The sequence below is a fragment of the Anaerosporobacter mobilis DSM 15930 genome (assembly GCF_900142955.1).
In the GTDB taxonomy this organism is placed as follows: domain Bacteria; phylum Bacillota; class Clostridia; order Lachnospirales; family Lachnospiraceae; genus Anaerosporobacter; species Anaerosporobacter mobilis.
Genome location: NZ_FRCP01000023.1, coordinates 1 through 57,671, shown reverse-complemented (window position 1 = coordinate 57,671; position 57,671 = coordinate 1). Strand labels below are relative to the sequence as shown.

Annotated in this window: 52 protein-coding genes and 1 other annotated feature (1 of these 53 running past the window's edge); of the genes, 35 read left to right on the top strand and 17 right to left on the bottom strand. The window is 35.1% G+C overall.

Translation table 11 applies throughout. The annotated features are described in order from the left end of the window. The 13 genes from BUB90_RS19985 to BUB90_RS19930 form a co-directional block, all read left to right on the top strand. A protein-coding gene (locus BUB90_RS19985) for a tape measure protein (protein ID WP_073290751.1) crosses the window boundary here: on the top strand, positions 1 to 103 show its final stretch. It extends 1,790 nt beyond the left edge of the window; the window shows 103 of its 1,893 coding nt (coding positions 1,791-1,893); the start codon falls outside the window, past its left edge; it ends in the stop codon at positions 101 to 103. Between the two features lie 11 nt (positions 104 to 114). Continuing rightward, a complete protein-coding gene (locus tag BUB90_RS19980) occupies positions 115 to 1,092 on the top strand; it encodes a LysM peptidoglycan-binding domain-containing protein (RefSeq protein WP_073290750.1) in 978 nt (325 codons plus the stop codon). Between the two features lie 12 nt (positions 1,093 to 1,104). After that, complete coding sequence (locus BUB90_RS19975) at positions 1,105 to 2,058, top strand: XkdQ/YqbQ family protein (RefSeq protein WP_073290749.1); 954 nt, start codon at positions 1,105 to 1,107, stop codon at positions 2,056 to 2,058. 1 nt (position 2,059) lies between these two features. Then, positions 2,060 to 2,305 carry a DUF2577 domain-containing protein gene (locus BUB90_RS19970; protein ID WP_084139394.1) on the top strand — a complete coding sequence of 82 codons (246 nt, stop codon included), beginning with the start codon at positions 2,060 to 2,062 and terminating at the stop codon, positions 2,303 to 2,305. Positions 2,306 to 2,308: 3 nt separating this feature from the next. Continuing rightward, positions 2,309 to 2,710: a DUF2634 domain-containing protein gene (locus tag BUB90_RS19965; RefSeq protein WP_073290747.1), complete on the top strand. Its 402-nt coding sequence runs from the start codon at positions 2,309 to 2,311 to the stop codon at positions 2,708 to 2,710. Then, positions 2,710 to 3,774 carry a baseplate J/gp47 family protein gene (locus BUB90_RS19960; protein WP_073290746.1) on the top strand — a complete coding sequence of 355 codons (1,065 nt, stop codon included), beginning with the start codon at positions 2,710 to 2,712 and terminating at the stop codon, positions 3,772 to 3,774. The genes BUB90_RS19965 and BUB90_RS19960 overlap by 1 nt, the downstream gene beginning before the upstream one ends. Beyond that, entirely contained in the window at positions 3,767 to 4,324 is a 558-nt protein-coding gene (locus tag BUB90_RS19955; protein WP_073290745.1) for a putative phage tail protein, read from the top strand. The genes BUB90_RS19960 and BUB90_RS19955 overlap by 8 nt, the downstream gene beginning before the upstream one ends. Beyond that, complete coding sequence (locus tag BUB90_RS19950) at positions 4,314 to 4,721, top strand: hypothetical protein (RefSeq protein WP_073290744.1); 408 nt, start codon at positions 4,314 to 4,316, stop codon at positions 4,719 to 4,721. The genes BUB90_RS19955 and BUB90_RS19950 overlap by 11 nt, the downstream gene beginning before the upstream one ends. 1 nt (position 4,722) lies before the next feature. Next, positions 4,723 to 6,648: a hypothetical protein gene (locus BUB90_RS19945; protein ID WP_073290743.1), complete on the top strand. Its 1,926-nt coding sequence runs from the start codon at positions 4,723 to 4,725 to the stop codon at positions 6,646 to 6,648. A 1-nt stretch (position 6,649) separates the two neighbouring features. Next, complete coding sequence (locus tag BUB90_RS19940) at positions 6,650 to 6,940, top strand: hypothetical protein (protein WP_073290742.1); 291 nt, start codon at positions 6,650 to 6,652, stop codon at positions 6,938 to 6,940. A gap of 35 nt (positions 6,941 to 6,975) precedes the next feature. Next, positions 6,976 to 7,110, top strand: a complete 135-nt coding sequence (locus tag BUB90_RS24155; RefSeq protein WP_278277312.1) for a hypothetical protein — start codon at positions 6,976 to 6,978, stop codon at positions 7,108 to 7,110. 65 nt (positions 7,111 to 7,175) lie between these two features. Continuing rightward, complete coding sequence (locus BUB90_RS19935) at positions 7,176 to 7,619, top strand: phage holin family protein (protein ID WP_073290741.1); 444 nt, start codon at positions 7,176 to 7,178, stop codon at positions 7,617 to 7,619. Further along, positions 7,612 to 8,220: a M15 family metallopeptidase gene (locus BUB90_RS19930; protein WP_073290740.1), complete on the top strand. Its 609-nt coding sequence runs from the start codon at positions 7,612 to 7,614 to the stop codon at positions 8,218 to 8,220. The genes BUB90_RS19935 and BUB90_RS19930 overlap by 8 nt, the downstream gene beginning before the upstream one ends. Before the next feature lie 709 nt (positions 8,221 to 8,929). Here BUB90_RS19930 and BUB90_RS19925 read toward each other — a convergent pair. Next, positions 8,930 to 9,142, bottom strand: coding sequence for a DUF6774 domain-containing protein (locus tag BUB90_RS19925; protein WP_073290739.1), 213 nt, complete (start codon positions 9,140 to 9,142; stop codon positions 8,930 to 8,932). Positions 9,143 to 9,318: 176 nt separating this feature from the next. Between BUB90_RS19925 and BUB90_RS23660 the strand changes: the two genes are divergently transcribed. After that, a complete protein-coding gene (locus tag BUB90_RS23660) occupies positions 9,319 to 9,465 on the top strand; it encodes a hypothetical protein (protein WP_170865541.1) in 147 nt (48 codons plus the stop codon). A 220-nt stretch (positions 9,466 to 9,685) separates the two neighbouring features. Continuing rightward, positions 9,686 to 9,913 carry an HPr family phosphocarrier protein gene (locus tag BUB90_RS19920; RefSeq protein ID WP_073290738.1) on the top strand — a complete coding sequence of 76 codons (228 nt, stop codon included), beginning with the start codon at positions 9,686 to 9,688 and terminating at the stop codon, positions 9,911 to 9,913. Between the two features lie 139 nt (positions 9,914 to 10,052). Here the strand turns inward: BUB90_RS19920 and BUB90_RS19915 are convergent, their stop codons facing one another. Continuing rightward, positions 10,053 to 12,500, bottom strand: coding sequence for a bifunctional diguanylate cyclase/phosphodiesterase (locus BUB90_RS19915; RefSeq protein ID WP_073290737.1), 2,448 nt, complete (start codon positions 12,498 to 12,500; stop codon positions 10,053 to 10,055). Between the two features lie 190 nt (positions 12,501 to 12,690). Further along, positions 12,691 to 13,575: an aldose 1-epimerase family protein gene (locus BUB90_RS19910; protein ID WP_073290736.1), complete on the bottom strand. Its 885-nt coding sequence runs from the start codon at positions 13,573 to 13,575 to the stop codon at positions 12,691 to 12,693. Positions 13,576 to 13,810: 235 nt separating this feature from the next. On the opposite strand from BUB90_RS19910, the gene BUB90_RS19905 reads away from it, so the two are divergent. From BUB90_RS19905 to BUB90_RS19890, 4 genes are all read left to right on the top strand, one after another. After that, entirely contained in the window at positions 13,811 to 16,018 is a 2,208-nt protein-coding gene (locus tag BUB90_RS19905; RefSeq protein ID WP_073290735.1) for a HelD family protein, read from the top strand. A 124-nt stretch (positions 16,019 to 16,142) separates the two neighbouring features. Beyond that, entirely contained in the window at positions 16,143 to 17,543 is a 1,401-nt protein-coding gene (locus tag BUB90_RS19900) for an alanine/glycine:cation symporter family protein (protein ID WP_073290734.1), read from the top strand. 74 nt (positions 17,544 to 17,617) lie between these two features. After that, positions 17,618 to 17,858, top strand: a binding site (T-box leader). Positions 17,859 to 17,974: 116 nt separating this feature from the next. Then, on the top strand, positions 17,975 to 20,389 hold the full coding sequence (gene leuS, locus BUB90_RS19895) for a leucine--tRNA ligase (protein WP_073290733.1): 2,415 nt from the start codon (positions 17,975 to 17,977) through the stop codon (positions 20,387 to 20,389). Between the two features lie 483 nt (positions 20,390 to 20,872). Then, positions 20,873 to 21,733: a GNAT family N-acetyltransferase gene (locus BUB90_RS19890; RefSeq protein WP_073290732.1), complete on the top strand. Its 861-nt coding sequence runs from the start codon at positions 20,873 to 20,875 to the stop codon at positions 21,731 to 21,733. A gap of 340 nt (positions 21,734 to 22,073) precedes the next feature. Here the strand turns inward: BUB90_RS19890 and BUB90_RS19885 are convergent, their stop codons facing one another. From BUB90_RS19885 to BUB90_RS19870, 4 genes are all read right to left on the bottom strand, one after another. Continuing rightward, positions 22,074 to 22,343, bottom strand: a complete 270-nt coding sequence (locus BUB90_RS19885) for a hypothetical protein (protein WP_073290731.1) — start codon at positions 22,341 to 22,343, stop codon at positions 22,074 to 22,076. A gap of 64 nt (positions 22,344 to 22,407) precedes the next feature. Continuing rightward, entirely contained in the window at positions 22,408 to 23,574 is a 1,167-nt protein-coding gene (locus BUB90_RS23145; RefSeq protein ID WP_084139392.1) for a hypothetical protein, read from the bottom strand. Between the two features lie 227 nt (positions 23,575 to 23,801). Then, entirely contained in the window at positions 23,802 to 24,281 is a 480-nt protein-coding gene (locus tag BUB90_RS19875; RefSeq protein WP_073290730.1) for an S-ribosylhomocysteine lyase, read from the bottom strand. Positions 24,282 to 24,409: 128 nt separating this feature from the next. Then, positions 24,410 to 24,787, bottom strand: a complete 378-nt coding sequence (locus tag BUB90_RS19870; protein WP_073290728.1) for a VOC family protein — start codon at positions 24,785 to 24,787, stop codon at positions 24,410 to 24,412. 257 nt (positions 24,788 to 25,044) lie between these two features. Here BUB90_RS19870 and BUB90_RS19865 point away from each other — a divergent pair, with 257 nt between their 5' ends. Beyond that, complete coding sequence (locus BUB90_RS19865; RefSeq protein ID WP_073290725.1) at positions 25,045 to 25,389, top strand: hypothetical protein; 345 nt, start codon at positions 25,045 to 25,047, stop codon at positions 25,387 to 25,389. 137 nt (positions 25,390 to 25,526) lie between these two features. Here the strand turns inward: BUB90_RS19865 and BUB90_RS19860 are convergent, their stop codons facing one another. The 5 genes from BUB90_RS19860 to aroC form a co-directional block, all read right to left on the bottom strand. Next, positions 25,527 to 27,407: an extracellular solute-binding protein gene (locus BUB90_RS19860; RefSeq protein WP_073290723.1), complete on the bottom strand. Its 1,881-nt coding sequence runs from the start codon at positions 27,405 to 27,407 to the stop codon at positions 25,527 to 25,529. Continuing rightward, a complete protein-coding gene (locus BUB90_RS19855) occupies positions 27,401 to 28,216 on the bottom strand; it encodes an ABC transporter permease (RefSeq protein WP_073290721.1) in 816 nt (271 codons plus the stop codon). The genes BUB90_RS19860 and BUB90_RS19855 overlap by 7 nt, the downstream gene beginning before the upstream one ends. Further along, the gene (potA, locus tag BUB90_RS19850) at positions 28,209 to 29,279 is read right to left on the bottom strand and encodes a spermidine/putrescine ABC transporter ATP-binding protein (protein ID WP_073290900.1); all 1,071 of its coding nucleotides are present in this window, start codon (positions 29,277 to 29,279) and stop codon (positions 28,209 to 28,211) included. Before potA ends, BUB90_RS19855 begins: the two co-directional genes overlap by 8 nt. A 46-nt stretch (positions 29,280 to 29,325) precedes the next feature. Beyond that, entirely contained in the window at positions 29,326 to 29,865 is a 540-nt protein-coding gene (locus tag BUB90_RS19845) for a helix-turn-helix domain-containing protein (protein ID WP_073290719.1), read from the bottom strand. Positions 29,866 to 30,295: 430 nt separating this feature from the next. Beyond that, positions 30,296 to 31,396, bottom strand: a complete 1,101-nt coding sequence (aroC, locus tag BUB90_RS19840; RefSeq protein WP_073290717.1) for a chorismate synthase — start codon at positions 31,394 to 31,396, stop codon at positions 30,296 to 30,298. A 268-nt stretch (positions 31,397 to 31,664) separates the two neighbouring features. Between aroC and BUB90_RS19835 the strand changes: the two genes are divergently transcribed. Continuing rightward, positions 31,665 to 31,910, top strand: a complete 246-nt coding sequence (locus tag BUB90_RS19835) for a hypothetical protein (protein WP_073290716.1) — start codon at positions 31,665 to 31,667, stop codon at positions 31,908 to 31,910. A 106-nt stretch (positions 31,911 to 32,016) separates the two neighbouring features. Here BUB90_RS19835 and BUB90_RS19830 read toward each other — a convergent pair whose 3' ends face one another. Then, the gene (locus BUB90_RS19830; protein ID WP_073290714.1) at positions 32,017 to 32,253 is read right to left on the bottom strand and encodes a hypothetical protein; all 237 of its coding nucleotides are present in this window, start codon (positions 32,251 to 32,253) and stop codon (positions 32,017 to 32,019) included. 363 nt (positions 32,254 to 32,616) lie between these two features. Here BUB90_RS19830 and BUB90_RS19825 point away from each other — a divergent pair, with 363 nt between their 5' ends. From BUB90_RS19825 to BUB90_RS19795, 7 genes are all read left to right on the top strand, one after another. Continuing rightward, positions 32,617 to 33,153 carry a shikimate kinase gene (locus tag BUB90_RS19825; protein ID WP_073290712.1) on the top strand — a complete coding sequence of 179 codons (537 nt, stop codon included), beginning with the start codon at positions 32,617 to 32,619 and terminating at the stop codon, positions 33,151 to 33,153. 87 nt (positions 33,154 to 33,240) lie between these two features. Next, positions 33,241 to 34,200: a S8 family peptidase gene (locus BUB90_RS19820; RefSeq protein WP_073290711.1), complete on the top strand. Its 960-nt coding sequence runs from the start codon at positions 33,241 to 33,243 to the stop codon at positions 34,198 to 34,200. Between the two features lie 166 nt (positions 34,201 to 34,366). Further along, entirely contained in the window at positions 34,367 to 35,269 is a 903-nt protein-coding gene (locus tag BUB90_RS19815; protein WP_073290709.1) for a PfkB family carbohydrate kinase, read from the top strand. 447 nt (positions 35,270 to 35,716) lie between these two features. Beyond that, on the top strand, positions 35,717 to 36,169 hold the full coding sequence (locus tag BUB90_RS19810; RefSeq protein WP_073290707.1) for a MarR family winged helix-turn-helix transcriptional regulator: 453 nt from the start codon (positions 35,717 to 35,719) through the stop codon (positions 36,167 to 36,169). A 106-nt stretch (positions 36,170 to 36,275) separates the two neighbouring features. Further along, positions 36,276 to 38,579 (top strand): ABC transporter ATP-binding protein, encoded by a 2,304-nt coding sequence (locus tag BUB90_RS19805; RefSeq protein ID WP_073290705.1) that lies wholly within the window; start codon positions 36,276 to 36,278, stop codon positions 38,577 to 38,579. Next, complete coding sequence (locus tag BUB90_RS19800) at positions 38,572 to 40,431, top strand: ABC transporter ATP-binding protein (protein WP_073290703.1); 1,860 nt, start codon at positions 38,572 to 38,574, stop codon at positions 40,429 to 40,431. The genes BUB90_RS19805 and BUB90_RS19800 overlap by 8 nt, the downstream gene beginning before the upstream one ends. 144 nt (positions 40,432 to 40,575) lie before the next feature. Beyond that, positions 40,576 to 41,154 (top strand): DUF1653 domain-containing protein, encoded by a 579-nt coding sequence (locus BUB90_RS19795; protein ID WP_073290701.1) that lies wholly within the window; start codon positions 40,576 to 40,578, stop codon positions 41,152 to 41,154. Between the two features lie 129 nt (positions 41,155 to 41,283). On the opposite strand, the gene arcC is transcribed toward BUB90_RS19795, so the two are convergent. After that, positions 41,284 to 42,216 (bottom strand): carbamate kinase, encoded by a 933-nt coding sequence (gene arcC / locus BUB90_RS19790; protein WP_073290699.1) that lies wholly within the window; start codon positions 42,214 to 42,216, stop codon positions 41,284 to 41,286. 210 nt (positions 42,217 to 42,426) lie between these two features. Next, positions 42,427 to 42,915: a peptidoglycan-binding protein gene (locus BUB90_RS24490; RefSeq protein ID WP_073290698.1), complete on the bottom strand. Its 489-nt coding sequence runs from the start codon at positions 42,913 to 42,915 to the stop codon at positions 42,427 to 42,429. 240 nt (positions 42,916 to 43,155) lie between these two features. Here BUB90_RS24490 and BUB90_RS19780 point away from each other — a divergent pair, with 240 nt between their 5' ends. The 6 genes from BUB90_RS19780 (at position 43,156) to BUB90_RS19755 (ending at position 54,321) form a co-directional block, all read left to right on the top strand. After that, positions 43,156 to 44,061: an AraC family transcriptional regulator gene (locus BUB90_RS19780; RefSeq protein ID WP_073290696.1), complete on the top strand. Its 906-nt coding sequence runs from the start codon at positions 43,156 to 43,158 to the stop codon at positions 44,059 to 44,061. Between the two features lie 417 nt (positions 44,062 to 44,478). Further along, positions 44,479 to 45,867 carry a beta/alpha barrel domain-containing protein gene (locus tag BUB90_RS19775; RefSeq protein WP_073290694.1) on the top strand — a complete coding sequence of 463 codons (1,389 nt, stop codon included), beginning with the start codon at positions 44,479 to 44,481 and terminating at the stop codon, positions 45,865 to 45,867. 113 nt (positions 45,868 to 45,980) lie between these two features. Next, positions 45,981 to 47,144, top strand: coding sequence for an isocitrate/isopropylmalate family dehydrogenase (locus tag BUB90_RS19770; RefSeq protein ID WP_073290692.1), 1,164 nt, complete (start codon positions 45,981 to 45,983; stop codon positions 47,142 to 47,144). 13 nt (positions 47,145 to 47,157) lie between these two features. Then, the gene (locus BUB90_RS19765; RefSeq protein WP_073290690.1) at positions 47,158 to 47,838 is read left to right on the top strand and encodes a GntR family transcriptional regulator; all 681 of its coding nucleotides are present in this window, start codon (positions 47,158 to 47,160) and stop codon (positions 47,836 to 47,838) included. A 346-nt stretch (positions 47,839 to 48,184) separates the two neighbouring features. Next, positions 48,185 to 52,543, top strand: a complete 4,359-nt coding sequence (locus BUB90_RS19760; RefSeq protein ID WP_073290688.1) for an Ig-like domain-containing protein — start codon at positions 48,185 to 48,187, stop codon at positions 52,541 to 52,543. Positions 52,544 to 52,944: 401 nt separating this feature from the next. Beyond that, the gene (locus BUB90_RS19755) at positions 52,945 to 54,321 is read left to right on the top strand and encodes a sodium-dependent transporter (RefSeq protein ID WP_073290686.1); all 1,377 of its coding nucleotides are present in this window, start codon (positions 52,945 to 52,947) and stop codon (positions 54,319 to 54,321) included. 231 nt (positions 54,322 to 54,552) lie between these two features. On the opposite strand, the gene tsaA is transcribed toward BUB90_RS19755, so the two are convergent. Both tsaA and BUB90_RS19745 read right to left on the bottom strand, forming a co-directional pair. Then, positions 54,553 to 55,029, bottom strand: coding sequence for a tRNA (N6-threonylcarbamoyladenosine(37)-N6)-methyltransferase TrmO (gene tsaA, locus BUB90_RS19750; RefSeq protein WP_073290684.1), 477 nt, complete (start codon positions 55,027 to 55,029; stop codon positions 54,553 to 54,555). 102 nt (positions 55,030 to 55,131) lie between these two features. Beyond that, complete coding sequence (locus BUB90_RS19745; RefSeq protein ID WP_073290682.1) at positions 55,132 to 55,950, bottom strand: MerR family transcriptional regulator; 819 nt, start codon at positions 55,948 to 55,950, stop codon at positions 55,132 to 55,134. 410 nt (positions 55,951 to 56,360) lie between these two features. On the opposite strand from BUB90_RS19745, the gene BUB90_RS19740 reads away from it, so the two are divergent. Beyond that, a complete protein-coding gene (locus tag BUB90_RS19740) occupies positions 56,361 to 57,533 on the top strand; it encodes an ISL3 family transposase (RefSeq protein ID WP_073289584.1) in 1,173 nt (390 codons plus the stop codon). Positions 57,534 to 57,671 lie beyond the last annotated feature (138 nt).

Sequence of the window (57,671 nt, the reverse complement as noted above, 5' to 3'; positions counted from 1 at the left end):
CAACAAAGTAAATAAAAATACTGATCTAGATGGAGTGGTTAATCATTTGGAAAATCAACTATATGAGTCTTTGAATTCTACCGCAGAACAATACAACAGTTAGGGGGTGATACTATGTCATACGAATTTTATTTGGATAAGATGCTGTTACCTGTCACACCTTCTAAGGTTGACACAAAGATTAAGAATCAAAACAAAACAATAAATCTTATTAATGAAGGTGAGGTTAATTTAATTACAGCACCTGGTTTAACAGAGATAAGTTTTGATGCATTGCTGCCAATGCATGCGTACCCTTTTGCAAGGTATCTATTGGTTAATACAATCAGGGGAAATTCTAAAAAGGTACCAAGAATTTTAAAATATTTATATCCAAATTATTATCTGGATTATCTAGAAGAATTAAAGTTAAACTTACAACCCTTTTATTTTAAAATTATAAGAGATAAAGATAATAAGATATTTCCAACGGAAATGTTAGTTACCCTTGAGGAGTATGCGTTAACAGAGGATTCGAAAGATAATAATGATTTTACGGTTGCTATTAAACTTAAACAATATGTAGAGTATGGCACTAAGAAAATAGATCTAAAGACTACAAGGATGAAGACAGGAGGATTAAAAAAAGGATCGAATATAAAGTATTATACTGTTAAGAAAGGCGATACGCTTTGGGCAATTGCTAAAAAATATCTTGGAGATGGCTCTAAATGTTGGAATCTTGCCAAGCTTAATGGAATTAAAAATCCAAATCTAATTTATCAAGGACAGAAAATTAAGATTCAGGATGTAAAATCGTCAACAGCAAGTGCCGCTGGATATAGTACTAGTAGTAAAACAAGAAGATCTACAAGTAATAGATCCAATAATGGAAGTAACAAACCTAATAGTACAAGTAATAATAAAGTAAATTCAAAAAGTAAGGCAAATACTAATTTCGTTACTGAGGTAGATATTGTAAGCATATTTAATTATGATTTAGCAAAATCTAAAAACTCAATAACAGGAACAAAAGGATACAGTAGTACTAAGAACAACCAAATTACTGGCGGTGCCAATGGTAGTCAGAAAAACACAATAACTAGCAAATAGGAGGATAGTAGCATGTATGAATTAACTATTTATAACAACGACATATTGTATTATCCTTCCGTTATTGGCAATGTTACTTGGGAAACTGAAAGAAGTGGTTCACCAGGAACGTTGAAATTTGAGGTATATCAGGATGGTAACCTTGATTTTGAAGAAGGGAATGAAGTTCGATTCATAGATAATAGCGACAAGATTTTCTTTGGTTATGTATTTACTAAGAAACGTTCCTCAGATAATACAATATCGGTCACAGCATATGACCAGTTGCGTTATTTTAAGAATAAGGATACCTATTCGTATAGCAAAAAGAGTACGAGTGAGTTACTAAAGATGCTAGCAAAAGACTTTTACCTAAGAACAGGTGATATCGATGACACAGTTTATAAAATGTCAAGAGTAGAGGACAATACTACTTTATTCGATATGGTAATCAATTCTATGGATGAGACACTTAAGGCTAAGAAAAAGATTTATGTACTGTATGATGACTTTGGTAAGCTTAATTTAAAAAATATATCCAATATGGTTGTTCCAATTGAAATTGATCCATCAAGTGGAGAATCATTTGAATATAGCACTAGTATTGATTCGAATACATATAACAAAATAAAGCTTGTACATGAAGATGATACAACAAAGAAGAGAACCGTTTATGTTGATGAAGATATCGACTCTATTAATCAATATGGTGTACTGCTATATTACGAAACAATCCAAGATGAGACTCTAGTAAAGCAAAAAGCGAGCGCGTTATTAGAGTTATATAATAGTACTTCAAAAGATTTTAGTGTAAGTAATTGTTTTGGTGATAATAGAGTTCGTGCAGGGAGTAGAATCTGTGTAAGGCTTGTCATAGACAATGTGAAATTCAAAGGTTGGATGTTGGTTGACAAGGTTACTCATACGTATTCGAAGGATTCTCACTTTATGGATTTGAAATTGAGAGGAGTTGATTTTAATAGCTAATATGGCACAATTAATAAAAAAAGCAGCAATAGAAGCTGTAGAGGCAAGTAAACCTAGTGATTTAATATTTGGTAAAGTCATCAAGACTAATCCCCTTAGTGTAAATGTGGATCAGAAGCTCACTCTTAACGAGGAGTTTGTTTATGCAACTTATGCGTACAGCAAAATCATGCAAGATAATGACAATGTGGTTATGATACGGGCTAAGGGTGGGCAAAAGTATCTAATTATAGATAAGGTGGTGTAATCTATGTTACCTACAAATAATAACTTTATAGATACAGACGAAACAGTGTCGGAAGTACCAACTAAGACTTTCTTTATAGATTTTATTAACAATAAGATCGTTGGTACAGTTGATGGAATTGAAGCAGTAAAACAAGCTGTTTTTCTCATCTTAAATACGGAACGATATGAGAATATGGTTTACAATTGGGATTATGGATTTGAATCACAAGATCTTATCGGTATGCCTATTGGGTATGTATATCCGGAATTGAAGAGAAGAATCGAAGAAGCATTAACTCAAGATGACAGAATCGAAAGTGTTGAAGATTTTAATTTTGAGAAGAATGGCACTATTGTTACAGTTACCTTTACAGTTACAACTAATCAAGGAGCTTTTGAAACAGAAACGGAGGTGAATATCTAATGTATGAAGAAAAGACATATGAAGCAATTTACAATGAAATGATGACATCCGTAAAAACAAACTACCCAGGGTTAGATAGCCGTTCAGAAGGTGTGCTTGGTATTGCTATTTCGCCTTGTGCCATGGAACTTGCACAAGCATATGCAGAGATTGATACGATCCTTGATGAATCTTTTGCGGATACAGCAAGTAGAGAATTCTTAATAAGACGTGCAGCTGAAAGAGGTATTGAACCAACTCCTGCAACTTATGCTGTTGTTAAAGGTGTATTTAACATTGATGTCGAGATTGGAGAAAGATTTACTCTAGATGATTTCAATTACATTGTAACTGAGAAAATTAGTGCTGGGACGTACAAGCTTGAATGTGAAACCATTGGCAGCGAACCAAACTCCCATACAGGAAAGCTTATCCCTCTAGACTATATCGAAGGATTAGAAACTGCCAATATTACAGAAGTACTTATTCCAGGAGAAGATGAAGAAGAGACGGAATCACTGAGAGATAAATACTTCATTAGCTTAAGTAGTCAATCATTTGGAGGTAACATTGCTGATTACAAAGAAAAGGTTAATGAGTTATCTGGTGTAGGTGGTTGCAAGATTTATCCAACTTGGAATGGTGGCGGAACTATAAAGGTAGTAATTATTGATTCTGATTACAAGAAACCTACGGATGAATTAATTGAAGTAGTACAAAATCAGATTGATCCAGTTAAACAAAGTGGTGAAGGATATGGTATTGCTCCAATTGGACATGTTGTTACAGTAGCAGGAGTTGAAGACACTACAGTGAATATATCATCTACCATCACTTATCAAACGGGCTATGCCTTTGATGATGTTAGATCTTATATTGAAAAAGCTATTGACGATTACCTTTTAGAATTAGCAAAGGAATGGGATAAAGAGAATGCGTTGGTAGTACGTATTAGTCAGATTGAGTATCGACTTCTCAATGTAACTGGAATTGTTGATATATCAGGAACGACTATTAACGGTGAAGTTGTTAACCTTGTGCTCAAAGATAATAACATACCAACGAGGGGGACTGTAAGTGACTAAAGAAGTTGATTTGCTCTCATATCAAAGTAATATTATTCAACAGATAAGAGAGTTCAAGGTTTTATCAGAAGTGGAGAATCCTAAGCTAGAATGTGTATGGCAGGCGGTAGAAGACGCTATTAATGATCAATTTGCCACGACTCTAACAGATAACGGCTGTAAGCGTTGGGAAAGCATTATGGAGATTAATGCAAAGGATACAGACGATTTGGATTTCAGACGTTTTCGTATTCTTAGCAAATTGAATGAACAATTACCGTATACGTATCGAATGCTTGAATTGCAATTGCGAACTTTATGTGGTGAAAACGGATATTCAATGGTCCTTAGAAACAATGAGTACACTTTGATTGTGAAAATTGCTTTAACATCAAAGAATAAATATTCTGATGTTGAAACTACATTGAGAAAATACGTGCCGGCTAACATTGTACTTGATGTTTCATTAATGTATAACACACATGAAATATTATCACAGTTTACTCATGAGCAACTTGGTAAGTATACCTATTATGAATTAAGAGAGGAAGTGATTGCGAATGGCAACTGAAACAAAGAATTTAAAGTTAAGCAAACCAGATAAAACGGACTTTTATAATATTGATCTAGTGAATACTAATATGGATAAGATTGATAAAGCGATTGGCGAAAAGGCAGATAAAACCGAAATAACTATTACTAAAACTATACAAGCAGTATTATCTGGAACATCATGGGTAGGAAGCGCTGCTCCATACACTCAAACTATAACTGTAGATGGTATCTTAAGTACAGACAATCCAATAGTAGATGTTATTTTATCAGACTTATTAGGAACTGCTATACTAGAAGAGAAAGCATGGGGAAACATAAGCAAAATAGTAACTCATGATGGAAGTATTACTGCAATATGCAATAAAAAGAAACCTGTAACTGGAGTAAAAATTCAATTGAAGGTGGTGAAATAAATTGGGAGAAGCGTTTTTAGTAAGAAAAGGTGGCGGTGTAGATGCGTCTGATTCTACAGCCACAGCTGCAGATATAATATCTGGCAAGAAAGCATATATTAGTGATTCAGATGAGCCAACGGTTGGAACAATGCCATTAAATCAAAATGCAATCTCTGGCACCAATCATATACAATGTGATGACAACCCAGTTGTAGGTGCTTGGTCTAATGATGGAAAAGAGCGTCTATATATTAGACCAAACCCTGTAACAACTTCTAGACAGGCATATGGTCCAGATATCTTCTTTACCAAGGAGACATCAGCTCTAGCACAACCGTTAGGTGTTACAGCAGACAAGATAGCAAAAGGTAGTGTTATATGTGGAGTTACTGGTACTGCAAACACAGATGGTGGTATCTCAAACTTTCCAGTTACAATATCACTATCACAACCATCTCCTCAAGCTGTAGGTCATGTTTGGGTACAGACTAATAGAATATCTACACCTACTAGAATATATGTAAGAGAGGCTATTGGTGCAGACATGGTAAATGGCTCACTTATTTTTACTGCTGATGATATGACAAAATCAATGTACAATGTTATAGGAAAATCTAGTGGTATTCCTGCTGATTTATACTACGAATCAGGTACTGTACACGATTGGTTAGTTGGTGGTCTGCCAGGATACTACTACTATTACTTACAGTATCCAAGAGTTTACACTAAAGTTAATGAAACAATCTATATTGAGAATGCTTATATTTGGAACGGTTCAATTTGGGTCTTAGTAAGTAATGCTGACAGATATTTCTTAGGTGTTGGATCAGGAAATACCTCACCATATCAAAGACTAGTTGGTGCTAACTGGATAGGGGGCTCTCTTACACCAAAAGAAATTGGTCTTGGAGGAACTGCATCTGGTTCAGGTAATGGTATCACATGCAATAGAACTGGAAAGTATATTTCACAGTACTTTTATAATACAAATACACTTGAAATCTACAAAAGAGAGGGAGACACGTTCACGATATTTCAAACTCTTAGTGCATCTGCATTTGCATCATACTTTAGTGGAAATACACCTAGACTAAGTTCTGCAGTATTTAGCTCAGATGGTATTTATATGGCAGTACTTATGGGTGATTATAGTATTTCAAATATAGTAGCGAATAGAGCCAAACTTTTTAAATTCAAACTAAACTCAGCAGGTACAGCTTTTGATTTGTTTTCGTATGCTGAGATAGACAGAAATGGGTCTCCAAACTATAACTGCGTGTCAGGTAGTGATGATTTATCTTCAATTTTATTAGTACTACAAAACTCTTCCTCGTATTTCATAGGCTACTCACTTATGGGTAACTTCACTGACACGCAGACTCTTACCTATCATACCAATGCATCCTATTTCTATAAGCCAGCTGTTTCTGGAAATGGGTTGTACGGAACACTTATAACTTCAACTGAGGGTGGCTACGCATTCTATTTTGACGTTCCTAATAGGAAAACATATACTGCAAGTACAGGACTATACGCTAATGTTAACTCGATATCTAACTTTATGAGCCTTACCAATAATGGTGAGTTTATAAGCACGAGAGCTCACAATTATGGTGAAAATGTACTTAGAATAGTTCATTATATAATTACCTTAAGTGGTACTACTTTAAGTGTTAATTATCTTCAAGATAAGACATTTTACACGGCTGAATCTGGTATTACTGATATATATGCTAAGGCATCAGCCATAAGTTACTATGGTGACCAGAACAACTGCTATATTACTGTAACCTGTGGTAGTGGCAACTCCTCATATGGCTCACGAATAAGGCTATATAAAGGTGTATTTTCAGGAGGAGCTTTAACTGGTTTATCTCTGTTGAGTGAGACAAACTTAGCTTACCAAACAAACTACTATGTTGGATTATTGATAGGAGGTCAATAAAATGTGGTATTTATATAATGAAAACTATGTAATCACTTCAAAATCAGAAACAGAGCCTGAAGAAAGTAATAAGGTATACTATGATGAAGAGTTAGACTTAGATATGTACAAAGTAACTGTAGGCAGCATACAAGATGTTGATGGTAGACCAACTATTACTTACATTGCTAAAAAGCTTAAGAGTAACTATGAATTAGCTCAACAGATTAAAGAACAAAATTCTTTGTTAGTTTCACAACAAGAGCAATTAGCTAGTATACAAGATGCAATTGATTTTATACTGATGGCTTAGTGATTGTAGATAGTATTTTGAAAGGAGGGGAGAAATTGGCAGGTTACTTAGCTATGAGAATTAAAGGTGGATTTTTAAACTATAATGCAGTTATAGCAAAATATCCACAGTTCGAAGAGGATATCAATCTAATTCTTGGAAGTGACAGATATATTGTTAGCCAAGATTAATAATACCAAAAGAGCCGAATGGCTCTTTTTTGTTGCAATATCGCAACAAGGAAAGAGAGGATAGTATGGAAAAATTAAAGGAATTAATTTGTGGATTAATAGGTATAACAGGTGGAACTATTGCAAGAATGTTAGGAGGTTGGAGCGCAGATCTTCAAACCCTTATTACATTCATGGTAATTGATTTTACTATGGGACTAGTTGTAGCTTTTGTATTTAAGAAATCAACTAAGACAGAAACAGGTGCTGGAGAAAGTAATGCTTGTTTTAAGGGACTCTGCAAGAAAGCTGTTATGTTGCTAATAGTACTTATTGCGTATAGACTTGATATAACGCTACAAGTCAACTACATACGAACAACAGTTATTATTGCACTCATTGTGAATGAGCTAATAAGTATTATTGAAAATGCTGGACTAATGGGAGTTAAGTTTCCGAAAGTTATTACAAATGCAATTGATATATTGCAAAAGAAATCAGAAGAAAGTGAGAGTGGGAAGAATGAATAATACAGATCAATGTAGAGCTATAGAGGAGCTTAATCCACTGTGCCAGATATTGCTTAATAAGGCACTTAGAGATATAAAAGCAAGCGGCATTAATCCTCTTATAGTAGAAACGTATCGAAGTCAAGTAAGGCAAAATTACTTGTACAGTCTTGGACGTACTGTAAAAGGCACTAAGGTTACATGGACACAAGTTAGTATTCATACAAAGCGAAATGCAATCGATTTAGTACCGCAGCGAAAAATTGATGGTAAGATGACAGCTATCTGGAACGCGCAGGACAAAGAAACAAAGAAGATCATTGCAATCATGATAGGTTATGGATTTGAAGCAGGGGCAAACTGGTCAACAAGTCCTGACAGTCCACACTTTCAAATTAAAGGAGTAAGCGCAACTTCTAAATCATTTGGTTCAACAAATACAAACGTTTACATCACTAAGATGATTCAGAATGCCTTAAATGATAAAATTAAAGTAGGATTGATAGATGATGGTAAGTGGGGAAGTAATACAACTAAGGCTGTTAATATATTCCGTAGTCAATTTAAGTGGAAAGAAGACGGAAAGGTTGGAGTAGAAACATTGAAGAAGTTATTAGGTTAGTTAGAACACAAAAAGGCGCAAGCTGTTAAGCAAGCGCCTTCGTTCAACTCTAATTGCTATAATCTTAAAATTTTTAACACCATCTCAGCAGCGATTTGTAATTCAATCAAAATCGTTTGATTAATTTATGAGACACCAGGGGATAGGCAGTTGAGCTTGTTTATGTAGAGTAAGGTTTTAATACAAAAGGCCCACCTAACAAGATGGGCCGTGAAAAATATTATTGTGAGCAGTATTTAGAAATTAAATCTAATAAATCGCTTAAGTTACATGAATTGAAAAAATTAAACATAATTTTATCCTCCTTTGAATGACTACTGTTTCTTAGGAACAAATTAATTGTAACACTTATGTAACAAAATTGTAATATTTAATTAATGGAATACAAAGTAATAAGTGGAAAGCAAATAGTGTATGGCTTGTGATTGAAATATATTAGCATTACAACAGCACAAGATGAAACAAGTAGAGATCATTACAATCTTACGGCAAAAAAACAAGAGCCATGATGGCTCTTATAAAAAGGGGAGGTTTATGAAAAATTTATCTATATAAAAAGGTTATTAGCTTCCTTTGATAAATTAATAATAACATTCATTTGTGTAGTAAGTATGGAACATTAATGAAGAATATGTGAACATTCTGGAAACATTCTGAGCCGTAAGGCTCTTTTTTATTATCAGTGTAGAAAGGTATACCCACCTCATTGTTAGCAATCACAATTCGAAGAGCCAGGATCATCAGACTTTTCCGAGTGGATACAACATTCCTTTTGAAAACTTTCATTTGCAAGGATAGTAGCAATTGTATCACCTAATTGAGTTAAGGCAGCAGCTAGTAATTCAAGTTCTTCCTCTGATAAACAATTTGATAATGTACAAGCGATACCGGTTATGGTAGCAACTAAACTACAAGAATTCATAGTATATCCTCCAAGTATCATAAATCATTACTAGATATATATGCTTTTATAGCAAGTATTAATTCAAAAAAGATAGCATTTTATATTGAAGTGAATAGTTAATATATATTTAACAATACTAATATCGAAACTAGTTTGATTCATTTAGAATATGAAAGATGATTGTGAGGTAGCATATGGACAAGAAACAAACATTAAAAGCGGAAGCTAAGAAAGACAACGAGAAGTTTAATAGTATTACCAACAAAGTTAAAGTAGAGAATCAAAATCAGACACATAATGTACGTGAAGAAGGCATAGGTAGGATAGGAAAGACGAGATAATTGTGTACTTTTTGAAAAAGTGTAACATATAATAACTTTAATCTTGTTAATTTCGTATATGTTGTCTAAGAAAGGATAGAAAATATTGTCATATTACAGTTTGACTATTAAAAAGAAATATGATATAACTATACCATTCACTAAATGAAACTTATAAGAAATGTATTTGCAATAGATCTAGCCGCCACTTTCTATTGTAATAGTTAAAGGAGTCGTGTGTATGGAATCTGTAGAAATCAAATTACAGGCACCAGAAGATGTAAAGGAACTAGTAGCAGCAGCTGAGAAATGTGATTTTGATATTGATGTAATTTACCAAAGAATTATTGTTGATGCAAAATCCTTTCTAGGGGTATTAAGTATGGGATTACAGAAATCTTTAATAGTATCTTGCCACGGATATGATAAAGAATTTTCCAATACATTAAGAAAATACTCTGTTATGTAATTACAAGGTTAATGGTGTATGTTTACAGAGAATAAGAGTCATCGCTTGCGATGGCTCTTATTTAGTTTAGATAATGTTAAGCTTTTCTTCGCTTACAGAAAACATGTGCTTACAGAAAACATGTTTTTAAATCAGGAATTTATAATATATGAATTAAATCGTCTGGTTCAAGTGGTTTGCTATATAGATACCCCTGAATAAGATCACAGTTCTTTTCTTTTAATAAGTTTAATTGATTACTATCTTCAACGCCTTCGGCAACAACTTTTACCTCAAGATTATGAGCAAGAGAGATAATAGCTTCAGCCACGTAGTTATCTTTCTTATTCAAGTTAATCTTATCAATGAATGCCTTATCAATCTTAAGCGTATTAATGGGCATCTGAGTAAGATAATTAAGAGATGAGTAGCCAGTACCAAAATCATCGAGAGAGATGCGGATACCTATACTCTGTAGTTCTTCTAGTATGGAGACTGCATCACGGATTGAGGAGGCTATTGCACTCTCTGTAATCTCAAGTTCTAAGTATTGTGGAGATAAGCCCGTTTCTTTTAGAATATCAACAACAAGAGTTACGAATCCCTTCTGATTCAGTTGTATCGTTGATATATTAACTGCGACTGTGCAGAATGGAAATCCATTATTTTGCAGGTGCTTATTAAACCTACAAGCTTCTTTTAAAGCCCAGGAACCTAGATCATTAATCATACCACTTTCTTCTGCAATTGGAATAAACTCGGTAGGAGATAAGTTTCCAAGAGTCGGATTCTTTATTCTCATCAGAGCTTCAAAACCAATAATTCTCTCCAGAGCGAGATCGTATTGGGGTTGGTACACCAGATAGATTTCATTGTTTTCAATGGCATGTCTTAAAATCTCTATTATTTCTGAATGTCTACTGATTTCTTGCTGCATACTTTCATCGAATAAGGTAAGTCGATTCTTACCCGTGTCCTTTGAGCGATACATGGCTATGTCAGCATTCTTGATTAACGTATTGTATTGAACGCCGTTTAACGGATACAAAGAAACACCAATACTCATAGATATATAGATGAAAGTACCATTAATATTAATTGGTTCTTTGAACTTCTCTAAGATATCTTTAGCAAGTTCAAGCGCCTCATCTTGTGACGAGATATTTGCTTTAAAGAATAAGAATTCATCACCACCTGCCCTTGCTAACAAATCGTTATGTTTTAAAAAATAGTTTAGGCGTTTTGCTGTTTGTATTAGTAGTTCATCACCATAATCATGACCTAAGGTATCATTAACTGTTTTAAAATTATCTAGATCAACAAAATATATGGAATGTGCTTGTGTACAACCCGGCTCACGATTTAATGTAATATTCAAGTAATCGTAAAATGCAGCCTTATTAGGTAACTTGGTGAGGGCATCATGGTAAGCAAGGAATTCAATATGTTCATAGTTAGAGCGTAGTTGTTCTTCTTTTACCAAAAGCTTTTTATGAACGAAGGATAACTCATCATAATTGGATTTAATAATATGCAGCATTTTGTTAAAACTACGGGAGAGTTCACCGAATTCATCTTTTGTCTTTACATTACATAGTACAGTCAAGTTACCATCAGCCGCCTGTCGCATACAATCACGAAGATTAAGAAGCGGATTGGTAAAGCTTTTGGCAATCTTCCTACTTGATATTAAGATAATAAGAAGTAGAAGAATAACGCTAACAAAAACAATTGTGATAGCATAGGAATAGAACGTATATATTAAAGTACTATCTTGTGAGATAACAAAGTACCAATCTAAATTATCAATTAGGTGGTAAGCATAGATACTACCAGAATACATAGCTCCTACAGTAACATATCCAGACACAGGGTCCTCTTGTATCGAAGTTTTGAAGTTCGATGTAAACATTGAATTTTCTTTTTGTGAATGTTCTAGTTTATCATGTGAAAATAGATAATTACCACTAGCATTTGCTAGAGATGCAAAATTGGACTGTCCTAATTCGAGGCTATTAATATATTCGTCAAAGAATTTAACATCTATGGTCAGTATGATATATCCAATAATTTGATTGCTTTGATTTTGAAAAATAGGTGAACCAATGTCGATATAAGAATTATCTACATCTAAGCTAGGATAATAATCGGCTGGAACGGAGGTACTAGTGACCTCTTTCGTTTTACCAATCTGTTGAATAATCGGATGATTGTAATTATTGTTTAATATTTCTTCGTTAGTAGAATTAACAATATCACCGTAGTTATCATATATAGCTAGCATTTTGTAGCAGGGATTTAGGCTCAGTTTTTGTTTCAAAGCCTTTTGTGAATTGCGATACAGAATGGAATAATCGGTTTTGTTAGGATTCCTTGTGATAGAACAGAAGTTAACAATATCATTTTGTTTTGCTAAAAAAGAGAGCTCCGTTTCTTGCGTATGAAGAAGACTGGTAATAATATCTGATCCGGATCTAGCATTGGCTTGTAAGTTGGCAAGACGATCGGATTGATCCTTTTTACCATAAAAAAACAAGGTAATCGTTGTAATGATTACAAAGGGGATAATTGAAAAAATAATTAATATAGTGTTTAGCTTTGATTTCATCACAATGCCACTCCTTAAGTAAACCAAATTAGTATTTAGAAATAGAATAGATATAATTCATAACCAAAATATATATAGGGATATTCTAACAAGAAAAAAATGGAAAATCAAGAAAATATAAGTCAAATAAAGAAAAAGATTATAGGTATTTGTACCTATAATCTTTGCGTGTACTATATAAGATTTGAAATTAATTTTTATTAATTGAAATAGTATAAGAAGCATGGAAGGTTTCACCTGGTGCACAATGATTACCCCAAGCACGGTTCTCTAAGGTATCTGCATAATGCTCACTATCACAGCGTCCATACCAAGGCTCGATACAGATAAAAGGAGCATCCTTTTTAGCAGGAGACCATATACCGAATAAAGGAGCATTGAAGTCTACTGTTACATAAGGTTTCTTATCTGGTGTTAGGAATGCAACAGAATGGGACTGATTATCCTCAATAACTAAAGCGTCTTCATCGAATAGATGTGAATGAACGGCTAAAAGTGAGTCATCTAGTGGAAGCGTATACGTTTCATCTATAGCGAGACCATCTTCGCTAATTTTACGAATGGTTAATGGGTTGCTTGTATCAAATTGTATGTAATAATCACTTTGTTTTTCGCCTGATGTGAGAGGGCAATTGAAGGCTGGATGACCACCGATTGAGAAATGCATCTCTTTGGTGTCTGTATTAGTGACATCCCAAATAACCTCGATCGTATTGTCCTTTAGTTGATAGGTGATATCAAGAATGAAGGTAAACGGATACTGCTTCATTGTCTCAGGTGTCGATGTTAGTCGATGTTTTATTGAAATTTCACTTACCTCGATACATTCGAATTCCATATCTCTTGCAAATCCGTGTTGTGACATAGAATATTCGTGTCCATTGTATTGATAGCACTTCCCCTTAAGGCCTCCTACAATTGGAAATAAAATCGGTGAATGACGTCCCCAGTAGGTTTGATCAGCATTCCATAGATAGGATTGCCCAGTTTGTGCGGAAACGATGGATGATAGTTCAGCGCCAAGGTCATTAACGGTGATTGATAAGAACTCATTTTTTAGTGTGTGTTGTCCCATATGTATCCTCCTTCTTATATGAACGATAAGATAATATTCGATTACCTTATTAATATGAAAAAGAGTCAGAATATTCTGACTCTTTCGACCTGTTTTTTAAGTAAACTTCAGTATCTAGCTTATCATATCTCTTAATAAAAGTCTAGTATTATTTATAAAATACGTGTATGATAGGATTCACCCAGTAAATTAGCCACCCTTATCTCCATTTTGAATCGAAAGGAGTGGGATTAGAATGAACAAAGAGATGCAAGAAACAAAAAGTAAGAGTTTAGAAGAGATGGAGGTGGGAAACGAGGAAGAATGGAAGAAGGAAGAAGCACATCTATCAAGTTGTGAAGAAGTTATCCAATCGAATATTGATGCGTTAACCGTTCAGGTTCAGCAGATGCAAGTGCAGACGAAGGAGATGTATGATAATTATCGATCAGATAATCCGGAGCTTCACAATGAACTGGTTGTGGGAATGGATTTGCAATCGCAAGCCGAAAAGAGTTTACGAAAGAACTTATTAGCGAAAGATAAGCCGTATTTTGGAAGAATTGATTACATGGAGCATGGAGAAGAGAAAGAGTTTTCCTTATATATAGGTAAGAATGGAGTAATGAAAAGTCCATCTGAGCTTCTAATTGTTGACTGGAGAGCTCCCATTGCCAGTGTATATTATGATAGTGATATAGGAGAAAGTTCCTATCCATCACCATTAGGAGAGACAATCTTTGTAGACTTAGGGTTGAAGAGAACCTTTGAGATTAGAAAGGGAGTCTTAAAGGATTTCTATGACGCCAATGTCATAGCCAATGATGAATTCCTCACCAAATATCTAGGTAAGAATAAAGAAGCTGTCTTAGGAGAAATTATCGCGACAATACAAAAGGAACAAAATGATATTATACGCGATACGCCGTGGCATAATATAGTTGTTCAAGGGGTTGCTGGTAGTGGAAAGACTACCGTAGCAATGCATAGAATCTCATATATATTATATAACTTCAAGGAAAAATTCCATTCAGATGAATTCTATATAATAGGAAGTAATAAGATGTTACTGAATTATATTACAGGAGTGTTACCAAACCTTGATGTCCATAATATTAATCAGTTAACGATGCAAGAGTTTTTCTCTGGACTTATAGAAAAAGAAATGTCTATGAAGAAGGGCTACAAGATGACAGATGCCTTCCAGAAATCACGTAGTAACAGTAACAATGAAGTAGAAGCAGGTTACAAACGAGTTAAAGGATCCTTGCAGTTGCTAAAGGCACTGGAAATGTATCTAGAACAGTATATACGCGAACATATACCAATGAAAGAAATTGTGTATAAAGGAAAAACCTTGTATACCGCTGAGGAGATTAAACAATCCTTACAGACTTTTAAGCAATACTCTTATCAAGAAAAGATTGATATGATGAACAAGCGATTACTGACGAAAATTCGTAATATGAATGAGATGCTTGGAGAAGAGAAGGAAGTAATAAAACGCGAATGTAAACTATATAAGGATTACTTTGGCAAGAAGAATGAGAAGATTGATCTCTATAGAGTATATAAGGATTTCTTAGAAGATTTATATGTTAATTACGATAAGTATGAGGCAGCAGGTATCAAACTTCCTAACAATACTGAGATTTTACAACGTTTGAAGGATACCTTTGATGAGAAAGAGATTGATTTATATGACCTAGGCCTAATAGCCATAATCAAGAAGGCATTGAGAGACACCGTAGATTTTCAATATGTGAAACATATCGTAGTGGATGAGGCGCAGGACTTTGGTGTAATCGCTTATGGAATTCTAAAACGTCTCTTTCCAGATTGTACATTTACTATTATGGGGGATGTTTCACAGAATATTCATTATGATACGGGTATGAATGATTGGAAAGAGTTACGAGAGCAAGTGTTTAATCCTGATAAGGATCCATTCTATACATTAGCTAAGAGTTATCGAAATACGGTTGAAATCTCCAACTATGCCAGTCAAGTATTAGCAAAATGTTCGTTTGAGACTTATGCAATTGATCCTGTCATTCGTCATGGACAACCAGTTATAGTTGAGAAATATCAGGATTTTGAGGAAAATATAGAAGCAACTGTTTCTTATATTAACAAGATTAAAGCAGGTGATTATGATACCATAGCCGTAATCTGTAGAACAGTTGAAGAAACAAAAACAGTATATGAGGCATTGAAGGATAAAACAGAAGTGGAACCTTGGAAAGAGGATATGGAAGAGCTTAAATTCACCAATGGCGTCATGGTGTTACCAATTCATATGACTAAGGGATTGGAGTTCGACACGGTAATTCTATGGAATCCAGATACAAAGAATTACGACTATACAGACGCTGAAGCCAAGCTATTATATGTTGCGATAACTCGTGCATTACATGAGTTGTATGTATTGTGTTACGGGGAGCTATCAAAACTACTAGTTTAAAATGATGTTTTTGTCACAATAATAATGTTTCATAGTAAATTCTTCTATATGCATAAAATTGTAGAAATTTATACACGTATATAGTATTCTATATAAGAAAAATTTTAGTAAGGAGAAGATAATTATGAAGTTATTTAATTCAATATTATCATCTATGAATGATTTTTTGTATGAGAATATATTAATCGTGTTATTAGTAGGGGTTGGTATATTCTTTACAATTACTACAAAACTTGTACAAATTAATATGATTCCTGAAGGATTTCGTACACTTTTAGAAAAGAAGGAAGACAATAAAGAAGGTGTGTCCTCTTTTCAAGCGCTAATGATATCTACAGCTTCAAGAGTTGGAACTGGTAATATAGCTGGTGTAGCTACTGCACTAGCGGCAGGTGGTGCAGGCTCTATCTTTTGGATGTGGTTATTAGCGATAATCGGAAGTGCTTCTGCATTTATAGAAAGTACATTAGCACAGATTTATAAAGTAAAAGATGAGAAGGGGTATCGTGGTGGCCCGGCTTACTATATGCAAAAGGCTTTGGGTCAGAGATGGCTAGGTATCTTATTCGCTATCTTACTTATAATTTGTTTTGCTTATGGGTTTAATGCATTGCAAGCATATAATATTAGTTCAGCATTTGAATATTATGTACAAACTGACAATGCAAAAGAAGTTGCTGCTATCATTATAGGAATTGTATTGGCTGTGATTACTGCATTAACTATATTTGGTGGAATGCATCGTATCGGTATCATTACATCTTACTTAGTACCAATTATGGCAGGAATTTATATTCTTCTAGGTATTTATATTACCATTGCAAACCTAGATAAAATGCCTGAGATTTTTCGCACCATCTTTTCTGAAGCCTTTGATTTTAAAGCGCTTTCAGGAGGGTTAGCAGGTACTTGTGTTATGCATGGTATCAAACGTGGTTTATTCTCCAATGAAGCAGGTATGGGCTCTGCACCGAATGCTGGTGCAGCAGCAGAGGTATCACACCCAGTAAAGCAAGGTTTAGTACAAATGATTTCTGTTTATATCGATACCTTAGTCATTTGTACTACAACAGCTATGATGATTTTAGTTTTTGATGGATATGCAGATGGATTAACAGGAATTCCACTAGTACAAGAAGCATTAAGATCTCAAGTAGGTAGTTTAGGAATTCATTTTATAAATTTATCGATTTTCTTATTTGCATTTAGTTCTGTAATTGGTAACTACTCCTATGCAGAATCAAATATTAAATTTATTAAAAATAATAAGATAGTATTATTTATTTTCCGTTGTTCCTGTCTAGTTGCAATTTTATTTGGAGCAGTAGCAAGTTTTGATATGGTATGGAACTTAACCGATGTGTCCATGGGACTAATGGCAATTGTAAATATTATCGCAATCGTGTTGCTTTATAGATTTGCTATAAAAGCACTTAACGATTATAAAGAACAAAAAAGACAAGGAAAGGATCCCGTATTCCATGCAAAAAAACTCGGTATTAAAAATACGGATTGTTGGGATTAGAACTTTAAAGAAAAAAGATTCGACCTTGACAAAATTCTATGTAATGTTATAGAATGAGACTTAACATGAATATTGAACGAACAAAGATTAGGAGTATTAAGAGTTTTGGTGTTCTCAGAGAACTGTCGGTAGGTGCAAGACAGTAACATTCGGCTCCCAACTCGCCTAGGAGTTCCTTGATTGAACCATATGGTTATCGCATATAGTAGGTCAAGGCGGGAAATCCCGTTATAGATATATGAGTGCAGAACGTTATATAGATGTTCTGAACTAGAGTGGTACCACGAATGGACTATAAGCCTTTTCGTCTCTAGATATGGAGATGAAGGGGCTTTTTTTATTTATTAACACTCCGCTATGGGATTCAATATTCAATTAATAAAGTACTAGGTAGAACAAAATATGTTCTATTTCAATAAGGAGGAAATATCATGTCAGTTACGTACAATCCAAAAACGATTGAGAAGAAATGGCAAGGCATCTGGGAAACAGAAAAAGCCTTTAGGGCGGGAGATGATTATTCAAAGCCAAAATTCTATGCATTAGTTGAATTCCCTTATCCATCAGGACAAGGTCTTCATGTAGGTCATCCAAGACCATATACAGCACTTGATATCATTGCAAGAAAAAGAAGAATGCAAGGGTATAACGTATTATACCCAATGGGTTGGGATGCTTTTGGTCTTCCAACAGAAAACTATGCAATTAAAAATCACATTCATCCAAAAGAAGTTACGAAGAGAAATGTAGCTAATTTTAAAAGCCAGTTACAAAACCTAGGTTATTCTTTTGACTGGGATCGTGAAATCAATACAACAGATCCAAACTACTACAAATGGACACAATGGATATTCCTTAAATTGTTTGAAAAAGGGTTAGCTTACAAATCAGAGATGCCAATCAACTGGTGTACTTCTTGTAAGGTAGGTCTTGCAAATGAAGAAGTAGTAAATGGTAAATGTGAACGTTGTAATAGCGAAGTTGTTCATAAGGTTAAGAGCCAGTGGATGCTTAAAATCACAGAATATGCAGACAAATTAATCAACGACCTAGATGAAGTTGATTATATTGATAGAGTTAAGGTATCACAAAAGAATTGGATCGGCCGTAGCGAAGGTGCAGAAGTTGACTTCAAATTAGCAGGAAGAGAAGACAGCTTACGTGTCTACACAACTAGACCAGATACATTATTCGGTGCAACTTACATGGTAATCTCACCAGAGCACCCTATGATTGATAAATACAAAGAAGAAATCAATAACTTTGATGCAATCGTTGAATACCGAGATTTAGCTGCTAAGAAATCCGATTTCGAAAGAACAGAGTTAGTTAAAGAAAAGACAGGTGTGTGTGTCAAAGGAATTACAGCAATTAATCCTGCAAATGGAAAAGAGATTCCAATCTGGATTTCTGATTATGTATTAATGACATACGGAACAGGTGCAATTATGGCAGTTCCAGCACATGATGAACGTGACTGGGAATTCGCTAAGAAATTCGACCTTCCAATTATCGAAGTAGTAGCTGGTGGAGATGTTCAAGAAGCAGCATTTACGGATACAGCAACAGGGAAATTAGTGAATTCTGATTTCTTAAATGGTATGGAAGTAAAAGATGCAAAAGTTAAGATGATTGAATGGCTTGGTGAAAAAGGCATTGGTAAAAAGAAAGTAAACTTCAAATTAAGAGACTGGGTATTCTCACGTCAAAGATATTGGGGTGAACCAATTCCACTTGTACACTGTGATTGTTGCGGATATGTTCCAATTCCAGAAAGTGAACTACCATTACAACTTCCTGAAGTAGAGACATATGAGCCAACAGATAATGGTGAGTCACCACTTGCCCATATGACGGACTGGTTAAATACACCTTGTCCAAAGTGTGGAAAACCAGCGAAGAGAGAAACCGATACTATGCCACAATGGGCTGGATCATCATGGTATTTCTTACGTTATATTGATCCTACGAATACAGAAGCTTTCGCAAGCAAAGAAGCACTTGACTATTGGATGCCAGTAGACTGGTACAATGGTGGTATGGAGCATACAACACTTCACTTATTATACTCTAGATTCTGGCATAAGTTCTTATACGATCAAGGACTAGTAAGCACCAAAGAGCCTTATCAAAAGAGAACTTCTCATGGTATGATTCTTGGTGAGAACGGTGAGAAGATGTCTAAATCTCGTGGAAATGTTGTAAACCCAGATGACATTGTAGATGAATTCGGTGCGGATACACTTCGTACGTATGAGATGTTTATTGGTGCTTTTGAATTAAGTGCAGCATGGTCTCAGGAAGGTGTTAAAGGTTGTAGAAGATTCCTAGATCGTATCTGGAAACTTCAAGATATGATTGTAGATGGAGAAGAATATTCGAAAGAATTAGAAACTAAGATGCATCAAACAATTAAGAAAGTAAGTGGGGATTTTGAAAATCTTAAATTCAATACTGCAATTGCTGCAATGATGTCTCTTGTTAATGATTTCTACAAAGCAGGTAAGGTTACAAGAGGAGAATTTAAGACCTTATTAATCTTAATGAATCCTGTAGCTTCTCATATGACAGAAGAACTTTGGGAAATGATGAATTACGGTGGAAGATTGTATGAAACAACTTGGCCAAAATGGGATGAAGAGAAAACAGTTGAATCTACAATTGAAATTGCAGTTCAAGTTAATGGTAAAGTAAAAGATACAATAACTGTAGAAAAAGAAGAAGAACAAGATAGCGTTAAAGAAAAAGTATTCGCTTCTGATTCTGTTAAAGCAGCAGTAGAAGGAAAGAATATTGTGAAAGAAATCTACGTTAAAGGTAGAATCTATAATATCGTTGTGAAATAAGAAATAAATTATAAAGAACCAAAAAGTTAGATTTTTTAAGCAAGGCAGTTTTGACTGCCTTGCTATTTTGTTTGCGCGACATAGGCGCTCTTACAGGTGAAAGTCCTGAACATGCCCAGGTAGTGGGAAATGTATAGCTGAATAGCAAGGGTGTCTATCGTGAGGTAGAATTTGAAAGAAGCTGTAGGCAAATCTCTGATCCGATGGACAGAAATCGCATATAAGGCTAGGCTCTGAGAGATAAGTTGGCAAAAAACAACGATGTCTGATTACTACCACATTTGTTGGAGCAGTGTAGATGCGGTGGATATATGGAGGAAAGAGCGTGCACCTTAAGCGTGGAGGTCTCACAGCGGTTTCATTAGCCGAGTAACAACGAACTGTGAGAAGTCAGCCGAGCCCATAGTAGTGAAGTTTTTTGATTCATGTGCAAAAGTTGATAGAAGTCTAGCTCAATTAATAGAAAGGAAATAGGAAATGTAAATGGAAAAGAATCTTAAATTTGTCCATAAGTTATCGGAGAAAGAGATCGTAGAAGTAAAGCAACTTGAAAAAATAAATAAAGATGATAGGAATGTTTATTATAAACTATGTCCTCAATCATTGGATGGAACAGATGAAAGTGTATATCATATCTTATTTGAAGAACAGGGAAGACTCACCGCATATATGTCATTAAGTACTTATGATATTGATGAAATGGAAATCACACCAATACTTAATGGAGATAAAGATAAATTTTTGAAAATGTATCAGTTGGCGATTGATAAAGCGAAGCAATTTAAGGCAAAAAAAATATTGGTGATAGTGGATGAAAATGACAGTTCCATGATTGGAATTTTAAATGATTTAGGACTGAATTATACATTTTGCGAATATAGAATGGTTTTTGATGGAAGAGAGTATCATCCAGCAGTTGAATCCATTGACAATGAACTTTCAATAAAAGATGCAGGTTCTGAAAATATAAAACAAGTTACATATCTTGATCAGAACGGATTTCGTTGCAGCGGAGAGTCTTCGGACGAAGATATGGGTGACGTTAATTTGACCGATATTAAATTAGTCTTTTGGAAAAATAATATTATTGGAAAGATCAAAGTGGAAGAAAAGGATGGGGTTTTTGCCATATATGGCTTTGTTATTGACCCGAACTATCGCAGAAGAGGCTTTGGGAAAAAATTTCTTAAAATTATAATTAACAGTATTTTGAAAACTGATTATAAGGAGTTATATTTAGAAGTGGTTTCGGAAAATATAGCGGCCTATACCCTCTATATCTCACTTGGTTTTAATAAACAGTCAACATTTAACTATTATGAATATGAGCTAAAGAATGAATAGAATATAATCTTGTTTATAAAGTGTTGAAATGATGGAGTACAAAAATGGCTTTGCACCTGATGTGATTGGCATTTCTTTTATGTTACAATGTGCCCATCATTTACCATGGATTATAAAGTTCTTAAAAAATAAATTTTTCTCCTTATTACGCAAAAGTCTGGTTTCGTAATTAAAAATGATTATGAAGCCAGACTTTTTACTTTGAGATCTCAATAGGGCTAGAAAATCGAAAGTTTTCACTGCCCTTGCTAAATGCCAAGTTCTTTTTGGTTTAAGACTATAATTAAATTTCCTGCGATAGAAAGGAGAGGAGCGAGGATTTATGTAACTCATTCTTATTTTATTTCATCATCATACGTTTCATCATATCTAACTTCATCTTATCCTGTGGAGACATATCCTTACTAAGAACCTCAACAAGAAGTTCATTCTCTTCCTTTGTGAAACTTAGGTTTTGAGCTCTAAGCTTTGTATTAGCATTCATAATAAATGGTAAACTTTGATCAAGGGGTTTACCTTCCGCTTCATTGGCAAGATCAACAAGAATAGCAAGCTTTCTTGGATCAATATGTTCCATAGCGGGATGATTAATCCAGGATAAATCTTTCATTTAATGGATTCCTTTCTTTTGGGGGATTTTGTTAGTCGATTGTGAAACTAATGTACATGTAAAATCAAGCTAAATCAGGAGTAATATCTTCTGGTAAGGAATCTAAATATAAATCATTTGGATCTTCCTGTGCATTCATCATTTCCATAACATGTAGATTATTCATAGTGGGAGGAGTCATGGAGTTACGAGAATTCATTCCACCACGATGCATGCTGTTTCTGGCATTATTAGCGGGAGCTGAAGGTCTGGATGAATTAGTTGGATTCATATTTCCCATAGGGGTTGCACCGTTCCCATTATTAGAAGAACTCTTGTCGTTATTCACGTTCATATTATTCATACCATTCATCGCATTCATCGCATTCATAATATTCATAGCATTATTCATACCATTGTTCATACTATTATTCGTAGTATTATTAGAATTATTGTTCATGGCATTCATAATATTCAAAGCATTATTCATACTACTATTCATATTATTATTCGGGCTATTGTTCATAGTGTTATTCATGTTGCTATTCATATTGTTCGCGTTATTGTTCATAGTATTATTATTCATACCATTAGTAGGATTCATATTATTCATTGCATTCATGGTATTCATAGTGCTCATCATGTTCGTGATATTATTAAAGCTACTACGTTGAACAGGTGTCATAAAACTATCCAACATTTCCTTCATTAAAGGATTGTTAAGAATCGAGTTCATATTGTTCATACCACTATTTGCATTAGAATTATTTTGGTGACGTCCATTACCTCTACCTAAGCTAGCTGCACTTAATGTAGATTCATTTGCCTCTTTTGTTTCGTTTGCCATGGTTGCAGCTACTGTTTGATATGTCTGATAGAAACGTCTAGCATGAATAGTGTTGAGGAGCATATTGATAATATCGGCTTCTCGTGGATAGCATACATTTTTAATGCTTGATAATAACCCTTCCATATCAAAGCCCTCTTTAGAGTTCTCCATACTACAAGCAGAGAGTTCGGGTTCTGGATTTTGTATAGTCTGCATTAGTTCAGACACCTTAAGAATAACATTCATAGATTGTTGATTTGTACCACTTGCATATGGCATAGCGGCACGAATTAAATCAGCTTGATGGCTGAAACCTCTTGGTTGATTCTCCTCGCGATGGTTTTCATTTTGTTTTGTTTGGCTGCTATTGTAATTTATAAAGGGGATTTCGTTCGTAATATTTTCAGTTGTAAGATCTGGCATAGGAATTGTGTTTTCACTCATATTAGAAAAGACAAATATTTATTATAAGAATATCTGCCCTGCCTCCTTATATTAGTTTATTAGTAATATATATGAAAGTCTGGGAGATTTATTCTTGCCTTTTTAGGGACAATTTATCAAGATGAGCTGATATAGAAAAAGACAATTATAGAACTCAATAAGGAATGAGTTTATAATTGTCTATCGTATAGTAGTAGAAGCATATTTTAGTTTGGATATATTAGATTTTCTTCTTTAATTTGATATAAAATATTAGTTAAATAACGGTTTGCTAGATATTTTGCCATATCTAGATTTTGGTCTAGGTAGTTTCCGCAATTAATAGCAGCAGCACCTGGAATTTCACCTTCAAAATCACGAATGAATTCGAACATCTCTGTAATTAATGGAACAATATCTTTGGATTCGTAATCACCAGCTAATAGAAGGTAACAACCTGTTCTACAACCCATTGGTCCAAAGTAAATAACCTTGTTCGCATAATCAGCGTGATTACGTAAGAAGGTAGCAGCCAGATGTTCGATTGTGTGAAGTTCTGCATTGTTCATAACAGGTTCATAGTTTGGTCTAGTCATACGCAAATCAAATGTAGTAATAACTGATTCACCAAAAGTATCTTTTCTTGATACATAGATACCTGGTAGAAGTCTTAAGTGGTCTATTGTAAAGCTTGCTATTGGTTTCATTAGAATCCCCTTTTCATGTATAGTTTTGTTCGTTAAATATATATAGCGCTATTATAATCCCTAGAAGCAACTTTGATACTTCTCATAAGCTATATTATAACATATATACAAGAGGATAGGCAAGATGTCTAATCTTCTCTTAGTAGAAAGGGATTATTGTCTTGATCATAAAAGGTGAACATCTTACCATATGGATATACCATCAATTCGGTTACTGTAACACCTTTGTTTTTTAGCGTGGTATGAATCGTTTCGATAGCTTTTGTTGTAAGGAAAACAGAAGGATGTGTAAGTGGTGTGTTTGGATTTTGCTTTTTCATCAATTCTTTTTCATATAATACGAAAGATGTTTTAGAATCTCTTGATGGAGCTACTTCTAGCCAAGTCATTCCAGGTCCCATCGTTTGTTCAAAAGAAACAACAAAATCCATCTTATCTAGCCAGAAAGATTTGGCTTCAGCTTGATTATTAACATATAATGTAATCTTTGAAATTGCTTCTATCATAAAATTTCCTTTCTTAATAAATTAATTTTCTAACTGAGTTCATTATGTGTAAAATAAAGTTTTGATATTCTGTAAGAGTAACAAAAAAATTGCTTTTTACACACAATACTATAGATTTATGGTAAACTAATTCTAGTATAGCAATCAGTTACTTGGAGAAAATAAAAGTATGGATTATTATATTCAAATCATTCCTATTCTTGGATTTTTAATTCATAGTAAGAAAATTAGACCTTGTAAAGGAAAGAGGTGTTTTTATGTCTAAAGTGGGTAAAACAATGAATTCTGTTGCTGAAAATGTAGTTAAAGCAGGTGGTGTTGTAACCAAATCCGGTGGTGAAGTTATCAGTGAGATTGGCAAGAAGGTCGGAGTTTCAAAGGATATTTGCAATAAGGTAGAAGATAAAGCGGATATGCTAGGAAAGGATATGTACTATGCCAGTCGCAAAATTGGTAACAAAGTAGAAGATAAAACAGATATGCTAGGAAAAGACATGTACTATGCTAGTCATAAAATTGGTAATAAAGTAGAAGATGTAACAAAAGATATTGTAGATAGTACTAAGAAAGTATATGAGAATATAGCAGACAAAATGAAATAATTAATATGCTTAGATTAACTGAATGACAATAGAAATGCCAGATTACGAATCGAACATACTCGTCTCTGGCATTTCTGTTTTATATTGTGTTTGATAGTTAATAATAACCTACATAGCGCAATCGATACTTAGGAGAATTACTGTGACAACACTTCACGCCATTTATCATCATAATAAGCCGTCATGGCATCTCCAAGATACTTAAAGGTTTCACAGTTACTAATTGTTGCACTGTCAGGGAAAGCAATTGTACTATTACGAATATCTTCGTCTTCAATTAAATCCCTAGCAGCAGTATTAGGTGTTGAATACGTAATGTAGTCGAAGTTTAATAAAGCAATATCTGGTCTACATAAGAAGTTGATGAATTTTTCAGCATTTTCTTTGTTTTCGCTGTTCTTAGGAATTACCCATCCGTCTATCCAAATGTTTGACCCTTCTTTAGGTACCACATATTCAAGATCTGGATTTTCACGTCTCGTGTAAATTGCTTCACCGGAATAGATAATACCGATAGCGGCATTGTTACCAATCATCTTATCTCTAACTTGATCAACTACATAAGATTGAACAAGTGGTTTTTGTTCTTTAAGAAGATTTGTAGCCTCCTCAAGTTCATCTCTATCCGTTGAATTTAGTGAGTAACCTAGATATTTTAAAGCGATTCCCATGGCATCTCGAACACTGTTAATCATAAGAATGTTATTTTTATATTTTTCATCAAAGATGGCACTCCATGAATCGATTGGTTCATCTACCATAGTTTTATTATATAAGATACCTACAGTACCCCAACAATAAGGTATAGCATACTTGTTTCCTGGATCAAATGCTTCTGCACTCTGTAAGTAGTCTTTACCAATATATTTGATGTTTGGAATATTATCATAATTGAGTTCTGCAAGTAAGTCAGCTTCAATCATACGTTGAATGGTATAATCAGACGGACAAACAACATCGTATTTGACAGCACCAGTTTCAACTTTAGAATACATTTCTTCATTCATTTCGAATTCATCATAGACTACATCAATTCCTGTTTCTTTTTCAAACATAGTAATAACTTCAGGATCGATGTATTCACCCCAGTTATATACATTTAAAGTGTTTTTACCGCTAGTAGTTTTCATACCAGCAAAAGAACCAACTATTAATGCAGCGATAACTATAAGAATGATAGCAGGTTTAAAGATTCTAAACTTAGAATTTGATTCTTTTTGAACCGCTTTCTTTTTCAATCTTTTATTTATCTTCTCTTCTGAAGGAGTACGATTAATTAAGATTAACAAAGTAAGAACAGAGACGAATAGAAGTGTAGATAATGCATACATCTCTGGTTTAATACCCTTACGTACTTCTGTATAAATCTTAGTTGATAATGTGTTAACTCCAGGACCTTTTGTAAAGTGTGTAATTATGAAGTCATCTAATGACATTGTAAATGCTAATAAGAATCCGGACATGATTCCAGGAAATATGTCTGGAAGAATAACTGTACGGAAAGCATACATGTGTGAAGCACCAAGATCAAGTGCTGCTTCATAAGTACTCTTATTAGTCTGCTTTAATTTTGGCATAACACTAAGAATTACATACGGTATATTGAATGTGATATGTGCAATTAAGACGCTTGTAAAGCCAAGTGTATAGTTAATTGCTACGAAGATAAGCATTAATGAGATACCAGTTACAATATCTGCATTAAGCATTGGTATATTGGTAATTCCCATCATTATGGTACGAGGAGAACGCCTCATACTGTTCATAGCAATAGAAGCAGCAGTACCAATTATCGTAGCGACCAAAGCAGAAACAAGTGCAAGTACTAAGGTTGTATAGAGTGCATTCATAATCTGTTGATTGGCAAATAGTTCTTTATACCATTGTAATGTAAATCCACCCCATTTTGCACGGGACTTTGATTTGTTAAAGGATAATACAATCAAAACTGCAATTGGCGCATAGAGGAATATGAACATTAAAGCAATATATAATTTTTGCGTTATCTTTTTTACCATATATTCGTACCCTCCGAATCTTTATCATATTTCGCAAGGATAGCCATACTTAATAGGATGAATACCATTAATACGAGTGATAGGCCTGAGCCTACATTCCAACGACTAGAACGGAAATCTTGTTCAATTATATTACCAATTAAGAGAATCTTACCACCACCTAAGATATCTGAGATTACGAAGGTTGTAAGTGCTGGCACGAATACCATTGTAATACCACTAACAACACCTGGTAAGCTAAGTGGAAAGATAATTTTAGTGAATGTTTGTGTACTGTTCGCACCAAGGTCTCTTGCTGCGTTGATAACATTCAGATCCAATTTTATCAAAGTATTATAGATTGGTAATACCATGAATGGAAGGAAGTTATATACCATACCAAGGATGATAGCACTTGGAGTATTAATAATATCGATTCCAGGGATTCCAAGGTATCCAAGTAGTGTGTTAATTACACCGTTCTTCTCAAGTAATGTTTGCCAAGCTAATGTACGTAATAGAAAGTTCATCCACATTGGAAGAATGAATATGAGTACGATGAAACTGTGACTATTCATCTGCATCTTTGATAGAATCATTGCAAGTGGATAAGCAAGAACTAAACAGATCACCGTACTAATTAAGGATAGTTTTAGAGAAAGGAGAAGAGCTTTCATGTTATCGTGATTCGCTATGTTTTTCACATTCTCTAGAGTGAAACTTCCAGAATCAGTAGTTACTCCATAGTATACAACTAGAATAAGTGGAATAATGATAAATGCAGCCATCCAGATAATATATGGAGTGGCAAGCCACTTCTTCTTATTCATCTAGAATCACCGCCTCTTCATCATCCGATTCTGGTTTATTCATAATCTGAATATCGAATGGATCAACGTGAATACCAACTTCACTGCCTACCGGTGATAAATCTGTGCTATGAACAAGCCACTCATGGCCGTTTGCCATAACTTCCATCTCATAATGAACACCTTTGAATATCAATGATGTCACGCGGCCTGTAATGGTTCCTTGTTCAGGAGCTACTAAGTCAATGTCCTCTGGACGAATTACAACGTCAACAGGTTTATTCTTTCCAAAACCAACGTCAACACATTCAAAGTTTGTGCCGAGAATATTAACTAATTTATCTTGAATCATAGTTCCAGCGATGATATTACTTTCTCCAATGAAGTCAGCAACGAAAGCGTTCGTTGGCTCGTTATAGATATCTTCAGGTGTACCAATCTGTTGAATGTAACCTTGATTCATAACGACAATCGTATCTGACATTGTCAATGCTTCCTCTTGATCATGGGTTACATAGATGAAAGTAATCCCTAGTTCGTTCTTAAGACGTATTAATTCATACTGCATATCTTGACGAAGTTTTAAGTCTAGAGCACCAAGCGGCTCATCTAGTAGAAGTACTTTTGGCTCATTAACGATAGCACGAGCAATTGCGATACGTTGCTGTTGACCACCGGATAGAGAATCTGGTTTACGATTTTCGTAACCATCAAGATTTACAAGCTTTAATGCATATTTAATTTTATCGTCAATATAACTTTTACTTTTCTTTTTGATTTTAAGCCCGAATGCAATATTCTCTGCAATAGTCATATGAGTAAATAGGGCATATTTTTGGAACACGGTGTTTAATTGTCTTTGGTTTGGTGGAAGTTTTGTAATATTCTTACCATCAAAGATAACATTACCTTGATCAGGATTTTCAAATCCTCCAATAATACGTAATGTAGTTGTTTTACCACAACCACTTGGACCAAGTAGAGTAAGGAATTCGTTTTCCTTAATATAGAGATTTAAATCGTCAAGGACGATGTTGTCGCCATATGCTTTTGTTATGTTCTGTAAATCGATTAATTTATTCATCGCTATACCCATGCATAGACATTGCATGGCTCCTTTCATAAGTTAATTAAAAGCTAGGAGGTGTCGAAACCCATATAAGACTTGCACCTGTCTTAGAAGAAGCAGTAAGATAGTGTTTCTTATTCGGAGTAAAATAGAAGGCTTCGCCTTTCTTTGCTTTGTAGGTTTTGCTTCCAATATGAATGGTAATACTTCCGTTTAATACGTAACCGAATTCTTCCCCCTCATGTGGGTTATCTGGATATGTAGAACCTTCAGGTTCTAGAGTAAGTAGAATCGGTTCCATCATATTTTTTTGCGCATTGGGTATTATCCACTGTATTTCATTCTTTAATTCGCTATCGTATTTTTCAAAGTAATCTGATTTATGAAAAACGACTTGTTCTGAGGTTGTATTCGAGAAGAATTCTTCAAGGTTTGTCCCAAGACATTGTAAGATATCAACTAAAGTTGCAATGGAGGGAGACGTTAAATCTCTTTCAAGTTGTGATATGAATCCTTTTGACAGTTCTGCTCGGTCTGCCAGTTCTTCCTGCGTAAGATTCTTTTGAATACGAAGCTCTTTGATCTTATGACCGATTTGCATGGTGATTCACTTCCTTTTCATAGTTCAATTGTATATAAAGCAATTGGTATTGGTTAGCATAACTACACTTTGAGTTTAGCGTTGCTAAACTTACAGCATATTTTATTATACACAGATTATATGGAGTGTCAACAAAAAAATACATAAATCATGGAATTTAGAATTAATTTATTAAAAACTGTGCAAAGCTTTGATTTTAAAGGGATAAATACGATGTGGATTAGATAAAAATTCCATGTGAGTTAACTAACACTAAACTTTAACCAAGCATTATGGTAAACAAAAAAGGACAAAAAAAAGATAAAAAAAATGAAAAAACAGTAGTCATGATGACTTATATGGTCATTCTGGCTACTGTTTGTATATAGATTATTTTTGATTGTTCAGAGCCAAATCGTAGGTTTTTCGAGATTGGCTCTGAACAGTATCATTAGTTCTTATAAAATTCTTGAATCTTATCCAGACGAGAAGCCATGTTTTGTAAAAGTAAATCTACTAAGGTTAGCGCTACCATAGATTCAATAACGACAACGGCTCTTGGAACAATGATTGGATCGTGACGACCTTTTATATTAATTTCGATATTTTTGTTAGCTTTATTCACGGTATGTTGTGTCCTAGCAATAGATGCGGTTGGTTTAATAGCAGCACGTAGAATGATGTTACTACCATCACTCATGCCGCCAAGTATGCCACCTGCATGATTGGTTTCTTTGGATAATGTACCATCTTCATAATGAAAGGCATCATTATTGGCATCACCAAGCATAGAAGCAGACTTAAATCCGTCTCCAATTTCGAATCCCTTAACAGCTCCAACCGACATAACTGCTTTTGCTAGGTTAGCATCTAGTTTTTCGAATACGGGTTCACCGATACCAGCGGGCATTCCTGTAACGACGCATTCAATTACGCCACCAACAGAATTACTTTCATTCATCTTCTCAAGGAGAAAATCTTCTGCTTTCGCTGATGCGTTAAGATCTGGCATATAAAGCGAACTTTGCATAATATTTTGTAAATTAAGATTGGTATAGTCAATTGTAATTGGTCCAATCGATCGTGTGTACGCACTAACATGGATATTCAGACTATCAAGGATAGCAAGAGCAATTGCACCAGCCGCTACACGAGCAGTTGTTTCACGACCAGAAGAACGACCACCACCACGGTAATCACGAAAACCATACTTAGAATCGTAGGTATAGTCAGCATGTCCTGGACGATAATAGTTAGCAATTTCAGAATAATCCGAAGAACGTTGTGTTTGATTCATAACTACCATAGAGATTGGTGTACCTGTAGTACGACCTTCGAATACGCCAGATAAGATTTCTACATAATCATCTTCTTTACGAGGAGTAGAGTATTTGGTTTGACCTGGCTTTCTTCTATTAAGATAAGTTTGAATATATTCTTCAGATATTGTAAGACCTGCGGGGCAACCATCTACAACGACACCAATTCCTTTGCCGTGTGATTCTCCCCAAGTAGATACTTTGAACATAGTGCCTAATGTTGAACCTGCCATAATAACACCTCTTCTTTCTATTAATTAATTTATAGTAATGTTTTTGATGTGTTTAGTATATAATATGTAAACAAATGCCGAATTAGCACCGTTTGAATTATTATAAGGGAAAATTAGAGGAATAGTCAATGAATATGTGGACATTTCTACTTATTATTTCATATATTATAGAGTGAACTGAAGTGAGTCAAGTGCACGAGCATCATGCTTGCATGAATCGTGGTCAATTGCCTATAGCATGAATATTCGCGTAAGGAGGAACAGCATTATGGATAACTATTATAGTAAGATGACTCAAGATGAGATAAATCAGTGTTACCAACGGTATGCTAGTATTGAAACGGAAGATAATGTTAATACGATTGAAAAAAAAGATAATGTTAATACGATTGAAAAAAAAGGTAGAAGAGAAGATTCGGAAGTAATCATTGATGAAACAACAATTTATGAAATCGATATGGATTGTTATGAATGTATTCAAAAGAGAATGAAGAATAAGAAGAATAATCTTTAAAGCTTATAATCATATTGTTATTACAATTGAAAGTATACTTTGCAAATTGCTTATTGGCATGAATAAAAGAGACCATCGAAAAATCGATGGTCTCTTTGGATGTTAATTAGCAGAAGCTATTTCCGCCACAAAGACAAAGAATAAGAATAATCCAGATAATACTTCCACAGCCACTGTCATTACCGCAACCATTGTTACAGCTATTGCCACCGAAGCCGTTACCGCCACAACAGAATAAGAGGATAATAATTAAGAAACAGCTGTTACCACCAAAGATTCCTCCATCGTTACTACATCCACATCCACATCCAGCACCACAGTTTGTTGCTGCTAAATCACTCATTTTAGTTCCTCCTAAAATTAATTAACTTACAATTGTATCTTATGTGCGACTGCTTGACTGCTTTACTATATTTTATAAAGTTTCAAAAAGTTTTGATTGATTTTATTCGAGCATTTTTTGTGTTTCGGAAGATAATAAGACACATGTAATTAAAATGTGAGCAAATAGAAATGTTTCATTTTAAATTCGAATATAAATATACTTAAATAAACTAAGGAAATTATTTTGCAAAAGCTTATTCATATGTTAAAATAATTAACATGTCAAGTAAGATTTTTTTGCTTGTTGCTATGACATGATTAAATGGGTACATTGTACCGTTACATAATAAATGAGCGATAAAGGATAATAAGGAGAATAGGTATGTCAAAAGACGAAGTGAAAAAATTATTTCATAAGAACATTATGTTAATTGGGTTTATGGGGACAGGAAAGAGTACGGTATCATCCTATCTAAGCAAATGGCTTGATATGGAAGAAGTAGATTTAGATGCTATGATTGCCACGAATGCTAAGATGAGTATTCCAGAACTATTCGAACAATATGGTGAAGCATATTTTCGCGATTTAGAAACAAAGGCATTACTTGAAGTGCAGGAAAGAGAACAACTAATTGTATCTTGCGGTGGTGGAATCGTCTTACGTGATGAAAATGTGAATGCAATGAAGGAACATGGAAAGATTGTTCTATTAACAGCGACACCAGAGACAATCTATGAACGTGTTAAAGATAATAAAAGCAGGCCAATATTGAACGGAAACATGAATGTAGAATACATTGCAAGGTTGATGGAGAAGCGTAGAGAACGTTATCTTCACTGTGCTGATATTATTATTGATACAGATAACAAATCGGTTAAGCAGATAAGTGAAGAGATGATTCAGAAACTATTCGTATAGAAATCATTAGCTAAATTAGAAATCCCTCATATTATGATAGTAAGAAAGAGTGGTATACAGTGCTCGAAATTACTGGAGGGCATATGGATGAATCGAGCTCGAGATATTGTGCATGCAAAAGCATCGTATGTGAGAGGGATTTATGGGAATCGAATCGGCGTGGCGGTTGTTGATACTGGAATAATGGCACATCCTGATTTTGTTACAGGTGGTAATAGAATTGTAGCTTTTAAAGATATGATTCACGGAAGAATCGATATGTATGATGATAATGGACACGGAACACATGTATCTGGTATTATAGGGGGGAATGGCACAGCTTCTGATGGAAAATATATGGGAATTGCACCGAAATGTAATATAATAGGTGTGAAAGCTCTTAATTATAAAGGAAATGGTAATGTTTCTGATGTCTTAACAGCTTTTGATTGGATTATGGCTAATAAAGAGAAATATAATATACGAATCGTTAATATATCTGTTGGTTCAACTTCTGATGAGAATGCAAGTGAGCATTCAAGTTTAGTGGTTGGTGTTGATGAGCTTTGGGACCAAGGATTTGTTGTAGTTGTAGCTGCAGGCAATAATGGACCTGGACCAAGAACAATCTCAATGCCTGGGATTAGCCGGAAAGTGATTACAGTAGGGGCAAGTGATGATAATGTATCGGTTGAAGTTTTCGGTACAAAGACTATTGATTATTCGGGAAGAGGACCCACATTAGCATGTGTGAAAAAACCAGATGTTGTAGCGCCTGGAAGTAATATCATATCTTGTTGTCCTCCTAAGAATGATAACCATTCTAATAGAAGCTTGTTATTTGGAAGACCAAGAAGTGATCCCTATGGTGGATTATATACAACGAAGAGCGGAACCTCAATGGCAACACCATTAGTAACAGGAGGGGTGGCATTACTGCTCTCTGCATATCCAGATATGACGAATCGAGAAGTAAAGATTAGAATTAAGAATAGTTCTACTGATTTAGGATTACAGCATCAACAACAAGGTTGGGGACTTCTAAATATAGAGAAATTAATACCATAATATTGAAGGATACTTGCAATAATGATAAAGTTCATTATAATTAGTAAGGTGATAGATTAGCAAGTAAAGTTTGAAAATTAAGGTCTTATGATCGATTGATTTTGTACACGACATAAGGCCTTTTATACATAAAAATCCGAAAGATAAAGGTAGGAGTAAGAAGGAAATGAAAAAAACACTAGTTATTGGATCAACGGTACTTGATATCATTATACAGATAGATCATTTACCAAAGACAAGTGAAGATATTCACATTAAAGGACAGAGAATGGCTTTAGGTGGTTGTGCGTATAATGCAGCCGATATATTACGAAAGTTTGATGTGCCATACACCTTATTATCTCCAATTGGGACGGGCAGATATGCTCTCATTGTAGAAACTATGTTGAGGGAGAAGGGGATGGAGAGTTCTGTTAAGCTAGATACAGATGATAATGGTTTCTGTTTATGTATGGTAGAGAAGGACGGCGAGAGAACTTTTGTAGTTCATCATGGTGTTGAGTATAGTTTTAAGAAGGAATGGGTTTCTAAAGAGATGAAAGCAGAGTATGATAGTGTCTATATCGCTGGTTTTGAGATAGAAGAGTCAGACGGCTTTGAAATTATTGAATTCATTGAAGAAAATCCCGGATATCAAGTATATTTTGCTCCAGGACCAAGACTAAGTAAGATTGAGAATGAAAAGTTAGATCGAATCTTTGCACGTCAACCAATCACACATCTGAATGAGGAAGAAGCTATGGAACTTAGTCAAACTTCTAGTTATGAGGAAGCGGCAAAGGTAATTAGTGAGAGAACGAATAACACAGTTATTATTACACTTGGAAGTAAGGGGGCTTACTACTTTGAAGATGGACAAGGCAATCTTGTGGCAGGCGAAAGTGCAATAGTGGTAGATACTATAGGAGCTGGTGATTCTCATATTGGAGCAATTATGGCTTCCGTGAAGATGGGATTTACGATGCAACAAGCGGTAGAGCGTGCGAATATGATATCGGCAGCAGTTGTAGGTGTACAAGGATCGTCATTGACGGAAGATCAGTTTACTACGGTTTTACAGAAATTATAGAATTAGGCATTATTTAGTACGGTTCATGTTTAGGATGAATCAAGAACTTTATATAGATAACAAGATGAATCTTATCAATAAAATTCTTTTTCAATAGAGCTCATTTTAATGTATACATTCAATTAAGTAGAATGTGTGTATTAAGATGAGTTTTTTCTAAACTATGTGACATAGAAATTGTATAATTCTTCGTGCGAACAGAGTCTGGATTGAGAAACGCACTCCCTTGCACGGTATTTTACCACTTACGTGACTGGTTTCGATGTGTAAGTTTGCTCGGGAATCTCTATAGCTTATACATAAATAAAGTGTAAAATTTATATAAATCTTTAGGTATATGATTGACAAATAATATATTTTAAATATAATAGTTAACAAGAGAAATAGTTTCCTAGTGAAACTATTTTACTTTAATCTGCGAAAGAAAAGGAAGGGAGGATCATTAATTTGGGAGAGGTTGAGATTTCGTATGGGCAGGAACTTATTGAGGTAATAAGCAAACTTCATGGTATGAAAAGGAGAAGTAAAGGTTTTGGCGAACTATCACAGATGGAAGGTATGATTTTATTCTATCTTGACCACAATCTTAGTGAAGAAAATACGTTAGGAATTAAAGTTTCGTTGATAACCAAAGATTTAGATATTCCGAAACCTACGACTTCAAAAGTGTTGAATTCTCTTGAGGAAAAAGGATATATCCTTAGAAAAATCGATCGTTCAGACAGAAGAGTAACGTATATTAGCGTAACGGAAGAAGGATATGCTTATATTAAAAAAATACGTGATATTAGAGATCAATATGTTATTGATTTAATGAGTAAGCTTGGCGAACATGATGCTAAGGAATTAATACGAATTATTGATAAACTATATCTTATCGTTACTGGGGAGCAAGTGTGAAAGGATCAGTTTCGATAATAAAAGGGTAGTGTGCAAGAAATAATAGTTAGTATAGGGGAAGGTCGATGCACCATCGGCCTGAAATAATTAAAGGAAGGAAGATAAGATGAAGAAATTAATGCGTTATTTAAAACCGTTTCGATTATCAATCTTAGCGGTTGTGGTTTTGTTAGTCATTCAAGCATTTAGTGATCTTTCATTGCCACAATATACGTCAGACATCGTTGATGTTGGTATTCAGCAAGGAGGTATCGAAGATACTGCACTTGAAGCAGTTCGAGTATCTACTTATCAGAAAATGCAGTATTTTATGAGCAGTGAGGATTCCGAGTACTTATCAAAATATTATAAATACGTAGGTAAAGATTCTAGCTCAGAATCTGAATATAAAGAATATATCAAGGATTATCCGATTTTAGAGTCAGAGGATATCTATGTACTTGATACTAAGGATAAAGAAGTTAGAGAAAAGATTAGTTCAATTATTGCAAAACCATTGTTTATTTCTGCAGTACTAGATGGATCAATTAGTATGGGAGATGATAGTGGAGAGTCAGGAGATGACTCAGACAGTATGTCATTCCTACCACCAGAATTAGAAGGTCAGGATGTCTTTGCAGCATTATCAATGATGACAGAAGAACAAGTAGCTCAACTTAACGAAGAAATTAACGTAAAATTAAAAGAAGTGCCAGAATCTATCTTAGATCAAGGTGCAGTTACGATTGTAAAGTTAGAATATGAAGCAATTGGTATAGATGTAGGTAAGATTCAGAACAACTATATTGCCATTGCTGGTTTTAAGATGATAGGCCTTGCAATTGTTGGTATGATTGCAGCTATTATAGTTGGTTACCTTGCATCACGTATTGCAGCAGGAACAAGTAAGAATATTCGTGGTAAGGTGTTTGAGAAGGTTGTTGGATTCTCTAATGCAGAGTTTGATAAATTCTCAACTGCTTCTCTTATTACAAGAAGTACCAATGATATTCAACAAGTACAGATGTTACTAGTTATGATGTTTCGAATGGTACTATATGCACCAATCCTTGGTATCGGTGGTATTATTAAAGTTACCAATACAGAGACCAGTATGGCGTGGATTATTGCAGTAGCAGTTGGAACAATTCTTGTACTTGTAGGGACTCTTATGATTATTGCTATGCCTAAGTTTAAGAGCATGCAAAAACTTGTTGACCGTTTGAATCTTGTTACGAGAGAAATCTTAACTGGTTTACCTGTAATTCGTGCATTCAGCCGTGAAAAACATGAAGAGAAACGCTTTGATATAGCAAACAAAGACCTAACAAGAACAAACCTTTTTGTTAACCGCACAATGACATTCATGATGCCTATTATGATGTTCGTAATGAACGGTATCACTTTAATGATTATCTGGTTTGGAGGTAAAGGTATTGATTCAGGTAACCTTCAAGTCGGCGATATGATGGCATTCATACAATATACAATGCAGATTGTTATGTCATTCTTAATGTTAACTATGGTATCCATAATGTTGCCTAGAGCTGCAGTTTCAGCAAATCGTATTATGGAAGTATTGGATACACAAAGCCTAATAAATGATCCTAAAGATAAGAAATCTTTCAATACCGCTAAAAAGGGTGTTGTTGAATTCAAGAATATGTCTTTCCGTTATCCGAATGCAGAAGAAGATGTCCTTGAAGATATTAATTTTATAGCAAAACCTGGGGAAACGACGGCAATTATCGGTAGTACAGGTAGCGGTAAATCTACATTAATCAATCTGATCCCTCGACTATATGATGCGACACAAGGTGAAATCTTAATTGATGGAGTGAATGTAAAAGATGTATCACAACATGATTTAAGAGCAAAGATTGGTTTTGTACCACAAAAGGGTGTTTTATTCTCAGGAACAATTGACTCCAATATTCGTTATGGTAAACAAGAAGCGACTGAGGAAGATATCAAACGTGCTGCTAGAATTGCACAGGCACAGGATTTCATTGAAGAAAAGCCTGAACAATACGATGAAGCAATTTCTCAAGGTGGTTCTAACGTATCAGGTGGACAGAAACAAAGATTATCAATTGCTAGAGCGATTGCCAAAGATCCTGATATCTATATATTCGATGATAGTTTCTCTGCGCTTGACTTTAAGACAGATGCAACACTTCGTAAGACTTTACATGAAGAAATTACAGATAGTACTATTATAATTGTAGCACAACGTATCTCAACTATCTTACATGCGGAGCAAATCATTGTATTAGATGAAGGTAAAATAGTTGGTAAAGGTACACATGCACAATTATTAGAGAATTGTGATGTATACCGCCAGATTGCTTCTTCTCAATTATCAGAAAAAGAAATTGAAGCAAGTATAGCGAATAAAGAAACTGTGAAAGGAGAGGAAAGCCATGAGTAAAGACACTAAGCATACAGCTGGTAGACCAAAAGGACCTGTAGGTGGATTTGGTGGACCAGGTGGTATAGCACCTGGAGAAAAGCCAAAAGATTTCAAGAAAGCCATGTCAGGCCTTGGGAACTACCTTGGGAAATATAAGTTCAGAATATTTTTAGTTATCTTGTTTGCAATTGGTGGAACGATATTCAATATCGTAGGCCCTAAGATTCTAGGTAATGCAACTACAGAGATTTTCGAAGGTTTAATGAGAAAAGTTAAAGGTACTGGCGGAATTGATTTTGATGCAATCTTTAAGATTTTAATGACAATATTAACTCTTTATGGAGTTGCAATGCTTTTCTCTTTGATTCAGGGATTTATCATGACAGGTATTTCACAGAAGGTAACCTATGAACTTCGGAAAGAGATATCCACAAAGATTAATCGAATGCCAATGAGATACTTTGATACTAAGACTCATGGTGAAGTGTTATCAAGAGTAACCAATGATGTTGACGTATTAAGTAACAGTTTAAATCAAAGTATTACTCAGACCATAACTTCTGTAACAATGGTTATCGGTATAATTGTAATGATGTTATCAATTAATGGTTGGATGACATTAGTAGCGATTCTGACTTTACCATTATCCATGTTAATTATCTCAAAGATTATTAAAAAGTCACAGAAATACTTCGTTCAACAACAAGAATATCTTGGTCATGTAAATGGTCAAGTAGAAGAAATCTACGGTGGCCATAACGTAGTTAAAGTGTTTAATGGTGAAGAAGAAGCACTTAAAGAGTTCAATAAGGCAAATGATAAGTTGTTTGAATCCGCTTGGAAATCACAATTCTTATCAGGTATGATGATGCCTATTATGCAATTCATTGGTAACGTAGGTTATGTAGGTGTTGCGATTCTAGGTGGATATTTAACAATTAAGAATCGAGTATCTGTAGGTGATATTCAAGCATTTATCCAATATGTAAGAAGCTTTAATCAGCCAATTTCACAGATGGCGCAAATATCAAACCAAATACAATCAACAGCTGCGGCAGCAGAACGTGTTTTTGAATTTTTGAATGAAGAGGAAGAAGATCAAACTGTAGAGAATGCTGTTAGTACAACTAATCTTGAAGGAAATGTTGAATTCAAAAATGTACACTTTGGATATAATCCAGATAAGATTATTGTAAATGACTTTAGTGCACAGGTAACGGAAGGTCAAAAAGTAGCTATTGTTGGACCAACTGGTGCCGGTAAGACAACAATGATCAAATTATTAATGCGTTTCTATGATGTAAGTGGAGGTGCAATCTTAGTAGATGGTCATGATGTAAGAGCCTTCAATAGAAGTGAACTACGTGAATTATTCGGTATGGTATTACAAGATACTTGGTTGTTCAACGGAACAATTATGGAGAACATTCGTTATGGTAAGCCAGGTGCAACGGACGAAGAGGTAATCGCAGCAGCCAAGGCAGCTCATGTTCACCATTTCATTCAAACCTTGCCAGATGGCTATAACATGGTCTTGAATGAAGAAGCAAGTAATGTATCCCAAGGTCAGAAACAGTTATTAACGATTGCAAGAGCAATCCTTGCGGATCCTAAGATTCTGATTCTTGATGAAGCTACAAGTTCTGTAGATACAAGAACAGAAATCCGTATACAAAAAGCGATGAATAACTTAATGAAAGGCAGAACAAGTTTTGTTATTGCCCATCGTTTATCCACAATTAAAGATGCAGATTTAATCTTAGTTATGAACAACGGAGATATCGTTGAACAAGGTAATCATGAAGAATTACTTGCTCAAGGTGGCTTCTATGAAAAACTATATAATTCACAATTTGAAGAGTCAGCTTAATGAGTTAATGATTATCTGGTTAAAGTTACCCATCCCCTATGTACACAAATGCTAGGTTTGTGGTAGAATAAGAGAGAGTTATTGTAGAGACAAAATATAGTCTTTACAATAACTTTTTTCGTTAGAGAGGAGCATAGATGGTAAATGCAAAATAGAGAGATTATTGTACCTGGAACGTTAATGAAACACTTTAAGGGAATGTTATATCAGATTGTATCAATTGCAATACATTCCGAGACAAGAGAAGAATATGTAGTGTATCAAGCACTTTACGGAGATTTCAAGACGTATATAAGACCTCTAGATATGTTCTTGAGCGAAGTGGACCATGAGAAATACCCAGATGTAACGCAGAAATTTCGCTTTGAAGTGTACATGCCAGAGAAGACTGTTGAAAAATCAACTTCAAGTGTACCTGTAGAGGAGAGTTCAGAACTTGATGCTATGTTGCAAGAGATTCATCTTCAACATTCTATTAAAACAAAGGAATCGGAAAGTGTTGATACACATCAAGTTTTATTAGATTTCCTTGATGCAAGAAGTCATCAAGATAAATTAGAACAGCTAGATTTGATGAAGAAACATGTAGATTCTCATATAGTTAATAGTATGGCGATTTCTATGGACATAGTTTTAGCAACGGATACGGTGGAAGAACAACTAGAAGAAATTCGTAATTGTTTACTTACGCATATTAGATTTGAAGATCGTCGATTACGCTAAAAGCAAACAATCTTAAAAACTTGAAGCCCATAAGGCACACAATTTTTTAAGATTGTTTTTTATTTTTATTACTATTCATTACTCGTAAATCTTAGAAACATTTACCGATGTTAGAAGTAGATTGTATATCTATTTTACAAAATGAGTACCAGTTTTGCCTTTAATAGCAGATCTTGCTTTATCAAGATGAGAGATAATAGCAGTATGTTCTGGATTTGTTGAAACGAATTTAATGGCTGCTTCTACTTTAGGTTGCATAGATCCAGCTGCAAAGTGTCCCTCATTCATATAGTTTTTCGCTTCTTCTAGGGTAACAGTTTCTAAAGGAGTTTCATTGTCGCTACCGAAGTTTAGGAATACACGATCAACGCCAGTTAATAAAAGAAGGGTATCGGCATTAAGAAGTTCTGCCATCTTCGCACTAACTAAGTCTTTCTCAATTACAGCACTTGCACCTTTTAGTTTTGTACCTTGTTCTAATACAGGAATACCGCCACCACCACATGCGATAACAACTTGGCCAGCATCTAAAAGTGCTCGTATTGCATCGATTTCATAGATATCGATTGGCTTTGGAGCAGCGATAATTCTGCGGAATCCATCCGCTACTGGAATAACGTAATTACCTTTTTGTTCTTCTTCTTTTGCTTCCTCTTCAGACATGATACGTCCAATTACTTTGGTTGGATTATGGAAGGCTGGATCGAAAGTGTCAACACGAACCTGTGTGATGATAGTAGAAACGGTTTTATAGATTCCGCGTTGTAGTAATTCGGTACGGATAGCATTCTGTAAATCGTAACCAATATATCCTTGGCTCATGGCACTACAGATTGACATTGGGGCTACGGTTTGCTCTTTATCAAGGCGGCTATATTCTGTCATTGCTGTATGAATCATACCAACTTGAGGGGCGTTACTATGTGTGATAACAACTTGATATTTGGCTTCTACTAAATCTGCAATTGCAACAGCGGCGTTTTTAATGGATTCTTGTTGTTCTGGAAATGTCTTTCCGAAAGCGCTGTGTCCTAAAGCAACTACTACTTTTTTGTTTTGCATGGGCGTTACCTCGATTCTTAGATTCTAGTAATATAAATAACTCAATTATCTATATTAGTATAGGATATTTGAGTAGATAGACGGGGTAAGATTGGTACCGTCGACCTCTAACATATGCACGATTGGAAATTGTATCCTATGGTTCTATGTATATAAGTAATATATCATATATGCTTTCGAAATCCAATAGGTTGAGAAAAAAGGTTTGTCTTAGTTTATCCCAAGAGATTTTTTTAGCTCTTTGTCAATCTTGGTATTTACCGTAAGACCTTTATCTTGTCGATATTTTTTTACTGCATTTTTTGTTTTTTTGCCGCTGATTCCATCTGCTTTACCACAATCATAGCCTAGGTTGTTTAAAGCAATCTGTACCTTTTCCACTGTTGTCGAGTATTTGGAAGACTTGTTTGCAGTGGCTTTTTTGGTTGATTTACTAGAATTGGAAGATTTGCTTGAACTACTATAGGGGCAAACTCCATTTTTATGAAGATGTGCTTCGTGTCCACCACAATGATAATGATAGCTACCTAAACCACTCTTGTTTTTATTATCTCTATGACCACCGCTAGAATCGGTTCTACCAGAATGTGATTGAATTGGTGATGCAGCAGATGGGATATAGGTGAGATTTATAGCCGTTACCAATACAGTTAATACCAAAATTGCTTTTTTTAATGTTGATGTTATTTTCTTTGACATATACATTCTCCCTTATACTATTATAATATAATTATTATATATGTAAAAAATGGTAAAATCAATTAATTGTTACTAAATATATAACAGCAAATAATCGAAGAGCAGAATTCGATTGTAAGAATGAATTATTATTAACAAATAATAGCCAATCGGAATTAGCGTGCTTCCAGAATAAAGCAGACCAGGTCAAGCGCACAAATTGTAGTAGTGATATGCTATCTACAGAAGGAGGTGCATATTATGCACGCATGGGAAGCTATACAAAAATCACTTGATTATATTGAATCAAATATTAGTGATGAAATTAATATTGAACAGCTAGCAAAGGAATCGTCATTGTCACTTTTTTATTATCAAAGGTTATTTTCACGTCTTGTTAAGAAGCCAGTTCGAGAATACATTAAATTACGCAGATTAGCTAAAGCCCTTGAATCACTTGCTGATAAACAACGACGTATTTTAGATGTTGCGCTTGACTACGGCTTTGGAAGCCATGAGACATTCACAAGAGCATTCAAAGAAGCCTATAAAATAACACCAGAAGAATATCGCAAACATCCGGTAATGCTCAATCAATTTGACAAGCCCGACTTATTGTTATCCTACACGATGATTGACGAAGGTGTCCCACTTATCAGTGATGGACTTGTGTTGGAATTTAACCGTAAAACAATCTTACAACCAATACTTTTTATGGGAGTATCAGGTATCATTCCTATTGAAGGACAAATGCCACTTGGCGAATCTACAGGAGTAGATATGCCTGGTCAAGTTTGGGAAAAATTCCATAAAGAAAAACAATATATACCTCGAATTGGAGGATGCGAACTGGGAGTTGCTTATCTTGGTGATGTGCCGGAAGGGTATTTTACTTACTTTGCGGGTGCACAAGTGTCGCAAGGAACAAAAGATGCCCGTTTTGTTACTTGGGAACTTCCGGCAAGAGAATACATTGTTTGTAGATTTGAAGCAGAAAATTTTGAGCAACTTGTTACCGTGGCTCTCAATAAGGCTATAAAATATTGTGGGGTTTGGCTTGAAAAGCATGATTTGACCATGGAGGTTTATTCTCCAGAAATGTACTATGACAGCTCACCTGACAGTACCTACATGGAAGTATGGATGCCAGTATCGGAAAAATGTTAATAATGGTCTCACTATCGTATCCCCTCATTAGAGGAGATTTATTAAGCTATTATCTAGCGAATATATGATTATAACTTGGAAGTGGAATATATAGTAGTTTTACTACTAATATTTTACTTCTTTTTTATTTTATAGAAAATTTTATCTTATAAAAACTTTATACTATAAAAAGTTTTCAAACTTTATTGTAAACATGTAATTATACAACCACTTTATCATGCTAAATTGCTAATTGACAAAGATAGTATAATTGTATACAATAATAACAAATCAATATAAAACCTTGAAAATAAAGCATTATTATTGTATACATAATAATTGGTTATATAATGTATAACTAAACACTATATAAAAAGATCGAGAAAAAGGTGCTTTGTTATAAGGGGTGAGTGAATAATTATACAAGGAGTGAGTTTGATGGAAAATCGTAGAGTATTTTTAAATCGACACAATAACCTGTTACAGTATGAAGAACGCATCTATCCACTTGTAGAAGTTGATACACCGAATGTGTTCCGTAATCTGTTTCCATATGACGAGGTACCAAAGATTGCGTTTAATGATCGAATAGTGCCACATAATATGCCAGATGAAATCTGGATTACAGATACAACATTTCGTGATGGGCAGCAATCAAGAGCACCGTATACGACTGAGCAGATTGTTACAATCTATGATTATTTTCACAAGTTAGGTGGTCCGAAAGGAATTATCCGTCAAAGTGAATTCTTCTTATATAGTAAGAAAGACCGTGATGCTGTTTACAAATGTTTGGAAAGAGGATATCAGTTTCCAGAAGTAACCGCCTGGATTCGTGCAAGTAAGAAAGATTTTGAATTAGTAAAAGAGATTGGATTAAAAGAAACAGGAATCTTAGTAAGTTGCTCTGACTATCATATCTTCTATAAGATGAAGATGACAAGAAAAGAAGCAATGAACCATTATCTAAGTGTAGTAAGAGAGTGTCTGGAAACAGGAGTAGCACCACGTTGTCATTTTGAAGATATTACTCGTTCTGATATTCATGGTTTTGTTATTCCATTCTGTCTCGAATTGATGAAATTAGGGGAGGAATACGGAATCCCAGTTAAGATTCGTGCATGCGATACAATGGGATATGGAGTTAACTTCCCTGGTGCGGTTATTCCACGCTCCGTACCAGGAATTATCTATGGATTAATGACACATGGAGGTGTGCCTTCAGCGCAGTTAGAGTGGCATGGTCACAATGATTTCTATAAAGCAGTAACGAACTCAACGACAGCTTGGTTATATGGTGCAAGTGGTGTCAACTGTTCCTTATTCGGTATTGGTGAAAGAACAGGCAATACCCCTCTTGAAGCGATGGTATTCGAGTATGCACAGCTAAAGGGGACTTTAGATGGTATGGACACAACAGTAATTACAGAATTAGCAGATTACTTTAGGGAAGAAATCGATTATAAAGTTCCATCTAGAACGCCTTTTGTAGGTGAGAATTTTAATGTTACGAGAGCAGGAATCCATGCAGATGGATTACTTAAGAATGAAGAAATCTACAATATATTTGATACAGATAAATTCTTAAATAGGCCAGTATTAGTTGCAGTTTCTAATACATCAGGTCTTGCAGGAATTGCACACTGGATTAACACATATTACAAACTAAAAGACAAAAGAGCCGTTGATAAGTCACATCCTGTAGTAACGATAGTGAAAGATTGGGTAGATAAACAATATGACGAAGGTCGTGTAACGGTTATTACAGACAACGAATTAATAAAAGTTATTGACGAAGCTTGTAAAGAATTGAATGTTAACATTTAGTATGCTACACTATACTAATGTAAATAGAAGCAGATCACATCATAAGAACTTAAGAAATACTTAGTAAACGTAACAATTAATACAATCATTTACGGAGCATAGGAGGATTATTGATGAATACGCAGCAAATTGAAGCAGCAAAGGAACAGTTTGGAAAGCTATTAGAGAAGCAATTAGCAAGAGTTGAAGCTATGAAGGCACAAGGTGACTTTGTTAATTATAAAGAACTGGATAAAATCACAATTGGTGTATGTGGTGGAGATGGAATAGGTCCTGCAATTACAGGGCAAGCTCAGCGAGTTCTTGAGTATTTATTAAAAGATGAAGTAGCAACTGGTAAAGTTGAGTTTAAAGTAATTGATGGCTTAACAATTGAAAGAAGAGCAGAAGAGATGGCAGCTATACCAGCTGATGTATTAACAGAATTAAAAACTTGTGATGTTATCTTAAAAGGACCTACTACAACGCCTAGAAAAGGTGACGGTCTACCTAATATAGAATCTGCTAATGTAGCTATGAGAAAAGAACTAGATCTATTCGCTAACGTTCGCCCTGTTCGTATACCAGAACAAGGTATCGACTGGACATTCTACCGCGAGAATACAGAAGGTGGATATGCAGCAGGTAAAGAAGGTGTTAGCGTAACAGACGACCTTGGTATCGACTTTACAATTGCAACGTCTCAAGGTTGTGATAGAATTATTCGTGCAGCGTTCGAATTCGCTAAGGCGAATGGTAAGACTCGTGTAACAGCAGTTACAAAGGCAAACATCATCAAAACAACAGATGGTAAATTCCTTGAGAATTTCTATCGTATAGCAAAAGAATACGATGGAATTACTGCAGATGATTGGTACATTGATATCATGACTGCAAAATTATTAGATGAACAAAGAAGAAGAGACTTTGAGGTAGTTGTATTACCTAATCTATATGGTGATATTATTACAGATGAAGCGGCTGAATTGCAAGGTGGTGTAGGTACCGCTGGTAGTGCAAACATTGGCAAAAAATATGCTATGTTTGAAGCAATTCATGGTTCTGCCCCACGTATGGTGCAGGAAGGTAGAGATATTTACGCAGATCCATGTAGCGTAATCCGTGCTGGTGCAATGTTACTATCTCACATCGGTTATACAGAGAAAGCAAATCAATTGTACAACGCACTTGACATCTGTACTGTTACAGAAAAGAAATTAGTATTGACTGGTAGAGATACTGGAGCTACAGGTGCTGAATTTGCTGATTACATTATGGAGACGATTGCGAAGAACTAGGAGGAAATATTCTTTGGACAGTTTTCATGAGCAAAAGGAATCATCCGATAAATATTCCTTGAGAGGACGTGTCTTTCATAAAATACGTGACGATATTCTCTCGGGTAAATATAGTCAGAATGAAGAATTAAAAGAAGTAACAATAGGGAATGAATTAGGCGTTAGTAGGACGCCTGTTCGCGAGGCATTAAGACAGTTAGAGTTAGAAGGATTAGTGAATATTATTCCGAATAAAGGAGCCTATGTGAATGGGATTTCTGCGAAAGATATTCATGACATCTATATGATTCGTTCTTATCTTGAAGGACTTTGTGCAAGAATGGCATGCGAGAATATAACAGAGAAGCAGATGGAAGAGATGGATGAAGTTGTATACCTATCAGAATTCCATACAAGACGTTCCCATGAGGGACAGATTTTTGAACTTGATAGCAAGTTTCATGAGCTGTTATATGAGGCTTCTGGTAGTCGTATCCTATGTCATCTGTTATCTGACTACCATCAGTATGTACAGAGAATCCGCAAGGCGTCTTTGTCTTCCATGATTCGTGCTAGCCACACCAATGAAGAGCACATAGCGATTTTTGAGGCGATTAGAGAACACGATGCAGACAAGGCCGAATATCTAACACATGAGCATATTAAGAACACTATTAATAATATTAGTGAAAAGGGATTAGAGAAGTTATTATAAATATATGTAGTTGAAAACCTATGGAGTGAAAGCTTCATAGGTTTTTGCTTGCCCTCCCTTTTGAAGGAAGATGTAAGGATAACCGTTTCGCAGGATGTTGTATAAATGGCTAAATATGAAAGACTATACAGATAAAACTGTATAGTCTTTCATATTTAATCTATTGTAAAAAACAGTTAATAATTCTACACGCTTTTAAAAGATAATCCACCTTCTTCTTGATTCTTTAATGATAAAATATATACGACTATTAAAAATTATTGGGGAATAACAAAGAAGGAGGCGAAGAAGTTTCAATAGTCGGGTTTTATCGTGTTACTATAAAAGATTAAAAAGGAGAAGGTAAATGAGAAAGAGAGTAAGTCGTATAATTGCTAAGCTTTTGGTATTTGTAATTGTATTGCAGATGGCATTGCCGATGACTGCCTATGCAGCACCCGTACAGAGCGTTAGCGAGTTAGAAAATCTCAGCGATACAGACGAGGGATTTACCATTAAACATGTGGCAACCGATAAATTGGTCAAGTCATACGAAACAGATAATGTAGCCCTGACGGTTGACGGTGAAGAAGGGGATCTAGCAACAATATTTTGCACAGCTGTTTTTGGTATCAATGATAATAACAGTATGGGAAATTCAAAACTTCAGGTAGTATCCTTGGTTTCAAAAGAATACAACAAAGGAATCGCATCTGTTGGCTGGAATGATGGTGCGAAAGCAACGGTTGTTAAGGTTAATGGAGGTACAAGCGGAAACGGTTGGGAGAGTGTTCAGATTGTCGCTAACGGTGATGGCACCGTCTCTTTCAAAGACAGCTACTTTGACAAATACATTACTGTAGAGACTGTTGATGGGGCACCGGTCTTACAATGTATGTCGGATAAGACGAGAGAAACATTAACAGATAATGAGAAATTCATTATTAACTCTAAAGTAGCTCCGAATAAAGTGGAAAGTCTGGCTGTAGACAACAGCACGAAAACTCAGACAACGTTAGATTTAACATGGAAAAAACCAGCAAGTATTTATACCAATGTTCAAGTACTTAAAAAAGGACCTGATGATTTAGAATTCAAGAAAATTGCTGATCTTGCAGATGAAACTTCCTACCAAGTAACTGGTCTAAGTGAAGGTACAGAGTATTCATTTAAATTACTTGTTATAAACGGTAATGGAGATGCAGCTGACATAACATACAGTACAGAGAGTAATGAGGTAACTGCAAAGACAAGAGCGGGACTAAAACCTGCAACTCCAACGAATCTTAAACTTGAAGAACAAGAAGGAGGTAAATTCTTAATCAGCTGGGATACAGCGGAGAATGCAACACATTATCGTATTCTGCATGCACAAAGTATGTTTGGTACATATCAAACTGTTGCAACAGTGAGTGAAACAAGTGCAGAAATAGCATATGAGAATGATAGATATGAAAATTACTATCGAGTAGTTGCATTAAATAATGGTGAAGCAGGCGGGGGAGATTTCACATATGCAGAAGAATCCGAAGCATCAGCATATGTTTCTTTAGAGACTGAGATGTTCGGCAATCATACTTTAGTTTTTGCACCTACAGACGATGTGAAAAAGATTGATGAAACATTACATAAATTATTTGACGAAACAAATGATAGCAGCAAGGATGCACAGTTTAGGGGAGAACATTGGCAGGTATACTTCAAGCCAGGGGATTATACACAAACCAGCTGTATTAATCTTGGATTCTACACATCCATTAACGGTTTGGGAGAGACACCTTATGATGTAAAACTGAACAATATCGCAATTCCAGATTATCTAGGCGGCAATAACGCTACCTGTAATTTTTGGCGTTCGACAGAAAACTTGTCTATTATTAATACTGGAAATGAACAAGGAAAAGCACAGAATGGTTCTTGGAGAGGAGACTGGTTTAACTGGGCTGTTGCACAGGCGGCTCCACTTAGAAGAGTATATTCAGAACGTCCAGTTGCATATGACTGGAACTATGGATGGGCAAGCGGCGGCTATGTTGCTGACTGTTACTTCACTGGTATTGACGGTGAAGGAAACTCTGCAGGTACATGGGCAGGACAGCAATTTTATACAAGAAACACTGAGATGGCAGGGAATGCATTCGGAACAACACTTAATAATTTCTTCCAAGGTTTAGAAGCTCCCAATTTACCAAATGCAGACGGTGTAGAGAAGGGGAAATCCAGAGCATTACTAAATGGCAATGGCTACTCTAATTGGAAGATTGCGGATGCGAATGGAAATCAACAGGTATTTACGAATGTAGAAGAAACTAAGAAACTTGCTGAAAAACCGTTCTTATATATTGATGATAATGGTAAATATCAGGTATTTGTACCAGCAGTGAGAGAGAATACAAAGGGTATCAGCTGGTCAAAAGATGATATGGGTGAAGGAAAAAGTGTCTCACTAGATACTTTCTATATTGCAAAACCTACAGATTCAGCGGCTACAATCAATGCACAGTTAGCAGCAGGTAAGAACATTTATTTCACACCGGGTATCTATCATGCAGAAGAAACCATAAAGGTAACAAAAGCAGATACGATTATTTTAGGTTCCGGTTTGGCAACTATCATTCCGGATAATGAAGATGCTGCGATGAGAATTGCAGATGTTGATGGAGTAAGAGTTGCAGGTATTATATTAGATGCAGGAAAACATTCTGAATATTTGTTAGTAGTTGGTGAACAGGGTTCAGACAAAGATCACTCCGCTAATCCGACTATATTACAGGATATATTCTTACGAGTTGGTGGAACAACAGATGAACTAACGAAATCAGATAATGCACTTGAAATTAATAGTAATAATGTAATAGGGGATCATTTCTGGATTTGGAGAGCTGACCATGGTGCAGGTGTAGCGTGGAATGGAAACGAATCCCAACATGGTTTAATTGTAAATGGTGATGACGTAACATGTTATGCATTATTTAATGAGCATTTCCAAGATTATACTACATTATGGAATGGTGAGAACGGTGCAACATATTTCTATCAGAATGAGACCTGCTACGATCCGATTTCACAGGAAGAATGGATGTCACATGATGGAACTGTAAACGGATATGCATCTTACAAGGTTGCAGATGAAGTAGATACTCACTATGCAATTGGTCTTGGTATATATAATGTATTTATCTTTACAGGACCGACCTATGATGCATCAGAAGTTCAGATTCAGTTAGACAATGCGATTGAAGTCCCGGATAAAGAAGGCGTATTAATCGAAAATGCCTGTCTTCAGACATTTGCTGATGAAACCAAAGTATTACAGAAAATCAATTCAGTTGTAAATGGTATGGGAGATCCTGTAAGTAGTGGTACAGACCCGGTAACAGGAGAGAAAGGCACTAGTTGGGATAGATCGTTCTTACTCTACTATAATAACGGGGTAGCAGAAGGCAGTTATAGAAAACTGACTCAGGCATATAAGTCTTTAGAGGAAAAGTGTAAGAACATTAGTGAACAGTTAGAAACTATTACAGATGAGGTTAAGAGAGCAGAGTTAGAAGAAGCATTAACAAATGCGAAAAAACTTTTAGAAGGTTATGAGATATCCATATCATGGCCAATTCAGGAGGAAACGAAAGATAAAGTGTCTTTAATGGAAGAAACAATTTCAGAAATAGAAGAAATTGTTGAGAGAGTACCTGGAGTTTCTAAGACAGAACTGAAAAACTTGATTAAGCAGTATAGTTACCTTAAGAAAGATGACTATACACAGAAATCATGGGATGCATTTTCAGCGGCTTTACAGGGGGCAAAGGAAGTTGTAGCTAATGTGAATGCAACCCAGGAAGATGTGGATGCAGTAGTGACAGTTCTTCAGAGTGCGCAGAAAGCATTAGTGAAAGTGAATGCGGGCGGTTCTACGGGTGGTTCTAATGGAAGTGAAGGAAATAATGGAAACAATGAACAGAACGTACAGAATGTACAGATTAAGATAAGCATTGGCAAAACAAGCATTCTTCAGAATGAGATAACACAGTGTACCGTTACTGGTGACAAAAATCCAACATATGCTTCTAATAACAATGCAGTAGCGACTGTAGATGCGAACGGTGTAGTAACTGGTATATCTGCCGGAACTGCTACCATCACAGCAACATCAGCACATCTAGGCTCTGCAGCAAGTGTAACCATTACAGTTGTTAAGCCTACTGTAAAATGGAACGTAACTTACAATACAATTCCATTGCAACTTAAGAATGGCGAAAAAGTCAACAAGACGACAGCGTTACAGCCAATGGGCTTACAGGAAGGTGACTCCATCAAGAGTTATAGTTCTTCTAAGACAAGTGTTGCAACCGTTAAGAAAGCAACTAACGGAAAACTTACAATCACACCAAAGAAAACTGGTAGTACTAAGATTACAGTTACCACTACCTACGGTGCAACAGCAACCTTCACACTGAAAGTTCAGAAGGATATTGTTAAGGTAAGTAAATTAACTGTTGATAATGTAAAGAATGGAAAATTGACATTGAATAAGGGCGAGAGCTTTTCATTACAAACAACTAAGATGTATATTACGGCATTAGATAAAGTTACATTCACATCCAGTAACAAGAATGTTGTAACCGTTTCTTCTGAAGGAATGATTACGGCGAAGAAGAAGGGAACAGCAAAGATTACTGTGAACTGTCAGAAGAAGAAAGTAGTGATTACTGTTACAGTAAGATAACACCAGTTTAGAGCTACCCACGAACTAATTAAGAATTCTATTCAAAATATTAGAGAAATGGGATTAGAGAAATTATTATTAATATTTGTGATTGAAAACCTATGAGGTGAAAATCTTCATAGGTTTTTATTTGTTAAAATCTTATACGGTACTTGATGGATAAGTTTGGCGATAGATGGAATAATAAGGCTGTGTTATAAATTTCATTAATAAATTAGTTGAAATTAACCTATTACTTTAGTATATTAAAAAATGTGGTACAATTTACCTTTTGACGAGATGTTTATTCTCGTGTATTATAGGACAATAATAGTTTAGAAAGTAGAATTGATAACGCTATGAAATATCACTTTGATAAAGTGGTAAGCGAAAGGATTCAGAAGAGGTTACAAAAGAGTTATATGAGTGGAAAGAGTAGAAAAACTGTAGCTGTTAAAGGTTTCTCGGGAAAGATGGGATATGTATTAGCAGTAGCAGGGTCGGCGGTAGGACTGGGAAACATATGGCGTTTTCCATATCTAGCAGCTAAGTATGGTGGAGGTATATTTTTACTTACCTATCTTGTATTAGCAATTACATTCGGTTTTACATTAATCATGACAGAAACTGCACTTGGTCGTAAGACAGGAAAAAGCCCGATAGGAGCTTTCAAGGAACTTGGTGCGAAGAAGATGATGTTTGGCGGTTGGATTAATGCTATTATACCTATGCTAATTGTTCCTTATTACTGTGTAATTGGTGGTTGGGTACTTAAGTATTTCTTCTCCTTTGCTGGTAGTAGTGCTGCTAATTTACAAGAGGATACGTATTTTACAAACTTTGTTAGTGAAACAGGAGAACCTGTATTTTGGTTATTTATCTTTGCAATTGCGGTATTTTTAATTATTATTATGGGAGTAGAGAAGGGAATTGAGAGACTTAGTAAAATTCTTATGCCTTTACTTGTTGTTATGGCAATTGGAATCGCGATCTATTCGGTAACGCGCCCGGGAGCAATGGAAGGAGTTAAGTATTATATAATTCCTGACTTCTCGAGATTCTCCATTAATACAGTAGTAGCCGCTATGGGGCAGATGTTTTATTCATTATCTATCGGAATGGGAATCCTATACACATATGGTTCTTATATGAGGAAAGATATTGATATGGAATCTTCTATTCGTCAAGTTGAAATCGTAGATTCATTGATTGCGTTCTTAGCAGGTTTAATGATAATTCCAGCCGTATTTGCTTTCGCTGGTGGTAGTCCAGAGACATTAGAGGCCGGACCTTCACTTATGTTTATTACTATGCCTAAGGTATTCTTAAGCATGCCAATGGGACGAGTTATCGGTATGGTATTCTTCTTACTTGTATTCAGTGCGGCTATTACAAGTGCAGTGTCGTTAATGGAATGTGGCGTTGCTACCTTCGGTGAACTTACTAAATGGAGTCGTAAGAAGAGTAGTGTGGTTATGTTAGGCATTACCTTATTACTTGGTATTCCATGTTCTCTAGGATTTGGTGTATGGTCATTCATTAAGCCAATTGGAGGATCAATCTTAGATTTCTTTGATTTCATAACGAATTCCATCATGATGCCGATCGCTGCGATATGCACAATGGTACTTGTCATGAAAGTTTGTGGATTTAAAACAGTAATTGATGAAATAGAGGCTTCTTCGAAATTCAAGAGGAAGAAAATATACTTATTCATGGCGAAATATCTTGTGATAATTTTCTTAGGAGTGATTTTAGTTAGTTCAATTTTACAAGCCTTAGGATTTATGAAATTATAATAGTATACTGTATAAACTAGAAAAGACGCATCTTAAATACAACACATGCGTTGTTATAACTCAAATGGGGAATGGGCGAAAACCAAGTCATTAAATTACTTGATAATATGAATGATAAATTATCTAAACAATACGTCAAAGTAAAAGAATATTTATTAGATATTAATGAAAAGGATTAGAGAGTCAATCTCTAGTCCTTTTCTTAAATGTAATTAAATTAATTCATCAGGTTTAGAAATTAAATTCATCTTCCCATGGAAAATAAGCGGATTGTTCTAAACTTTTCGGCCAATGGCAACACCAATCTGGAACACCGGGAGTTTCTACTCGGTCAAGACTCGGTGTATAAGGTTTTATGTCAATAAGGGGTGTATTGTCGTTTGCGTCTATATATGCAATCTGAATAAGTCCTTTTTGACAATTAAGGTGTATTATTTCTACGGTGGTTAGAGCAATCGGATTGGGACGAATAGGAGACCTTGTGGCGAAGACACCCATGGTATCAGGAGAATTTTTATATGGTTGCGGTGTTTGAAGAGTGTTCCTTGCTTTATCATTATCGAAGTCACTAAACCACCAAATGACGTTGATATGGCTAAACCCCTCTAATGCTCTCATAGCAGGAATATACCTTGACTCGATTTCAATAAAGGTGCCGTTTTCGTTGTTGTGGATTTTTCCAATAGGATATACCTCAAAATTATTCATACATTTGACCTCCAATTATTATTTTCAAACAAAGCATAACCCCTCACACCATGTGAGAGTCAATATACGAATATAAAAAAGCCTTGCACAAGTGCAAGACTCTTATTTAACGTTTTCCAAAGGAATTTGAATTTCAACTAAATACTTTTCAGGGTCAATTTCATTCCATGGCCCACGGTGTACAAGTTGCCGGCTTTCACCAATCATTTGATAATGACTATTCTTTTGCAGCCATTTTGCAAAGGTTAAGTATGCTCCCGCAATATTAGAAAATTCCCCGTATACCATTGTACAGGCCATTGTTGGTATAGGATCGGTAACTCGGTATGTAAATCCACCGATACTTTGACCCATCTTTTTTACCGGAGCGCATAGCTCTACATCAACATTTTGTTCCTTATACTCTGTATCATGGTAAATGGAAAAAGTATCACTCGATATGGCAATTTGATTTTGCATTGCAAAAGACGATAATTCTGTCCATAATTCACCCTCTGCATAATATGTTGGGATAATCCGTCTTAATGAAAGCACTTGATTTTCTGGAATTGATTTTATTGAGACATTATAGTGCATTTCATTTTTGGTGCTTTGAAGTTCTCTTTTTGCAAGCTCTATTTTTCTTAATTTTTCTTTTTCAAACTGTATCGCCTGTTCAATTTCTTCGTGCTTTTTATCAAGCTGTTCTACAATAAAGCTGTCATTTCCATTGTTAAGTGATACTGCAATTTCTGCAACATTAAACCCACTATCACGGAGATAGACAATTTTATTAAGAATAGGTATTTGTTCAACAGAGTACATACGATAACCCGTCCACGGGTCGATTTTTGCTGGCTTCAAAAGTCCCATTTCATCATAGTATCTTAACATTCTAATAGTTACTTGAGTTAACTTTGAAAATTCACCTATTCTAAACATGATTCCTCCTGAATGTTGATCATTTCAACGTTAGATTTTATCTATTTTTCTTTTGATTTGGAAAATGTTCCTTGTTCTCAGTATGGTGTTATCCCGATTATACAGGGTTTCAGTTATTACAGCAAGATATTTCAGGAAACATATTACAGGTAATGAGTTTGATTATACTAAGGGGTAGTGGATGAGCATTTGCAAATAACATATAGACTATGCAGGAAATGGTTACCATTCGTGCAAAAAAAGAAGCGCGGCAGCCGATAACATGGCAATCACGCCTCATAATTTAATTACGGCTCTATAATAAATGTTGGGGTATACGATTTAGACTCGTAAACTCCAATATTTTATTTTATAATAAAAAAGACCTCCAAGTGCCAGTCTAGCCAACAATCACTCGGAGGTGCATATAAATGCTATCTAATTATATCAATAAATTACTAGATTTAAAAGATGTTAAAGTAAAAAAAATTACCCAAGCAGATCATTTTATTGAAATTCACATTGAAACAAAACCTACTTTACACACATGCCCCGCTTGTGGAAACGAGACAAAACGAATTCACGACTACCGTATGCAAAAAATAAAGGATTTACCTTTTCAGTTGAAGGATTGCTATCTTGTTTTAAGAAAACGCAGGTATATTTGTTCTTGTGGGAAACGCTTTTTTGAATCGTATTCATTCTTGTCCAGATACCAGCAAAGAACCAGAAGACTCACTATGAAAACTGTTGATTTACTTAGAAATACCGTTTCTATCAAAAAAGTTGCTGAAATCACAAATTTATCAATCAATACTGTGATTCGTATACTTGATACCATAGGCTATGATTGCCCCAAATTAGGTGATTCTATTTCAATTGATGAATTCAAAGGTAACGCTGAAACAGGTAAATATCAATGTATTCTTGTAAATCCTAAGAAACGAACTATCCTTGATATTCTTCCTGATCGTACGCAGCCTCACCTTTCAGAATACTTCAGAAAAATAAATCGTTCAGAACGTTATCGTGTAAAATATTTTGTATGTGATATGTGGCAACCTTATGTAGATATCGCGCATACATATTTTCCGAATGCTAAGGTTATTATTGATAAATATCATTTTATCAGACAGGTTACTTGGGCAATTGAGAATGTAAGAAAGAGATTACAGACATCAATGATTCCATCTCTACGTAAATACTACAAACGTAGCCATAAGTTGATTCTTGCTAGATATTATACATTAAAGGATGAAAGTAAAAAAGCATGTGACTTAATGCTTCAATACAGTGATGACTTACGTTTAGCTCATCGACTAAAAGAAGATTTTTATGACATTTGCCAATGCAATCAGTACAAAAAGCAAAGACTTGACTTTTGGGATTGGATTAAGATGGCTGAAAAGTGCGACATTCCTGAATTTGAAAAGTGTGCTGCTACTTATAGACATTGGTCCGAAGGAATACTAAATGCGTTTAAATATAGAATCACCAATGGACCTACGGAAGGTTTTAATAACAAAATCAAAGTAATAAAACGTACATCTTATGGAATACGCAATTTCAAAAGATTCCGTACTAGAATCTTGCATAGCAACTAACATAATTTAACAGACTGGCACTTGGCTTTTTTTGCATGCTCTGAAATAGATACTATAGAACAAAACATAAAAACAGCTCTCTATCCAGTATTGGTGCGGGTGCAACGCACCTCGCACCCCAACACTTGACAAAGAGCC

What these genes read in the sequence shown, in the direction of transcription:
- BUB90_RS19900 (WP_073290734.1), top strand. Translation starts at nt 16,143, where the DNA reads ATGAAGTTATTTAATTCAATATTATCATCTATGAATGATTTTTTGTAT.
- BUB90_RS19920 (WP_073290738.1), top strand. Translation starts at nt 9,686, where the DNA reads ATGGAATCTGTAGAAATCAAATTACAGGCACCAGAAGATGTAAAGGAA.
- BUB90_RS19770 (WP_073290692.1), top strand. Translation starts at nt 45,981, where the DNA reads ATGAATACGCAGCAAATTGAAGCAGCAAAGGAACAGTTTGGAAAGCTA.
- potA (WP_073290900.1), bottom strand. Translation starts at nt 29,279, where the DNA reads ATGAATAAATTAATCGATTTACAGAACATAACAAAAGCATATGGCGAC.
- BUB90_RS19925 (WP_073290739.1), bottom strand. Translation starts at nt 9,142, where the DNA reads ATGAATTCTTGTAGTTTAGTTGCTACCATAACCGGTATCGCTTGTACA.
- BUB90_RS19760 (WP_073290688.1), top strand. Translation starts at nt 48,185, where the DNA reads ATGAGAAAGAGAGTAAGTCGTATAATTGCTAAGCTTTTGGTATTTGTA.
- BUB90_RS19930 (WP_073290740.1), top strand. Translation starts at nt 7,612, where the DNA reads ATGAATAATACAGATCAATGTAGAGCTATAGAGGAGCTTAATCCACTG.
- BUB90_RS19950 (WP_073290744.1), top strand. Translation starts at nt 4,314, where the DNA reads ATGGCAACTGAAACAAAGAATTTAAAGTTAAGCAAACCAGATAAAACG.
- BUB90_RS19800 (WP_073290703.1), top strand. Translation starts at nt 38,572, where the DNA reads ATGAGTAAAGACACTAAGCATACAGCTGGTAGACCAAAAGGACCTGTA.
- BUB90_RS19805 (WP_073290705.1), top strand. Translation starts at nt 36,276, where the DNA reads ATGAAGAAATTAATGCGTTATTTAAAACCGTTTCGATTATCAATCTTA.
- BUB90_RS19755 (WP_073290686.1), top strand. Translation starts at nt 52,945, where the DNA reads ATGAGTGGAAAGAGTAGAAAAACTGTAGCTGTTAAAGGTTTCTCGGGA.
- BUB90_RS19965 (WP_073290747.1), top strand. Translation starts at nt 2,309, where the DNA reads ATGTTACCTACAAATAATAACTTTATAGATACAGACGAAACAGTGTCG.
- BUB90_RS19875 (WP_073290730.1), bottom strand. Translation starts at nt 24,281, where the DNA reads ATGAAACCAATAGCAAGCTTTACAATAGACCACTTAAGACTTCTACCA.
- BUB90_RS19885 (WP_073290731.1), bottom strand. Translation starts at nt 22,343, where the DNA reads ATGAAAGATTTATCCTGGATTAATCATCCCGCTATGGAACATATTGAT.
- BUB90_RS19960 (WP_073290746.1), top strand. Translation starts at nt 2,710, where the DNA reads ATGTATGAAGAAAAGACATATGAAGCAATTTACAATGAAATGATGACA.
- leuS (WP_073290733.1), top strand. Translation starts at nt 17,975, where the DNA reads ATGTCAGTTACGTACAATCCAAAAACGATTGAGAAGAAATGGCAAGGC.
- BUB90_RS19740 (WP_073289584.1), top strand. Translation starts at nt 56,361, where the DNA reads ATGCTATCTAATTATATCAATAAATTACTAGATTTAAAAGATGTTAAA.
- aroC (WP_073290717.1), bottom strand. Translation starts at nt 31,396, where the DNA reads ATGGCAGGTTCAACATTAGGCACTATGTTCAAAGTATCTACTTGGGGA.
- BUB90_RS19745 (WP_073290682.1), bottom strand. Translation starts at nt 55,950, where the DNA reads ATGTTTAGAATAGGTGAATTTTCAAAGTTAACTCAAGTAACTATTAGA.
- BUB90_RS19975 (WP_073290749.1), top strand. Translation starts at nt 1,105, where the DNA reads ATGTATGAATTAACTATTTATAACAACGACATATTGTATTATCCTTCC.
- BUB90_RS24490 (WP_073290698.1), bottom strand. Translation starts at nt 42,915, where the DNA reads ATGTCAAAGAAAATAACATCAACATTAAAAAAAGCAATTTTGGTATTA.
- BUB90_RS19835 (WP_073290716.1), top strand. Translation starts at nt 31,665, where the DNA reads ATGGATAACTATTATAGTAAGATGACTCAAGATGAGATAAATCAGTGT.
- BUB90_RS19870 (WP_073290728.1), bottom strand. Translation starts at nt 24,787, where the DNA reads ATGATAGAAGCAATTTCAAAGATTACATTATATGTTAATAATCAAGCT.
- BUB90_RS19935 (WP_073290741.1), top strand. Translation starts at nt 7,176, where the DNA reads ATGGAAAAATTAAAGGAATTAATTTGTGGATTAATAGGTATAACAGGT.
- tsaA (WP_073290684.1), bottom strand. Translation starts at nt 55,029, where the DNA reads ATGAATAATTTTGAGGTATATCCTATTGGAAAAATCCACAACAACGAA.
- BUB90_RS23660 (WP_170865541.1), top strand. Translation starts at nt 9,319, where the DNA reads ATGGACAAGAAACAAACATTAAAAGCGGAAGCTAAGAAAGACAACGAG.
- BUB90_RS23145 (WP_084139392.1), bottom strand. Translation starts at nt 23,574, where the DNA reads ATGCCAGATCTTACAACTGAAAATATTACGAACGAAATCCCCTTTATA.
- arcC (WP_073290699.1), bottom strand. Translation starts at nt 42,216, where the DNA reads ATGCAAAACAAAAAAGTAGTAGTTGCTTTAGGACACAGCGCTTTCGGA.
- BUB90_RS19980 (WP_073290750.1), top strand. Translation starts at nt 115, where the DNA reads ATGTCATACGAATTTTATTTGGATAAGATGCTGTTACCTGTCACACCT.
- BUB90_RS19890 (WP_073290732.1), top strand. Translation starts at nt 20,873, where the DNA reads ATGGAAAAGAATCTTAAATTTGTCCATAAGTTATCGGAGAAAGAGATC.
- BUB90_RS19815 (WP_073290709.1), top strand. Translation starts at nt 34,367, where the DNA reads ATGAAAAAAACACTAGTTATTGGATCAACGGTACTTGATATCATTATA.
- BUB90_RS19775 (WP_073290694.1), top strand. Translation starts at nt 44,479, where the DNA reads ATGGAAAATCGTAGAGTATTTTTAAATCGACACAATAACCTGTTACAG.
- BUB90_RS19780 (WP_073290696.1), top strand. Translation starts at nt 43,156, where the DNA reads ATGCACGCATGGGAAGCTATACAAAAATCACTTGATTATATTGAATCA.
- BUB90_RS19940 (WP_073290742.1), top strand. Translation starts at nt 6,650, where the DNA reads ATGTGGTATTTATATAATGAAAACTATGTAATCACTTCAAAATCAGAA.
- BUB90_RS19830 (WP_073290714.1), bottom strand. Translation starts at nt 32,253, where the DNA reads ATGAGTGATTTAGCAGCAACAAACTGTGGTGCTGGATGTGGATGTGGA.
- BUB90_RS19905 (WP_073290735.1), top strand. Translation starts at nt 13,811, where the DNA reads ATGAACAAAGAGATGCAAGAAACAAAAAGTAAGAGTTTAGAAGAGATG.
- BUB90_RS19795 (WP_073290701.1), top strand. Translation starts at nt 40,576, where the DNA reads ATGCAAAATAGAGAGATTATTGTACCTGGAACGTTAATGAAACACTTT.
- BUB90_RS19910 (WP_073290736.1), bottom strand. Translation starts at nt 13,575, where the DNA reads ATGGGACAACACACACTAAAAAATGAGTTCTTATCAATCACCGTTAAT.
- BUB90_RS19845 (WP_073290719.1), bottom strand. Translation starts at nt 29,865, where the DNA reads ATGCAAATCGGTCATAAGATCAAAGAGCTTCGTATTCAAAAGAATCTT.
- BUB90_RS19855 (WP_073290721.1), bottom strand. Translation starts at nt 28,216, where the DNA reads ATGAATAAGAAGAAGTGGCTTGCCACTCCATATATTATCTGGATGGCT.
- BUB90_RS19860 (WP_073290723.1), bottom strand. Translation starts at nt 27,407, where the DNA reads ATGGTAAAAAAGATAACGCAAAAATTATATATTGCTTTAATGTTCATA.
- BUB90_RS19865 (WP_073290725.1), top strand. Translation starts at nt 25,045, where the DNA reads ATGTCTAAAGTGGGTAAAACAATGAATTCTGTTGCTGAAAATGTAGTT.
- BUB90_RS19915 (WP_073290737.1), bottom strand. Translation starts at nt 12,500, where the DNA reads ATGAAATCAAAGCTAAACACTATATTAATTATTTTTTCAATTATCCCC.
- BUB90_RS19970 (WP_084139394.1), top strand. Translation starts at nt 2,060, where the DNA reads ATGGCACAATTAATAAAAAAAGCAGCAATAGAAGCTGTAGAGGCAAGT.
- BUB90_RS19825 (WP_073290712.1), top strand. Translation starts at nt 32,617, where the DNA reads ATGTCAAAAGACGAAGTGAAAAAATTATTTCATAAGAACATTATGTTA.
- BUB90_RS19820 (WP_073290711.1), top strand. Translation starts at nt 33,241, where the DNA reads ATGAATCGAGCTCGAGATATTGTGCATGCAAAAGCATCGTATGTGAGA.